Source organism: Bacteroides fluxus YIT 12057, assembly GCF_000195635.1.
Lineage (GTDB): Bacteria > Bacteroidota > Bacteroidia > Bacteroidales > Bacteroidaceae > Bacteroides > Bacteroides fluxus.
In genome coordinates, this window is record NZ_GL882605.1 from 1 (window position 1) to 57,671 (window position 57,671).

44 protein-coding genes (1 of these 44 running past the window's edge) are annotated in these 57,671 nt (G+C 47.3%); 32 read left to right on the plus strand and 12 right to left on the minus strand.

Translation table 11 applies throughout. From position 1 onward, the window contains the following. Positions 1 to 50 precede the first annotated feature (50 nt). The 9 genes from HMPREF9446_RS00420 to HMPREF9446_RS00460 all read left to right on the plus strand — a co-directional run bounded on the left by HMPREF9446_RS00420 (position 51) and on the right by HMPREF9446_RS00460 (position 9,640). Complete coding sequence (locus HMPREF9446_RS00420; RefSeq protein WP_009123456.1) at positions 51 to 329, plus strand: hypothetical protein; 279 nt, start codon at positions 51 to 53, stop codon at positions 327 to 329. A 369-nt stretch (positions 330 to 698) separates the two neighbouring features. After that, complete coding sequence (locus HMPREF9446_RS00425; RefSeq protein ID WP_009123457.1) at positions 699 to 2,195, plus strand: 2-isopropylmalate synthase; 1,497 nt, start codon at positions 699 to 701, stop codon at positions 2,193 to 2,195. 81 nt (positions 2,196 to 2,276) lie between these two features. Next, complete coding sequence (gene leuC / locus HMPREF9446_RS00430) at positions 2,277 to 3,671, plus strand: 3-isopropylmalate dehydratase large subunit (RefSeq protein ID WP_039968160.1); 1,395 nt, start codon at positions 2,277 to 2,279, stop codon at positions 3,669 to 3,671. 341 nt (positions 3,672 to 4,012) lie between these two features. Continuing rightward, positions 4,013 to 4,612 carry a 3-isopropylmalate dehydratase small subunit gene (gene leuD, locus HMPREF9446_RS00435; RefSeq protein ID WP_009123459.1) on the plus strand — a complete coding sequence of 200 codons (600 nt, stop codon included), beginning with the start codon at positions 4,013 to 4,015 and terminating at the stop codon, positions 4,610 to 4,612. Beyond that, the gene (locus HMPREF9446_RS00440; RefSeq protein WP_009123461.1) at positions 4,602 to 6,152 is read left to right on the plus strand and encodes an alpha-isopropylmalate synthase regulatory domain-containing protein; all 1,551 of its coding nucleotides are present in this window, start codon (positions 4,602 to 4,604) and stop codon (positions 6,150 to 6,152) included. The genes leuD and HMPREF9446_RS00440 overlap by 11 nt, the downstream gene beginning before the upstream one ends. Positions 6,153 to 6,164: 12 nt before the next feature. Further along, positions 6,165 to 6,410 carry a hypothetical protein gene (locus HMPREF9446_RS00445; RefSeq protein ID WP_009123462.1) on the plus strand — a complete coding sequence of 82 codons (246 nt, stop codon included), beginning with the start codon at positions 6,165 to 6,167 and terminating at the stop codon, positions 6,408 to 6,410. A gap of 6 nt (positions 6,411 to 6,416) precedes the next feature. Continuing rightward, the gene (gene leuB, locus HMPREF9446_RS00450; protein ID WP_009123463.1) at positions 6,417 to 7,475 is read left to right on the plus strand and encodes a 3-isopropylmalate dehydrogenase; all 1,059 of its coding nucleotides are present in this window, start codon (positions 6,417 to 6,419) and stop codon (positions 7,473 to 7,475) included. A gap of 347 nt (positions 7,476 to 7,822) precedes the next feature. Continuing rightward, positions 7,823 to 8,773, plus strand: coding sequence for a cysteine synthase A (cysK, locus tag HMPREF9446_RS00455; RefSeq protein WP_009123464.1), 951 nt, complete (start codon positions 7,823 to 7,825; stop codon positions 8,771 to 8,773). Positions 8,774 to 8,788: 15 nt separating this feature from the next. Continuing rightward, on the plus strand, positions 8,789 to 9,640 hold the full coding sequence (locus HMPREF9446_RS00460; protein WP_009123465.1) for a tetratricopeptide repeat protein: 852 nt from the start codon (positions 8,789 to 8,791) through the stop codon (positions 9,638 to 9,640). Positions 9,641 to 9,643: 3 nt separating this feature from the next. On the opposite strand, the gene recQ is transcribed toward HMPREF9446_RS00460, so the two are convergent. After that, positions 9,644 to 11,455 (minus strand): DNA helicase RecQ, encoded by a 1,812-nt coding sequence (recQ, locus tag HMPREF9446_RS00465; protein WP_009123466.1) that lies wholly within the window; start codon positions 11,453 to 11,455, stop codon positions 9,644 to 9,646. 280 nt (positions 11,456 to 11,735) lie between these two features. Between recQ and HMPREF9446_RS00470 the strand changes: the two genes are divergently transcribed. The 16 genes from HMPREF9446_RS00470 (at position 11,736) to HMPREF9446_RS00540 (ending at position 27,106) form a co-directional block, all read left to right on the plus strand. Then, positions 11,736 to 12,200 carry a helix-turn-helix domain-containing protein gene (locus tag HMPREF9446_RS00470; protein WP_009123468.1) on the plus strand — a complete coding sequence of 155 codons (465 nt, stop codon included), beginning with the start codon at positions 11,736 to 11,738 and terminating at the stop codon, positions 12,198 to 12,200. Positions 12,201 to 12,303: 103 nt separating this feature from the next. Further along, complete coding sequence (locus HMPREF9446_RS00475; RefSeq protein ID WP_009123469.1) at positions 12,304 to 14,352, plus strand: dipeptidyl-peptidase 3 family protein; 2,049 nt, start codon at positions 12,304 to 12,306, stop codon at positions 14,350 to 14,352. 32 nt (positions 14,353 to 14,384) lie between these two features. Continuing rightward, a complete protein-coding gene (locus HMPREF9446_RS00480) occupies positions 14,385 to 15,044 on the plus strand; it encodes a DNA alkylation repair protein (RefSeq protein ID WP_009123470.1) in 660 nt (219 codons plus the stop codon). An 82-nt stretch (positions 15,045 to 15,126) separates the two neighbouring features. Further along, the gene (locus HMPREF9446_RS00485) at positions 15,127 to 15,615 is read left to right on the plus strand and encodes a Fur family transcriptional regulator (protein WP_009123471.1); all 489 of its coding nucleotides are present in this window, start codon (positions 15,127 to 15,129) and stop codon (positions 15,613 to 15,615) included. Continuing rightward, a complete protein-coding gene (locus HMPREF9446_RS00490) occupies positions 15,612 to 16,883 on the plus strand; it encodes an adenylosuccinate synthase (protein WP_009123472.1) in 1,272 nt (423 codons plus the stop codon). Before HMPREF9446_RS00485 ends, HMPREF9446_RS00490 begins: the two co-directional genes overlap by 4 nt. Positions 16,884 to 16,984: 101 nt before the next feature. Then, positions 16,985 to 18,286, plus strand: a complete 1,302-nt coding sequence (locus tag HMPREF9446_RS00495; RefSeq protein ID WP_039968163.1) for an alpha-L-fucosidase — start codon at positions 16,985 to 16,987, stop codon at positions 18,284 to 18,286. A 170-nt stretch (positions 18,287 to 18,456) separates the two neighbouring features. Beyond that, the gene (locus HMPREF9446_RS00500; protein WP_009123474.1) at positions 18,457 to 19,152 is read left to right on the plus strand and encodes a zinc metallopeptidase; all 696 of its coding nucleotides are present in this window, start codon (positions 18,457 to 18,459) and stop codon (positions 19,150 to 19,152) included. 188 nt (positions 19,153 to 19,340) lie between these two features. Beyond that, complete coding sequence (hisS, locus tag HMPREF9446_RS00505) at positions 19,341 to 20,702, plus strand: histidine--tRNA ligase (RefSeq protein WP_009123475.1); 1,362 nt, start codon at positions 19,341 to 19,343, stop codon at positions 20,700 to 20,702. A gap of 148 nt (positions 20,703 to 20,850) precedes the next feature. Then, the gene (locus tag HMPREF9446_RS18855; RefSeq protein WP_172634234.1) at positions 20,851 to 21,009 is read left to right on the plus strand and encodes a hypothetical protein; all 159 of its coding nucleotides are present in this window, start codon (positions 20,851 to 20,853) and stop codon (positions 21,007 to 21,009) included. Between the two features lie 16 nt (positions 21,010 to 21,025). Further along, on the plus strand, positions 21,026 to 21,766 hold the full coding sequence (locus tag HMPREF9446_RS00510; protein WP_009123477.1) for an EFR1 family ferrodoxin: 741 nt from the start codon (positions 21,026 to 21,028) through the stop codon (positions 21,764 to 21,766). 163 nt (positions 21,767 to 21,929) lie between these two features. After that, the gene (locus HMPREF9446_RS00515) at positions 21,930 to 22,202 is read left to right on the plus strand and encodes a co-chaperone GroES (RefSeq protein WP_009123478.1); all 273 of its coding nucleotides are present in this window, start codon (positions 21,930 to 21,932) and stop codon (positions 22,200 to 22,202) included. Between the two features lie 98 nt (positions 22,203 to 22,300). Then, entirely contained in the window at positions 22,301 to 23,938 is a 1,638-nt protein-coding gene (groL, locus tag HMPREF9446_RS00520) for a chaperonin GroEL (protein WP_009123479.1), read from the plus strand. Positions 23,939 to 24,195: 257 nt separating this feature from the next. Then, positions 24,196 to 24,414, plus strand: a complete 219-nt coding sequence (locus tag HMPREF9446_RS00525) for a winged helix-turn-helix domain-containing protein (protein WP_009123480.1) — start codon at positions 24,196 to 24,198, stop codon at positions 24,412 to 24,414. Between the two features lie 161 nt (positions 24,415 to 24,575). Beyond that, complete coding sequence (locus HMPREF9446_RS00530) at positions 24,576 to 25,598, plus strand: threonine aldolase family protein (RefSeq protein ID WP_009123481.1); 1,023 nt, start codon at positions 24,576 to 24,578, stop codon at positions 25,596 to 25,598. A 229-nt stretch (positions 25,599 to 25,827) separates the two neighbouring features. Next, on the plus strand, positions 25,828 to 26,799 hold the full coding sequence (locus HMPREF9446_RS00535; protein ID WP_009123482.1) for a DnaJ C-terminal domain-containing protein: 972 nt from the start codon (positions 25,828 to 25,830) through the stop codon (positions 26,797 to 26,799). A gap of 13 nt (positions 26,800 to 26,812) precedes the next feature. Then, the gene (locus tag HMPREF9446_RS00540) at positions 26,813 to 27,106 is read left to right on the plus strand and encodes a chaperone modulator CbpM (protein WP_009123483.1); all 294 of its coding nucleotides are present in this window, start codon (positions 26,813 to 26,815) and stop codon (positions 27,104 to 27,106) included. An 87-nt stretch (positions 27,107 to 27,193) separates the two neighbouring features. Here the strand turns inward: HMPREF9446_RS00540 and HMPREF9446_RS00545 are convergent, their stop codons facing one another. The 3 genes from HMPREF9446_RS00545 to HMPREF9446_RS00555 form a co-directional block, all read right to left on the minus strand. After that, complete coding sequence (locus HMPREF9446_RS00545; RefSeq protein ID WP_009123484.1) at positions 27,194 to 28,897, minus strand: acyl-CoA dehydrogenase family protein; 1,704 nt, start codon at positions 28,895 to 28,897, stop codon at positions 27,194 to 27,196. 3 nt (positions 28,898 to 28,900) lie between these two features. Further along, positions 28,901 to 29,920 carry an electron transfer flavoprotein subunit alpha/FixB family protein gene (locus HMPREF9446_RS00550; protein WP_009123485.1) on the minus strand — a complete coding sequence of 340 codons (1,020 nt, stop codon included), beginning with the start codon at positions 29,918 to 29,920 and terminating at the stop codon, positions 28,901 to 28,903. Between the two features lie 119 nt (positions 29,921 to 30,039). Continuing rightward, a complete protein-coding gene (locus tag HMPREF9446_RS00555) occupies positions 30,040 to 30,933 on the minus strand; it encodes an electron transfer flavoprotein subunit beta/FixA family protein (protein WP_009123486.1) in 894 nt (297 codons plus the stop codon). A 340-nt stretch (positions 30,934 to 31,273) separates the two neighbouring features. Here HMPREF9446_RS00555 and HMPREF9446_RS00560 point away from each other — a divergent pair, with 340 nt between their 5' ends. After that, positions 31,274 to 33,160, plus strand: a complete 1,887-nt coding sequence (locus HMPREF9446_RS00560; protein WP_009123487.1) for a TonB-dependent receptor — start codon at positions 31,274 to 31,276, stop codon at positions 33,158 to 33,160. Positions 33,161 to 33,279: 119 nt separating this feature from the next. Here the strand turns inward: HMPREF9446_RS00560 and HMPREF9446_RS00565 are convergent, their stop codons facing one another. Further along, on the minus strand, positions 33,280 to 34,482 hold the full coding sequence (locus tag HMPREF9446_RS00565) for a C1 family peptidase (RefSeq protein WP_009123489.1): 1,203 nt from the start codon (positions 34,480 to 34,482) through the stop codon (positions 33,280 to 33,282). A 109-nt stretch (positions 34,483 to 34,591) separates the two neighbouring features. Between HMPREF9446_RS00565 and HMPREF9446_RS00570 the strand changes: the two genes are divergently transcribed. Both HMPREF9446_RS00570 and HMPREF9446_RS00575 read left to right on the plus strand, forming a co-directional pair. Beyond that, positions 34,592 to 35,482: a carbohydrate kinase family protein gene (locus HMPREF9446_RS00570; RefSeq protein WP_009123490.1), complete on the plus strand. Its 891-nt coding sequence runs from the start codon at positions 34,592 to 34,594 to the stop codon at positions 35,480 to 35,482. 313 nt (positions 35,483 to 35,795) lie between these two features. Continuing rightward, positions 35,796 to 37,985: an alpha-galactosidase gene (locus HMPREF9446_RS00575; protein WP_009123491.1), complete on the plus strand. Its 2,190-nt coding sequence runs from the start codon at positions 35,796 to 35,798 to the stop codon at positions 37,983 to 37,985. Positions 37,986 to 38,152: 167 nt separating this feature from the next. On the opposite strand, the gene HMPREF9446_RS00580 is transcribed toward HMPREF9446_RS00575, so the two are convergent. The 3 genes from HMPREF9446_RS00580 to HMPREF9446_RS00590 form a co-directional block, all read right to left on the minus strand. Next, positions 38,153 to 38,341, minus strand: coding sequence for a hypothetical protein (locus tag HMPREF9446_RS00580; RefSeq protein ID WP_009123492.1), 189 nt, complete (start codon positions 38,339 to 38,341; stop codon positions 38,153 to 38,155). A 90-nt stretch (positions 38,342 to 38,431) separates the two neighbouring features. Beyond that, positions 38,432 to 41,989, minus strand: a complete 3,558-nt coding sequence (gene nifJ, locus HMPREF9446_RS00585; RefSeq protein ID WP_009123493.1) for a pyruvate:ferredoxin (flavodoxin) oxidoreductase — start codon at positions 41,987 to 41,989, stop codon at positions 38,432 to 38,434. A gap of 37 nt (positions 41,990 to 42,026) precedes the next feature. Continuing rightward, positions 42,027 to 43,205, minus strand: coding sequence for an ATP-binding protein (locus HMPREF9446_RS00590; RefSeq protein ID WP_009123494.1), 1,179 nt, complete (start codon positions 43,203 to 43,205; stop codon positions 42,027 to 42,029). Between the two features lie 128 nt (positions 43,206 to 43,333). On the opposite strand from HMPREF9446_RS00590, the gene HMPREF9446_RS00595 reads away from it, so the two are divergent. Then, positions 43,334 to 44,527 (plus strand): hypothetical protein, encoded by a 1,194-nt coding sequence (locus tag HMPREF9446_RS00595; protein ID WP_009123495.1) that lies wholly within the window; start codon positions 43,334 to 43,336, stop codon positions 44,525 to 44,527. Here the strand turns inward: HMPREF9446_RS00595 and HMPREF9446_RS00600 are convergent. After that, on the minus strand, positions 44,524 to 45,978 hold the full coding sequence (locus tag HMPREF9446_RS00600) for a glycoside hydrolase family 10 protein (protein WP_050797271.1): 1,455 nt from the start codon (positions 45,976 to 45,978) through the stop codon (positions 44,524 to 44,526). The two genes, HMPREF9446_RS00595 and HMPREF9446_RS00600, sit on opposite strands and share 4 nt — an antisense overlap. A gap of 119 nt (positions 45,979 to 46,097) precedes the next feature. Between HMPREF9446_RS00600 and HMPREF9446_RS00605 the strand changes: the two genes are divergently transcribed. Genes HMPREF9446_RS00605 through HMPREF9446_RS00615 form a run of 3 tightly spaced genes read left to right on the plus strand, consistent with a single transcriptional unit; the run spans position 46,098 to position 48,252 of the window. Further along, entirely contained in the window at positions 46,098 to 47,525 is a 1,428-nt protein-coding gene (locus HMPREF9446_RS00605) for a carbon starvation CstA family protein (RefSeq protein ID WP_009123498.1), read from the plus strand. Positions 47,526 to 47,527: 2 nt separating this feature from the next. Then, positions 47,528 to 47,749, plus strand: a complete 222-nt coding sequence (locus HMPREF9446_RS00610) for a hypothetical protein (protein ID WP_009123499.1) — start codon at positions 47,528 to 47,530, stop codon at positions 47,747 to 47,749. Positions 47,750 to 47,772: 23 nt separating this feature from the next. Continuing rightward, entirely contained in the window at positions 47,773 to 48,252 is a 480-nt protein-coding gene (locus HMPREF9446_RS00615) for an outer membrane beta-barrel protein (protein ID WP_039968177.1), read from the plus strand. A gap of 188 nt (positions 48,253 to 48,440) precedes the next feature. On the opposite strand, the gene HMPREF9446_RS00620 is transcribed toward HMPREF9446_RS00615, so the two are convergent. From HMPREF9446_RS00620 to HMPREF9446_RS00630, 3 genes are all read right to left on the minus strand, one after another. After that, positions 48,441 to 50,300: a RagB/SusD family nutrient uptake outer membrane protein gene (locus HMPREF9446_RS00620; protein ID WP_009123501.1), complete on the minus strand. Its 1,860-nt coding sequence runs from the start codon at positions 50,298 to 50,300 to the stop codon at positions 48,441 to 48,443. A gap of 16 nt (positions 50,301 to 50,316) precedes the next feature. After that, on the minus strand, positions 50,317 to 53,553 hold the full coding sequence (locus tag HMPREF9446_RS00625; protein WP_009123502.1) for a SusC/RagA family TonB-linked outer membrane protein: 3,237 nt from the start codon (positions 53,551 to 53,553) through the stop codon (positions 50,317 to 50,319). Between the two features lie 186 nt (positions 53,554 to 53,739). Next, a protein-coding gene (locus HMPREF9446_RS00630) for a hybrid sensor histidine kinase/response regulator transcription factor (protein ID WP_009123503.1) crosses the window boundary here: on the minus strand, positions 53,740 to 57,671 show its 3' portion. 328 nt of this gene lie beyond the right edge of the window; 3,932 of the gene's 4,260 nt are visible here — the last part of the coding sequence; its start codon lies off the right edge, out of view; it ends in the stop codon at positions 53,740 to 53,742.

Genomic DNA, 57,671 nt, shown 5'->3' on the forward strand with positions numbered 1-57,671 from the left:
ATATTTGCCGCTGAACTAATTATTATCAATGTTTAAAGCTAATTGAAAGTATGAAAACTAAAGTTTTATTGGCTGCTGTAGCAGTAGCTTTTTCTTTCGCTCTAACTTCTTGTGGTAACAAAAAAGCTGCTGATGCAAATGCGTCTGCCGGTGATTCTTGCTGTGCTGCACAGACAGAACAAGTTTGTGACTCTGCCAAGGCTTGTTGCCAGGCTGACGGATCCGCTGCCTGTGACAGTGCGAAATGTGACAAGGCTTGTGACAAAACTGCTTGTGACAAAACTGCCTGCGACAAGAAGGAGTGCGATAAGGCCTGCGACAAGAAGTAATTCAGGATTCGTATCGGATTGAACTATAGGAAAAAGGCGTACCATGACCGGTATGCCTTTTTTTTGTGATATATTTAAGCGAATGTTGTCAGCTAACTTATAAAATGATATTTATTCTTTGAAAAAAGTAATGAATTTATTTGTACGCTACAAAATAATCTCTACCTTTGCAGCATCAAGATAAAAAAAAGATGATTCAGAACTTTACATATATTCTACTGTGTGGTATTAGTATTCTACTGGCAAGGTTTAGTGGAAGTGAGTGCTGTGCGTAAATATATGTAGGACGAAACGATATATAGAAGCCTTTCTCACTTCCCCGGTGCGAAAGGCTTTTTTTATGGAATATAATTATAAATACAATAAACAATGAGTGACAAGTTATTTATTTTCGACACAACGCTCCGTGACGGTGAGCAGGTTCCGGGATGCCAGTTGAATACGGTAGAGAAAATTCAGGTAGCCAGGCAGCTGGAAGCTTTGGGCGTGGATGTGATTGAAGCCGGATTCCCGATTTCAAGTCCGGGGGACTTTAATTCCGTGATTGAGATTTCCAAAGCTGTGACATGGCCCACTATCTGTGCCTTGACACGTGCTGTCCAAAAAGATATCGACGTTGCGGCAGAGGCTTTGCAGTTTGCCAAACATAAGCGTATTCATACAGGCATCGGCACTTCCGATTCTCATATCAAGTATAAATTCAATTCCAACCGCGAGGAGATTATCGAACGTGCGGTAGCCGCCGTAAAGTATGCCCGCAGGTTTGTGGATGACGTGGAATTCTACGCTGAAGATGCCGGACGTACGGACAATGAGTATCTGGCCCGTGTGGTGGAAGCTGTGATCAAGGCGGGAGCTACGGTGGTGAACATTCCCGATACTACGGGATACTGCCTGCCGGACGAGTACGGTGCCAAGATTAGATATCTGATGGAAAACGTGGATGGTATTCACAATGCCATTCTCTCCACGCATTGTCATAATGACTTGGGGATGGCTACCGCAAACACGATGGCGGGAGTGCTGAATGGTGCGCGTCAGGTGGAGGTGACCATTAACGGTATAGGCGAGCGTGCCGGAAATACTTCTTTGGAGGAAGTGGCGATGATCATCAAATGTCATAAGGACATTGACATTGAAACCAACATCAATACCCAGAAGATTTATCCTACCAGCCGTATGGTATCCAGTCTGATGAACATGCCGGTGCAGCCCAATAAAGCCATCGTGGGACGCAATGCTTTTGCCCACTCTTCGGGGATTCATCAGGACGGCGTGCTGAAGAATGTGCAGACTTATGAAATTATCGATCCGCATGACGTAGGCATTGACGACAGTTCTATCGTACTGACCGCACGCAGCGGACGTGCAGCCCTGAAGAATCGTCTGCAGGTATTGGGGGTACAGCTGACCCAGGAGAAGCTGGATCATGTCTATGAAGAATTCTTGAAGCTTGCCGACAAGAAAAAAGACATCAATGATGATGATGTCCTGGTATTGGCGGGGGCTGACCGTACCCGGAACCACCGTATCAAACTGGAGTACCTGCAGGTGACCAGTGGAGTGGGAGTCCGTTCCGTAGCCAGTCTGGGGCTGAACATCTCCGGCGAGAAGTTTGAGGCGGCCGCCAGTGGAAACGGCCCGGTGGATGCGGCCATCAAGGCTCTGAAGAAAATCATCGACCGCCACATGACGCTGAAGGAATTTACAATCCAGGCTATCAGCAAGGGGAGTGACGATATGGGTAAGGTGCACATGCAGGTGGAATATGACAACCATGTATATTATGGCTTCGGTGCCAACACGGATATTATTGCCGCTTCGGTGGAAGCTTACATCGACTGTATCAATAAGTTTAAGAAGTAAAATGAATGGTTTGCAAGTTGCGTAGGTAAGATGCCGGGAAGGCTCTTGTTGCCCGTAGCTTGTAACAGACAACTAAAGAATATGAATACATTATTTGATAAAATCTGGGATGCCCACGTGGTGCAAAAAGTGGAGGATGGTCCCACACAGCTTTACATAGACAGGCTTTATTGCCATGAAGTAACCAGTCCGCAGGCTTTCTCCGGGCTGCGTGAACGGGGACTCAAGTGTTTCCGTCCGGAAAAGATTTTCTGTATGCCGGATCACAATACGCCGACGCATGACCAGGACAAGCCTATCGCGGACCCGGTGTCGAAGACCCAGGTGGATACGCTGGCCAGGAATGCGGAAGATTTTGGCTTGGCTCACTTTGGCATGATGGACAAGAAGAACGGTATTATCCATGTGGTAGGCCCCGAACGCGGACTGACTTTGCCGGGGATGACCATCGTGTGCGGTGACTCGCACACTTCTACCCACGGTGCCATGGGAGCGGTTGCTTTCGGCATCGGTACGAGTGAGGTGGAAATGGTGATGGCTTCGCAGTGTATCCTTCAGACCCGTCCCCAAACGATGCGCATCACTGTTGACGGCAAACTTGGCAAAGGGGTGACGGCAAAAGATGTGGCATTGTACATGATGTCGAAGATGACGACCAGCGGTGCCACCGGCTATTTTGTGGAGTATGCGGGCGAAGCGGTGCGCGGCCTGACTATGGAAGGCCGTCTGACCTTGTGCAATCTGAGTATAGAGATGGGAGCGCGCGGCGGTATGGTTGCTCCGGATGAAGTGACTTTCGAGTACATCAAAGGACGCGAATATGCTCCGAAGGGTGAGGCATGGGACAAGGCACTGGCCTATTGGAAAACGTTGAAGAGCGACGATAATGCCGTCTTCGACAAGGAGGTCCGTTTTGATGCGGCGGATATCGAGCCCATGATTACATACGGCACCAATCCCGGCATGGGCATGGGCATTACGCGGAATATTCCCACTACCGAGGGTATGGGCGAGGCTGCACAGGCTTCTTTCAGGAAATCTCTGGATTATATGGGCTTTCAGCCGGGCGAGAAATTGCTGGGCAAGAAGATTGACTACGTATTTCTGGGTGCCTGTACAAACGGGCGTATCGAGGATTTCCGTGCCTTTGCTTCCATTGTGAAGGGGCGTAAGAAGGCGGAGGATGTGGTGGCGTGGCTGGTTCCGGGCTCTTGGATGGTAGATGCGCAGATCCGTGAGGAAGGGATTGACAAGATACTCGAAGAGGCAGGCTTCGCCATTCGCCAGCCGGGATGTTCTGCCTGTCTGGCGATGAACGACGACAAGGTGCCCGCCGGCAAGTATGCCGTATCGACCAGCAACCGTAACTTTGAGGGACGCCAGGGACCGGGGGCGCGCACCTTGCTTGCCAGCCCCTTGGTAGCTGCCGCAGCTGCGGTGACAGGGGTGATTACGGATCCGAGAGAATTTATTTGAATTAGGGTTTACGACAGAGAGGATACAGGAGGCACAGATCTTTTTTTAGACAAAAGAACATAAGGACAAAAGAGCATAAGAGTAAAAGAACAAAAGAGTAAAAGTACAGAAAAGCAAGAGAATAAAAAGCAGAAGAACATAGGAATAAAAGAACTGATTTTGCTGTATTGCATAGTACTTTTCTGCATAGTTTATGTTCTTCTGTCTGAAAAAAAATAGAATCTGTCCGAAAACAATATGATTTGTCTGAAAGAAAACAACGTAATCTATCCGAAAACAATATAAGAGGAGAACCTCTATGTCCTCTACGGTGAACAAAGAACAATCTAATAACAGCAACAATGAAACAGAAATTCAATATCATAACAAGTACTTGTGTGCCCCTTCCGTTGGAGAATGTGGATACGGACCAGATTATTCCTGCACGCTTTCTGAAGGCGACTACCCGTGAAGAAAAATTTTTCGGTGATAATTTGTTCCGTGACTGGCGTTATCATCCGGATGGCTCCCTGAATAAGGACTTTGTGCTGAACAATCCCACTTATGGCGGGCAGATTTTGGTTGCAGGGAAGAATTTCGGTTCGGGCTCAAGCCGTGAGCATGCTGCCTGGGCCATTGCCGGCTATGGTTTCCGTGTAGTTGTATCGAGCTTCTTTGCCGATATCCACAAGAATAACGAGTTGAATAACTTTGTTCTTCCGGTGGTGGTGAGCGAACCGTTCTTGAAAGAACTGTTCGACTCCATCTCTGCCGATCCTAAAATGGAAGTGGAAGTGGACCTGCCCCAACAGACAATCACCAACAAGGCTACGGGCAAAAGCGAGCCTTTTGAAATCAATGCCTATAAGAAACATTGCCTGATGAATGGCCTGGACGACATTGATTTCCTGGTAGAAAACAAAGATAAGATAGAAACCTGGGAAAAGAAAAATGAAGCATAATCATCCGAAGATAGAAATCATGGATACCACGCTCCGCGACGGCGAACAGACCAGCGGAGTGTCCTTTGTACCTCATGAGAAACTGATGATTGCCCGTCTGCTGCTGGAGGAACTGAAAGTGGATAGGGTGGAGGTGGCATCTGCCCGTGTATCGGAAGGGGAGTTTGATGCGGTGAAGATGATTTGTGACTGGGCCGCCCGCCGGAATATGTTGCCGAAGGTGGAAGTGCTCGGTTTTGTGGACGGGCATACTTCGGTCGATTGGATTCACGCTACCGGTTGCCGTGTCATCAATCTGCTGTGCAAGGGCTCGTTGAAGCATTGTGCCTGCCAGCTTCAGAAATCTCCCGAAGAGCATATTGAAGATATCCTGGCAGTGGTGGGTTACGCCAATGAGCAGGATATGGAGGTGAACATCTACCTGGAAGACTGGAGCAACGGCATGAAAGATTCGCCCGAATATGTTTTCCGGTTGATGGATGCGCTGATGCAGACTCATATACAGCGCTATATGCTGCCCGATACATTGGGCATTTTGAATCCCCTGCAGGTCATTGAGTTTATGCGGAAGATGGTGAAACGCTATCCGTCGGCACACTTTGATTTCCATGCCCATAATGATTACGACCTTGCCGTCAGCAATGTGCTGGCAGCCGTACTGAGTGGCTGTAAAGGGTTGCATACCACGATCAACGGGTTGGGTGAGCGTGCCGGAAACGCGCCGCTTGCCAGCGTGCAGGCCATTTTGAAGGATCATTTCAGTGCCGTTACGAACATTGACGAGAGCCGCTTGAACGATGTGAGCCGCGTGGTGGAATCGTATTCGGGCATCGTGATTCCCGCCAACAAGCCGATTGTGGGTGAAAACGTGTTTACACAGGTGGCGGGCGTGCATGCCGACGGTGACAATAAAAGCAACCTCTATTGCAATGACCTCTTGCCCGAACGTTTCGGACGCAAGCGGGAGTATGCTCTGGGCAAGAACAGCGGCAAGGCAAACATACGGAAGAATCTGGAGGATCTGGGCTTGCAGCTGGATGAAGATGCCATGCGCAAGGTTACGGAACGTATAATCGAGCTGGGAGACAAGAAGGAACTGGTGACGCAGGAAGACTTGCCCTACATCGTGTCGGACGTCTTGAAGCATGGAGTGGTGGAAGAGCGTGTCAATCTCAAAAGCTATATCGTGAATCTGGCCTACGGGCTGAAGCCTATGGCTACGCTGAAGATAGAAATCAATGGCAAGGAATATGAAGAAAGTTCCAGTGGAGACGGTCAGTACGATGCTTTTGTACGGGCTTTGCGCAAGATATACAAAATAACGTTGGGACGCAAGTTCCCGATGCTGACGAATTATGCCGTGACCATTCCTCCCGGCGGTCGTACGGATGCTTTTGTGCAGACGGTTATCACCTGGAGCTTTGAAGACAAGGTGTTTCGCACACGCGGATTGGATGCCGACCAGACGGAGGCTGCCATCAAGGCGACTGTGAAAATGCTGAATATCATAGAAGGTGAATATGACAGAGCAACAGACTAATCTTTTGAACCAATGAAGGTGTTTAAGAAAATCTCTCTTTATTTTGAAGAGAACCCCAAGGTAAGTTATATTTGTTTCGCCTGTATGGTGCTGCTTTTCCGTGTACTTATGCGCTGGTGGGGTGGTGAGTTGTCTTTGGAGGGGTATGACCTGCTGGGGACGCTGATGTTGACCGCCGGTTTTGTAATGGGCGATAAGCAACGTCGCAAGAACAAGGCGATGAAAGATAAAATAACGAATGAATTAAAGAAGAAATAAACAATTATGGATTTTAAAATTGCAGTATTGGCCGGTGACGGTATCGGCCCGGAAATTTCCGCCGTAGGCGTGGAGGTAATGACCGCCGTTTGTGAGAAATTCGGACACAAGGTTAGTTATGAATATGCCATTTGCGGGGCAGATGCGATTGACAAAGTGGGTGACCCTTTTCCGGAGGAGACTTACCGGACTTGTAAGAATGCGGACGCCGTACTGTTCTCTGCCGTAGGCGACCCGAAATTCGACAATGACCCTACCGCCAAAGTACGCCCCGAACAAGGCCTGCTGGCTATGCGCAAGAAACTGGGACTGTTTGCCAATATCCGTCCGGTGCAGACTTTCAAATGTCTGCTGCATAAGTCTCCGCTCCGTGCGGAACTGGTAGAGGGTGCGGATTTCATCTGTATCCGTGAACTGACCGGTGGTATGTACTTCGGCGAAAAATACCAGGATAATGACAAGGCATACGACACGAACATGTACACCCGTCCCGAGATAGAACGCATCTTGAAAGTCGGCTTTGAATACGCCATGAAGCGTAACAGGCATCTCACGGTGGTCGATAAGGCGAATGTGCTTGCTTCAAGCCGCCTGTGGCGCCAGATTGCCCAGGAGATGGCGCCTCAATATCCGGAAGTGACTACCGACTACATGTTTGTGGATAATGCCGCCATGAAGATGATCCAGGAACCCAAATTCTTCGATGTGATGGTAACGGAGAACACGTTCGGTGATATCCTTACGGACGAGGGTTCGGTTATCAGCGGCTCTATGGGATTGCTTCCCTCTGCTTCCACGGGTGAAAGCACGCCGGTATTCGAACCGATTCACGGAAGCTGGCCGCAAGCCAAGGGCTTGAACATAGCCAATCCGTTGGCACAGGTTCTTTCCGTAGCCATGCTGTTCGAGTACTTCGACTTGAAAGAGGAAGGTGCGTTGATACGTAAGGTGGTGGATGCTTCGCTGGACGCCCATGTGCGTACACCCGAAATCCAGGTGGAAGGCGGTGCCAAGTATGGAACGAGAGAGGTGGGCGCCTGGATTGTGGAAGCCATCAAGCGCTAATCTTTATTAATGGAAGAAAGGAACAACAGGATTTTTCCTAACTTTGTAGGGCTGTACCGGGAATAACTTGGTACGGCCCTTTTTTATGGACGGTTCGCTTGTTCTCCGTGCCAAGGTGAGGTCGGAAAGTTAACGGGAAAATGGTACGGTATTACTATAAAAAGTTTGCGGTACAAGGAGAAAAGTTCCTTGTTGTATAAAGAGAACTCTGTTCACAGTGCGCGAACGGATATTCACAGTGCTTGAATATGTATTCGCACGGTGCGGACGGATATCCGCAGAGCTTGAACGGAGATTGTGATGAATCATGTTTGTTACTTGTGTCAGGTTGAAATAATCTATCTGTTATGGCAAAGATTGCAAAGAAATTGACGGAACTCATCGGTCATACGCCGTTGATGGAACTGGCCGGATATGGCCGTAAGTATGGGATGCGGAGGAATATAGTGGCTAAACTGGAAGCCTTTAATCCGGCGGGAAGCGTAAAGGATCGTGTGGCGCTTGCCATGATTGAAGATGCCGAAGCACGCGGGGCCTTGAGTCCCGGTGCCACCATCATAGAGCCTACCAGCGGGAATACAGGGGTGGGGCTGGCGATGGTGGCTACCATCAAAGGGTATCATCTGATACTGACCATGCCCGAGACGATGAGCGTTGAACGACGGAATCTGCTGAAAGCGCTGGGTGCCGAGATCGTGTTGACTGACGGATTGGCAGGCATGGCGGGCTCTATTGCCAAGGCTGAAGAACTGCGTGAAACGATCCCCGGCTCCGTTATTTTGCAGCAGTTTGAAAACCCTGCCAATGCAAAGGCTCATGAACTGGCCACCGGTGAGGAAATCTGGACAGATACGGAGGGTAAAGTGGAGGTTTTTGTTGCAGGTGTGGGTACAGGAGGTACGGTGTGCGGAGTGGCGCGTGCTTTGAAAAAACATAACCCCGGTATCTATATTGTTGCCGTGGAACCTGCATCTTCTCCTGTATTGGAGGGTGGAGAAGCAGGGCCGCACCGCATACAGGGTATCGGAGCCAATTTCATCCCTTCCATTTATGACGCCTCTGTGGTGGATGAGGTGATTCCGGTTCCCGATGATGAAGCCATCCGTGCCGGCCGCGAGCTCTCTTCTACAGAAGGGCTGCTGGCGGGGATATCCTCCGGTGCGGCTGTCTATGCGGCCCGTTTGTTGGCAGAGCGCCCGCAGATGGCGGACAAGATGATTGTGGCTTTGCTGCCCGATACGGGTGAGAGATATTTGTCAACAGAGTTGTTCGCTTTTGATACCTATCCTTTGGATTGATAATAAAACCGTAATATGAAGAAATTGATTCTTTCTTGCCTTCTGTGGGGCGCAGCAGCGGTCCCGGCATTTGCCCAGACTTATGAGGAACTTAGTGAGCGTGCCGTTGCCGCTACGGAACAAGACAGCTTGGCACAGGCCGAGGAGTATATCCGGAAGGCGCTGAAACTGGAACCTGCCAATCCGCATAATGCCCTGTTGTTTTCCAATCTGGGCACGATACAACGCCGTCAGCGCGACTATGAAAAGGCGCTTGAATCTTATACGTTCGCACTGAACATCGCGCCGCGCACGGTACCTATCCTGCTGAACCGTGCCGCCTTGTATCTTGAACTGGGTAAGGATGAACTGGCAAGGGTAGATTATTCGCTTGTCTTGGACATGGAAACCGGCAATCAGGAGGCCTTGCTGATGCGTGCCTATATCTACAGGCAGAAACGGGACTATAAAGCTGCAAGGTCTGATTATGAACGGCTTCTGAAACTTAATCCGCTGAGTTATAACGGACGTTTGGGGCTTGCCACGTTGGAGCAGAAAGAGGGCAACTATGAGGAGGCGCTTTCTTTGTTAAACAGAATGATAGCGGATAAGACGGATGGAACGGCACAAATCAGTACTCCGCTTTATGCTTTGCTTTATGTGGCACGTGCCGGAGTGGAACAGGATATGAAGCATACTGATCTGGCTTTGATAGATTTGGAGGAAGCCGTCAGCCTGGATGCCTCGCAGCCGGAAACCTATCTGACGCGGGGGCAAATTTATCTTTCCCAGAAGAAAAAGGACTTGGCGAAACGTGATTTCGAGAAGGCTGTATCTTTGGGGATCCCCCAGTCAGAGGTGCGTGAGTTGTTGCAAAGATGTAAATAATAGTTAATGATATTTCTTTATCAGTTCAACGAAATCTTTTCCATATTTTTTCTTTTTATATTCACCTATGCCACTGATATTCCCGAATGCTTCTATGGTAGTGGGGCGGGAGGTGCTGAGCAGGTGGAGCACCTTGTCCGAAAGCACTATATAGGCGGGGAGCGCTTCTTGGTCGGCAAGGCGTTTCCGGAGTTGGCGCAGGGCTTCAAACAACTCTCCGTTTTCTGTGTTGGGCAGTCCCAATGGCAGTTCCGGAGCAGGAGCCGTGGACTTGCGCTTGCGTCCGCGTTTGCTGTCTGCCGCTTCTTCACGCCGGATCACCACTAATTGTGCATTGGCTCTTCCAAACAGGACATCGCTTCCGCTTGCAGTGATTTTCAAGTGGTTGTTCTCATTATAGGCAATTTCGAAGTAACCTAACTGGAGCATCTGCAGCAGGTAATCCTGCCAGTCGCGGGCGGGTACTTCACGTCCGGCACCGAAGGTTTTCAGATGGTGGTAGCCCCGTTCCGCTATTTCGGGACTCAAGGTGCCCCGTAATATATCCACCAGGATGCCCGTTCCTATTTGCTGGTCGGTACGTACAATGGCGCTCAACGCTTTTTGTACGATTATTGTACCGTCAAAACGTTCCGGAGGATTTTTGCATACGTCGCAGTTTCCGCAGTCGTGAGTAGTGTTTTCCCCGAAATAACTGAGCAGGATACGGCGGCGGCAGATGTCGGCTTCAGCATATTGCTGCATGCGTTGCAGCTTCTCTATATTGATGCTTTGCTGTCCGCTTTCCGTAGCAAATTTAGTAAGCAGGATGAGGTCCGCGAGGGAATAGAAGAGCAGAGTGTCGCTGGGCAGTCCGTCCCGTCCGGCACGGCCTATTTCCTGATAGAAACTCTCGATGCTTTTGGGCAGATTGTAGTGAATGACCCATCGTACATTACTCTTGTCGATGCCCATGCCGAAAGCGATTGTGGCGCATACTACTTGTACACGGTCATTGATGAAATCATCTTGTGCCCTGTCCCTTTTGTCGGCAGATAGCCCGGCGTGGTAAACGGCTGCCTTGATGCCCTGCTTCTGCAACATTTGGGCTACAGACTCCGTCTTGCTCCGGCTCATGCAATAGATGACGCCGCTCTCTCCCGGATGCCTGCCGATGAAGTCAAGGATGGCTTTGCTTTTCTCCTTCTGCTGATAGCCCCGCTTTACGGCAAGGCTGAGGTTGGGACGGTCAAAAGAAGAAATGAAAATCTTCGGTTGCTCAAGATGAAGTTGTTTAATAATATCTTCGCGGGTAATTTTGTCGGCCGTAGCGGTCAGCGCAATGATGGGGACGTGCGGGAACTGTTGGTGTAGGATGCCCATTTGGGTGTATTCCGGACGGAAGTCATGTCCCCATTGTGAGATGCAATGGGCTTCATCGATGGCGAACAATGAAATGTGCATGTCCCGTAGCAGGTAATTGGCTTCGGCCAACAGTTTTTCGGGTGAGATATAGAGCAGTTTCAGCTTGCCTTCCGTGCAGGCACGGCGTAGGGCGGCGTTTGCCGTCTCGTCATTGTTGCTGTTCAGCGCACCGGCGGCTATGCCGTTGGCAACCAAGGATTCAACCTGGTCTTTCATCAAGGAAATCAGGGGAGAAACCACCACGGCAGTGCCTTCGCAGAGCAAGGCGGGAAGCTGGTAGCAAATGGATTTTCCGCCCCCTGTGGGCATCAGTACCAGTGCGTCCTTGCGGGCCAGCAGATGACGGATGATTTCTTCTTGCAAAGGACGGAAACTGTCGTAACCGAAGTATGTTTTCAGTGTTTGTAGCATAAAGTTCGGGGCATATATTCTGAGGTGCAAAGGTACATTAATTATTGTATAAACTACAAACAGAAATGCAAGTGTGTTTTTATATCATAATCTTTTAATAAAAAGTTAAAGTTTCTTATTAATTAGTTCAGAAGCCTTCTTTTCAACCTTTTTCGTTGTTTATCTATCAAAAATATGTACTTGAAAAGTTGCGTATTAAAAAAAAATGTCAGACTTTTGTAAAGTCTAAGGGAAAATCCTTTGGATTTCCATTTTTAAACAACCCTAACCAGTTAATTCAATGAGTGATTTAGAAAACAAGGCGCAGGAAAAGGAACCGAAGAAACGTCCTTACAACCTGCGTGAGAAGAAAGAAAAGGACGCTGCATACCGTTCGCTGATACGTCCGGAGTTGGCAGACGAGTTGTATGACAAGATTATGAATATCGTTGTCGTTGGCAAGAAGTATAGGGATCAGGATTATTCTGCCAAGGATTTGGCTAAAGAGTTGCAGACCAATACCCGCTACTTGTCTGCAGTCGTGAATTCGCGTTTCGGCATGAATTATTCTTGCTTACTGAATGAATATAGAGTAAAAGAAGCTATGCATCTGTTGACAGATAAAAGATATGCCGACAAAAATGTGGAAGAGATCAGTACGATGGTTGGTTTTGCTAACCGTCAGTCATTCTACGCTGCCTTTTACAAAAATGTAGGTGAGACACCTAACGGTTATCGTAAAAGACACGCGGAAAAAAAGAAATAACCCTGCATGGTTGAATGAATAGAAAGGAAATATTCCGGAACGGTTGTTTCGGGATACTTCCTTTTCGTCTTTTTTAAACCAACACTCTATATACTCCCGACACATGAAGAAACAACTAATTTCTATGGTAGCCGCCCTCTCGTTATTGACAGCTTGTGGCGGAACCCGAAAAACAACTGCCGAGGCAGAAAAATTTGATTACACAGTGGAACAATTTGCAGATTTACAGATTTTACGCTATCGCGTACCCGGTTTTGAGGATTTATCGCTCAAACAAAAAGAGTTGGTTTATTACCTGACGGAGGCTGCTTTGCAGGGAAGAGATGTTCTGTTTGACCAGAATGGTAAATACAATCTGACCATCCGCCGGATGCTGGAGGCGGTTTATACCGGCTATAAAGGAGATAGGAGCACTCCCGACTTCAAGGCTATGGAGGTTTATCTGAAGCGGGTATGGTTTTCCAACGGTATCCATCACCATTATGGCTGTGAGAAGTTTACGCCGGGATTTACGCCGGATTTCTTCAGAAAGGCAGTGCAGAGTGTGGACGCTTCTGCCTTGCCGCTTGCCGGAGGGCAGACCGTGGAACAGTTGTGCGAGGAGGTTTTCCCCGTCATGTTCGATCCCGGGGTAATGCCGAAGCGGGTGAACCAGGCTGCCGGTGAGGACTTGGTGTTGACTTCCGCCTGCAACTACTACGAAGGCGTGACGCAGAAGGAGGCTGAGGACTTTTATAATGCCCTCAAGGATCCGAAAGATGAAACACCCGTTTCATACGGACTGAACAGCCGTCTGGTAAAAGTGGACGGCAAGGTCCGGGAGAAAGTATGGAAAGCGGGCGGTCTTTACGGGCCTGCCATTGAGAAGATTGTCTATTGGCTGAAGAAGGCGGAAGGCGTTGCAGAGACACCCGGGCAGAAAGCGGTGATTGCCAAACTGGTGGAATTCTACGAGACCGGTGATTTGAAGGCCTTTGATGAATATGCCATTCTTTGGGTGAAGGATTTGGATTCACGCGTTGACTTTGTGAACGGATTTACCGAAAGCTACGGAGATCCTCTTGGCATGAAGGCCAGTTGGGAGTCTTTGGTGAATTTCAAGGATTTGGAGGCTACCCGTCGCACGGAATTGATCAGTGGCAATGCACAGTGGTTTGAAGACCGTTCTCCGGTAGAGAAGCAATTCAAGAAGGAGGAAGTGAAGGGGGTATCGGCCAAGGTCATTACTGCCGCCATCTTGGCAGGCGATTTATATCCTGCTACCGCCATCGGCATTAACTTGCCCAATGCGAACTGGATCCGCAGTCAGCACGGTTCCAAGTCTGTGACGATTGGCAACATCACCGATGCTTACAACAAGGCTGCGCACGGCAACGGTTTCAACGAAGAGTTTGTATATAGCGACACCGAACTTCAGCTGATAGACAAGTATGCCGACCTGACCGGTGACCTGCATACCGACTTGCATGAATGTCTGGGACATGGTTCGGGAAAGCTTCTGCCGGGTGTTGATCCGGATGCGTTGAAAGCATACGGCTCTACCATCGAGGAAGCCCGTGCCGATTTGTTCGGACTCTATTATGTGGCAGATCCGAAACTGGTGGAATTGGGACTGACTCCGGACGCTGATGCTTTTAAAGCCGAATACTATACTTATCTGATGAACGGGCTGATGACGCAACTGGTCCGCATCGAACCGGGCAATCATGTGGAGGAAGCACACATGCGCAACCGTCAGCTCATTGCCCGTTGGGTGTTTGAGAAGGGAGCCGCCGACAAAGTGGTGGAAATGGTGAAGAAAGACGGCAAGACTTACGTGGTGGTGAACGACTACGGAAAACTCCGTCAGCTGTTTGGCGAATTGCTTGCCGAGATACAGCGGATCAAGTCCACCGGAGATTTTGAGGCTGCCCGTGATTTGGTGGAAACGTATGCGGTGAAAGTCGATCCGGTTTTGCATGCCGAAGTGCTGGAGCGTTACAAGAAACTCAATCTGGCGCCTTATAAAGGCTTTGTCAATCCCAAGTATGAAGCCGTGACGGATGCCGACGGTAAGATTACCGATGTGAAAGTGACTTATGACGAAGGCTATGCCGAACAGATGTTGCGTTATAGCAAGGACTATTCCAATCTGCCTTCGATGAATAATTAAAAGACAACTTCGCGCCCTGCGCGACTCTAATAATGGAATTACAAGAACAACTGAAAGAAATAAAGACACAGCTCCGTCTCTCCATGAACGGGGCTGTGTCCCAAAGTATGCGTGAGAAAGGTTTGGCATACAAGCTGAACTTTGGTGTGGAACTGCCCCGTATCAAAAGTATAGCCGAAGGATATCCGAAAGACCATGCGCTGGCACAGGCCCTCTGGAAAGAAGAGATCCGCGAGTGCAAGATATTGGCGGGACTTTTGCAGCCGGCAGATAGTTTCCTTCCTGAAATAGCGGATATCTGGGTGGAAGATATCCGTAACATCGAGATAGCCGAACTTACCTGTATGAACCTGTTCCAGTATCTGCCTTATGCTCCGGCAAAGTCTTTCCACTGGATTGCAGATGAAAGGGAATATGTCCAAGTCTGCGGTTTCCTCACCATTGCCCGCTTGCTGATGAAGAAGGGAGATATGAATGAACGGGTGGAGAACGAATTCCTGGACCAGGCGGTCTGTGCTTTCCTTTCGGGCACCTACCATGTGCGTAATGCGGCCATGACGGCCATACGGCGTTTCATGCAGCACAAGGAAGAGAATGCTTTTCAAGTGTGCCGCCGTGTGGAAGGCATGAAGGACTCTGTTTCCGAGGCCGAACAATTGTTATATAATCTTGTGAGGGAGGAAATTGCTTAGAATCGTGCATTTTTTGTTCTATTCTGGTTTGCTTTCCACAAAAAAGGATTAACTTTGTTGGCCGTAAAAGCTGCGCCGTCAAATGGAAAGTCAGAATGTGAAAGATACAGTAAGGCAGATATTCACCGAATATCTGAATGCGAACGGGCATCGCAAGACTCCCGAACGTTATGCCATACTTGACACCATTTACTCTATAGAAGGACATTTCGACATTGACACGCTCTACTCACTGATGGCCGACCAGGAAAACTTCCGCGTCAGCCGTGCTACACTTTACAACACTATAATTTTGCTTATCAATGCCCGTTTGGTTATCAAGCACCAGTTCGGCAACTCTTCACAATACGAAAAATGCTATAATCGCGACACACACCACCATCAAATCTGCACGCAGTGCGGAAAGGTGACGGAGTTTCAGAATGAAGAGTTGCAGCATGCTATCGAGAATACCAAGTTGAGCCGCTTCAACCTGACGCATTACTCCTTATATCTGTATGGACTTTGCAGCAAGTGCGACCGGGCGAACAAACGGAAAAAGAAGAATAATAACCATAAGAAAGAAAAATGAAAGTAGATGTTCTATTAGGATTACAATGGGGCGACGAAGGCAAAGGCAAAGTCGTTGACGTATTAACTCCGAGATATGACGTGGTGGCACGTTTCCAAGGTGGACCGAATGCCGGACATACATTGGAATTCGAGGGTCAGAAGTACGTGCTCCGTTCCATTCCTTCGGGAATTTTCCAGGGTGACAAGGTAAATATCATCGGTAACGGTGTTGTGCTTGATCCGGCTCTTTTCAAGGCGGAAGCAGAAGCATTGGAGGCTTCCGGCCATAATTTGAAGGAACGCCTGCACATCTCCAAGAAGGCGCACCTCATCCTGCCTACCCACCGTATATTGGATGCCGCCTACGAAGCAGCCAAGGGTGATGCGAAAGTGGGGACAACCGGCAAGGGCATCGGCCCTACCTATACAGACAAAATAAGCCGTAACGGTGTGCGTGTAGGAGATATCCTGTCCGATTTTGAAAAGAAATATGCCGCTGCCAAGGCCCGTCACGAACAGATATTGAAAGAGATGAATTACGACTATGACCTCAGCGAACTGGAGGAAGCATGGTTTGAAGGCATCGAATATCTGAAACAGTTCCAGCTGGTGGACAGCGAGCATGAAATCAACCGCTTGCTGGATGCAGGCAAGTCCGTGTTGTGTGAAGGTGCACAAGGTACGATGCTTGACATCGATTTCGGCTCTTATCCCTTCGTGACTTCTTCCAATACGATTTGTGCGGGTGCATGTACCGGTCTGGGTGTGGCTCCCAATAAGATAGGTGAAGTATATGGTATCTTCAAGGCCTATTGTACCCGCGTGGGTGCAGGCCCGTTCCCCACGGAACTGTTCGACAAGACCGGTGACCAGATTTGTACGCTGGGACATGAGTTCGGTTCGGTGACAGGACGCAAGCGCCGTTGCGGCTGGATTGACCTGGTTGCCTTGAAATATGCCATCATGGTGGACGGCGTCACCAAGCTGATCATGATGAAGAGTGACGTGCTCGATTCTTTTGAAACCATCAAGGCTTGCGTAGCCTATAAGGTGAATGGTGAAGAAATCGATTATTTCCCGTATGATATTGAAGGCGACATCGAACCGGTTTATGTGGAGTTGCCGGGTTGGCAGACGGATATGACCAAGATGCAGAGCGAGGATGAGTTCCCCGAAGAATTCAACGCTTATCTGTCATTCCTGGAAGAACAGTTGGGTGTGCCCATCAAGATTGTGTCATTAGGTCCTGACCGTGAGCAGACCATCGAACGCTATACCGGAGAATAATATAAACTGATAACCCCGGGCACGGATTGTATGGATTTCTCGGTCTTGTATGAAGAACCGCAGGTGTCTGTACAATCCGTGCCTTTTTTTATTTTGTTGTTATGAAAACACGGATTGTCTTATTTTTGCTTTTATGTTGTCTTCTTCCGTCTGTGAAGGCTCAACCCTATCAGCCTGCCGAAGAGAATCTGAAGTCCCGTCAGGAATTCCGGAACAGTCGTTTTGGTATCTTCCTGCACTGGGGAGTATATAGCATGCTTGCCACCGGCGAGTGGACCATGACCAACAATAATCTGAATTATAAAGAATATGCCAAGTTGGCGGGAGGTTTCTATCCCGCTAAGTTCGACGCGGCCCGGTGGGTATCTGCCATCAAGGCTTCCGGTGCGAAATACATCTGTTTCACCACACGCCACCATGACGGATTCTCCATGTTCCATACAAAATATTCAGACTACAACATTGTAGATGCCACCCCTTTCAAAAGAGATGTTCTGAAAGAACTGGCAGATGAGTGCCACAAGCAGGGCATCCGCCTGCACCTTTACTATTCGCACATCGACTGGTATCGTGAAGATGCCCCGTGGGGACGTACCGGACGCGGGACAGGACGGCCGAATCCGAAGGGCGACTGGAACAGCTACTATCAGTTCATGAACAACCAGCTGACCGAATTGCTTACCAATTATGGAGAGATAGGAGCCATCTGGTTTGACGGCTGGTGGGACCAGGATCAGAATCCGGATTTTGACTGGCAATTGCCCGGACAATATGCCATGATACACCGTCTGCAACCTGCCTGTCTGGTTGGCAACAATCATCATCAAGTACCTTTTGAGGGTGAGGATATCCAGATCTTTGAGCGTGACCTGCCGGGCGAGAACCGTGCCGGACTTTCCGGCCAGGACGTCAGCTCTCTGCCTTTGGAGACTTGCGAGACGATGAATGGCATGTGGGGGTATAAAATCACCGACCAGAACTATAAGTCTGCCAAGACATTGATTCACTACTTGGTGAAAGCTGCCGGAAAGGATGCCAATCTGCTGATGAATATAGGCCCTCAGCCGGACGGCGAACTGCCAGCCGTGGCTTTGGAGCGTCTGGCAGAAGTGGGAGAGTGGATGAAAGTGTATGGTGAGACCATCTACGGCACCCGTGGCGGCTGTGTGGCCCCGCATCCTTGGGGCGTGACCACGCAGAAAGGAAACAAATTATACGTGCATATCCTCGAATTGCAAGATAAAGCCCTTTTCCTGCCATTGGAAGGCAAGAAGGTGAAGAAAGCGGTAGGCTACGCCGACCGTCTTCCGGTGAAGTTCCGTAAGTGTGAGGGTGGGGTGATGCTCTATCTGCCGGAAGTTCCGACGGATATTGATAAAGTGATAGAACTGGATGTTGAATGATTCACAAATCATGATTCATAACTCATAATTCACAATTCAAAATTATTTAATTCTTCCTAAAAGATAAGGGAAACTGCGGCAATGTTCCGGGTTTCCCTTTATTTTTGGCAAACAATTTGTTATACAATTGAGAGACGACAGATTTATTCACAAATTAAAGAAAGAAAATTATGGGAACAGGAATGATAGGAATACAATGGATTCTTTTTATTGGTATCGCCGTGGTGAGTTGGCTGGTACAGATGAACCTGCAGAACAAGTTCAAGAAGTACTCTAAAATCCCTACCGGAAACGGAATGACCGGAGCCGACGTGGCTTTGAAGATGTTGCACGACAATGGGATCTATGATGTCACCGTAACACATACTCCCGGACATCTGACGGACCATTATAATCCTACCGACAAGACGGTGAATCTGAGTGAAAGTGTTTATAACAGCAACAGCATCATGGCTGCCGCCGTAGCTGCCCACGAGTGCGGCCATGCCGTGCAGCATGCACGTGCATACGCTCCGCTGACAATGCGCAGCAAGCTGGTGCCGGTAGTGTCTTTTGCTTCACAGTGGATGACGTGGGTGTTGCTGGCAGGTATTCTGATGCTGAACTCTTTTCCGCAGTTGCTGTTGGCGGGCATCATCCTGTTTGCGATGACTACGCTGTTCAGCTTCATCACTTTGCCGGTGGAGATCAATGCAAGCAAGCGGGCGTTGGTATGGCTCAGCGGTTCCGGCATTACCAACTCTTATAATCATGCGCAGGCGGAAGATGCGCTCCGTTCGGCTGCTTATACGTATGTGGTGGCTGCGCTCGGTTCGTTGGCAACGCTGATTTATTATATCACGATCTTCTTGGGACGCAGAGAGTAAACGCATGATGCAAATATACCAGACAGACCATCTGTTCACCCGGAACAGATGGTCTGTCTGCGTTAAATGGATGATGCGTTTTTGTTGCTTTTATGTAGCGGTAATAGCATAAAGGTAAGTATTCTCTTTTCTTAATCAATAAAATGCTGTAACTTTGTCGTCCGATTTTTAAAGTAATTGAAACGATTATGGCAGCTAAACCCAGTATTCCGAAGGGAACCCGTGACTTCTCGCCTGTAGAAATGGCGAAGCGTAACTATATATTTAATACCATTCGTGATGTATATCATCTTTACGGTTTCCAGCAGATAGAAACGCCTTCCATGGAAATGCTTTCTACCTTGATGGGAAAATACGGTGAAGAAGGCGACAAACTCTTGTTCAAGATACAGAACTCCGGTGATTACTTTTCCGGTCTGACGGACGAGGAATTGCTGAGCCGTAATGCTGCCAAACTTGCCAGCAAATTCTGCGAGAAAGGCTTGCGTTATGACCTCACCGTACCTTTTGCCCGTTATGTGGTGATGCACCGGGATGAAATCACCTTCCCTTTCAAGCGTTACCAGATACAGCCTGTCTGGCGTGCCGACCGTCCGCAGAAGGGACGTTACCGTGAATTTTATCAGTGTGATGCCGACGTAGTAGGTAGTGACTCTCTTTTGAATGAAGTGGAATTGATGCAGATAGTCGATACGGTGTTTACACACTTCGGCATTCGTGTTTGCATCAAGATCAATAACCGCAAGATTCTGAGTGGTATCGCCGAAATCATTGGAGAATCGGACAAGATTGTCGATATCACTGTCGCAATAGACAAACTGGACAAGATAGGTCTGGACAATGTCAATGCCGAGCTGAAAGAAAAAAATATCAGTGATGAGGCCATTGCCAAACTGCAACCCATCATCTTGTTGAGTGGAACCAATGAAGAGAAACTGCTTACCTTGAAAGAGGTGCTTGCCGCCAGCGAAACCGGCCTGAAGGGTGTGGAGGAAAGTGAGTTCATATTGAAGACGCTTTCGGTGCTCGGCTTGAACAATGAGATAGAACTTGACTTGACTCTGGCCCGTGGCTTGAACTACTACACCGGTGCCATCTTTGAGGTAAAGGCGCTGGATGTACAGATAGGCAGTATTACCGGTGGCGGACGTTACGACAACTTGACGGGCGTGTTCGGCATGTCCGGTGTCAGTGGTGTAGGTATCTCGTTCGGTGCGGACCGCATCTTTGATGTGCTGAACCAGCTTGACCTCTACCCGAAGGAAGCAGTCAACGGTACACAATTGCTGTTCATCAACTTTGGTGAGAAAGAAGCCGCTTTCTCTCTGGACGTGCTTGCCAAGGTGCGCGCGGCAGGTATCCGTGCCGAGATATTCCCCGATGCGAGCAAGATGAAGAAACAGATGGGATACGCCAATTCCAAAGGCATACCATTTGTGGCTTTAGTGGGCGAGAATGAGATGAATGAAGGTAAGGTCACTTTGAAGAATATGGAGACCGGCGAACAGAAACTCGTCTCTCCTCAGGAGCTGATTAGCGAACTGAATTAATAAAAACTGAAATACTTTTAAAAAGGAGCGGCTTTGTGCTCCTTTTTTTGTATATTTAGGGCACGAATGTAGAGTTTGTAATAGGGGTGTAGGATGAATGTAACACTCCGCTTCTATTTTTGCAGTGACAATAAAAAAGGAGGTTCGTATGGTTTCCGTGGAATTTAAACAAGAAAAGCACAATGCCCTCGTCAGTTTTTTGATGATTGTCATAGCGGTGTTGTTTCTACTTTATATGGGCAGTTCGCTGGTGCATTCCACCAAGGCGTTTTGGGAGAGCTATTCCCTTGAGGAATTGTTGGATTAGAAAAGGGGCAAGATAGATGATATTGTATTTTACCGGAACCGGAAATTCCCGTTGGGTTGCCGAACGGCTTGCTGAAGCTACACATGACACGATTCTCAGTATTGCAGACTGTTTGAAACAGAAGGTGATGCCCGAAGAATTGGCCGGTACCGAGAAGATAGGCCTTGTCTTTCCGGTGCATTCCTGGTATGCGCCGCGTGTAGTGGTCGATTTCCTGTCCCGGCTCCAGTTGCCCCGTTGCCGGTATCGTTACGCTGTATGTACCTGTGGTGACGATGTGGGGAAAGGCATGAGTCGTCTGGCGAAACATTTTCCTGTGGATGCAGCCTGGTCCGTTGCCATGCCCAATACGTATGTTCCCATGTTCAACCTGGATAGCGAAACGCTTTGCCGGAAGAAAATAGAGGAAGCGCGCCGGCAGGTGGCCTCCATTGCAGAAGAAGTGCTTCAACAGAAAAAAGTATGGAAAGTGCATGAAGGCGGAGCCGCCTGGCTGAAAACCTATGCCGTAAATCCTTTATTTGTTCGTTTTACAATCAGTTCCAAGGGGTTCCATGTAGATGAAGGCTGTATCTCTTGCGGGATATGCGCCAAATCATGCCCGGTAGGAAATATCAGTATGACAGACGGCCGTCCGGTCTGGAGAAAGCAGTGCATCCATTGTATGGCTTGTGTGCATGCTTGTCCCCGGGAAGTGATACAGTACGGGAAAACGACCCGGAATAAGGGCCGCTATCGGTTGGCGGACTATCTGTAATTGTTTTCTTGCCATAATAAACCATCTCCTTGCCATTTTGTCAGTCTTCTCCTGCCAAACAAACACTTTCATGCTTTGGCACACTTTTCGTAATTCTTTCGGTGCTTGCATAAAGCAAACCTATTAATATAATAATGTATAACATATAAAAAACAAAAGAACTATGAACATTAAACCATTGGCAGACAGAGTGCTGATACTCCCTGCTCCTGCAGAAGAAAAGACAATTGGCGGTATCATTATTCCTGATACAGCGAAAGAAAAACCTTTGAAGGGTGAAGTGATTGCAGTAGGCAACGGAACAAAAGACGAAGAGATGGTGTTGAAGGTTGGCGATACAGTGTTGTATGGCAAGTATGCCGGTACTGAGCTGGAAGTTGAAGGAGCCAAATACCTCATCATGCGTCAAAGCGATGTGCTCGCTGTTTTGGGATAAAATAATTATGAATTTTGAATGATGAATTATTTCGTAACGGAATGATTGTAATTCAGAGTTCTACATTCAAAAACTTATAAATCAAAATTACTAAAGTTATGGCAAAAGAAATATTATTCAATATCGATGCCCGCGACCAATTGAAAAAAGGTATCGATACACTGGCAAATGCAGTAAAAGTAACTCTCGGTCCTAAAGGCCGTAACGTCATCATCGAAAAGAAATTCGGTGCTCCCCACATCACTAAAGACGGTGTAACGGTTGCAAAAGAAGTGGAACTGGCTGATGCTTACCAGAATACGGGTGCACAGTTGGTGAAGGAAGTTGCTTCCAAGACCGGTGACGATGCTGGTGACGGTACAACGACTGCTACCGTTCTGGCACAGGCTATCGTAGCCGAAGGCTTGAAGAACGTGACTGCCGGCGCAAGCCCCATGGACATCAAACGCGGTATCGACAAGGCTGTTGCCAAGGTGGTGGAATCCATTAAGGGCCAGGCCGAAATGGTAGGTGACAACTACGACAAGATTGAACAGGTAGGTACGGTATCTGCCAACAACGATCCGGTTATCGGTAAATTGATTGCTGACGCTATGCGCAAGGTTTCTAAGGATGGTGTTATCACTATTGAAGAAGCCAAGGGTACCGATACTACCATCGGTGTGGTAGAAGGCATGCAGTTCGATCGTGGTTATCTTTCCGCCTACTTCGTTACCAATACGGAGAAGATGGAGTGCGAGATGGAGAAACCGTATATCTTGATTTATGACAAGAAGATTTCCAACCTGAAAGATTTCTTGCCTATCCTCGAACCGGCTGTACAGACCGGCCGTCCTCTGTTGGTCATTGCAGAAGATGTGGATAGCGAGGCTTTGACTACGCTGGTTGTAAACCGTCTGCGTTCTCAGTTGAAGATTTGTGCCGTGAAGGCTCCGGGCTTCGGTGACCGCCGTAAGGAAATGCTGGAAGATATCGCCGTATTGACCGGTGGTGTGGTCATCAGCGAGGAAAAAGGCTTGAAACTGGAACAGGCTACTATCGAAATGTTGGGTACTGCTGACAAGGTGACTGTTTCCAAAGACAACACGACTATCGTAAACGGTGCCGGTGCTAAAGAAAACATCAAGGAACGTTGCGAGCAAATCAAGGCGCAGATTGCTGCTACCAAGTCTGACTATGACAAGGAAAAACTGCAGGAACGTCTGGCCAAGTTGTCCGGTGGTGTAGCTGTTCTTTATGTAGGCGCTGCTTCCGAAGTGGAAATGAAGGAAAAGAAAGACCGTGTTGACGATGCGCTCCGTGCTACCCGTGCGGCTATCGAAGAAGGTATCGTTGCAGGTGGTGGTGTAGCTTACATCCGTGCCCTCGATGCGCTGGAAGGCCTTAAGGGTGACAATGTAGATGAGACTACCGGTATCGACATCATCAAGCGTGCCATCGAAGAACCTTTGCGCCAGATTGTTGCCAACGCAGGCAAGGAAGGTGCGGTGGTTGTACAGAAAGTACGTGAAGGCAAGGCTGACTTCGGTTACAATGCCCGTACTGATGTTTACGAAAACTTGCATGCTGCCGGTGTGGTAGATCCTGCCAAGGTAACCCGTGTAGCTCTTGAGAACGCTGCTTCCATTGCAGGTATGTTCCTGACTACCGAATGTGTTATCGTGGAGAAGAAAGAAGATAAGCCCGAAATGCCGATGGGCGCTCCCGGAATGGGAGGTATGGGCGGAATGATGTAATATCGCCTTCCCCTGATCTCTTGATCACATAATAGCAGCCGTGGTATCCGTCCCGATGGATACCACGGCTTTTTTGTACTTCCTTCCTTGCACTTGTCAATTAGGAACGTGTAAAATTACAAAACTGTTACAAAAGTGATTAATTTTAATATCTTTTGTTCGCTATTGTTGTTTATATGATAAAAAATGATATCTTTATGCCTTATAAGGAGAACCTGGTCAACAAGAACTATTAATCTTTTTAATTTTAAGAGAATATGAACAAAAGCGAAATTGGACTGAATGCAGGCAAGGTCTGGCAGTTGCTCAGCGATTATGCCAAATGGAGTTACGGAGCTTTGAAGAAAAAGTCCGGGCTGGAAGACAAAGAACTGGGAGCCGCATTAGGTTGGCTTGCCCGTGAAGACAAGATTGAAATGTACGAGGATAATGGCGAGCTTTACGTATCGTTGGGCGTGAATGTTTATATCGGATGATACGGACGGATCGATTGGAGTCGAATTTCTGGAGAGGGGGACATTGATTGGTAACAGGGAAGGATTTCCGGCAAGTTACAAATCAGTGTCCCTTTCCTTTTTTATGTTATAGAATATTCTTTCCTTTGCACATCTTTTCAATCTGTATAATTAAAACGACTATGAGAAGTTTTGCATCTGACAATAATTCCGGTGTGCATCCTTTGGTTATGGAAGCACTGAACCGGGCCAATCAAGACCATGCCGTAGGTTACGGTGATGATCCCTGGACAGAGGAAGCAGTCCGTAAAATCAGGGAGGCCTTTGCCCCCGACTGCGAACCTTTGTTTGTATTCAATGGTACAGGCAGCAATGCGGTGGCCCTGCAGCTTTGCACGCGCCCTTATCATTCTATTATCTGTGCGGAAACGGCACATATTTATGTGGACGAATGCGGGGCTCCTGCTCGTATGACAGGTTGTCAGATTCGTCCCGTCGGGACTCCTGACGGCAAGTTGACGCCCGGTTTGGTCCGTCCTTATCTTTGCCACTTCGGCGAGCAGCACCATTCGCAGCCCGGTGCCATTTATATTTCCCAGTGTACGGAATTGGGCACGGTGTATAGCCCCGATGAAATCCGTGCCCTCACGAAACTGGCTCATCAGCATGGCATGTATGTCCACATGGACGGAGCACGTCTGGCAAATGCCTGTGCCGCCTTGGGGCTCGGCTTCAAGGAGCTGACAGTAGATTGCGGCATTGATGTCCTTAGTTTCGGTGGGACGAAGAATGGGCTGATGCTGGGGGAGAGTGTGATTGTTTTCAATCCGGCATTGAAGAAAGAGGCGTACTTTGTGCGTAAGCAGTCGGCGCAGCTTGCCTCCAAACTGCGTTATCTGTCTTGCCAGTTTACTGCCTATCTGACGGATGACCTTTGGCTGAAAAATGCAAGGCATGCCAATGAGATGGCCCGGAAGTTATACGAGGGGCTGAAGACTCTGCCCGACGTACACTTCACCCAGAAGGTGGAAAGTAACCAGCTTTTCCTGACGATGCCCCGTCCGGTCATTGACGAACTTCTGAAAAACTACTTCTTCTACTTTTGGAATGAGGCGATTGATGAGGTACGTTTTGTTACATCTTTTGATACGACTGAGAAGGATATCGAAGAATTGCTCCAAGCTTTGCACAGAGCCTTTAAATAACCCCTTCCGGAGATTTACTGACTTCTCTCCGGCATTTATGGGTAACACTCTGACGGTCTGGTTTAGTGTAAATATTTAGATATGACGAAAAGCTCCTTGCCTTCGCAGGCCGGGAGCTTTTGCTTGAATACCTGTCGTTTTTAATTTTCGTTTACGTATTTTAGTGTTCTGAAAACCAAAATGGCTTGTTGTTTGTTTTTTGGATAATAGAAAACAAAACCTATAAACTATGGCTTATATTGATTATTATCAAGTCCTTGGAGTGGACAAAACGGCATCTCAGGATGACATTAAGAAGGCGTTCCGCAAATTGGCGCGTAAGCATCATCCTGACTTGAATCCGAATGACCCTACGGCTAAGGATAAGTTTCAGGCTATCAATGAGGCGAATGAGGTGCTGAGTGATCCTGAAAAACGGAAGAAATATGATGAATATGGCGAGCACTGGAAACATGCTGATGAATTTGAAGCGCAAAAGCGGGCACGGCAACAGTCGGGTGCGGGAGGCTATGGAGGATTCGGCGGAGCCGGGTTTGGCAGTTCCGGTGCCGGATTCGGCGCGGACGGAGGCACTTACTGGTATTCGTCCGACGGGCAGGAGTTTTCGGGCAGCAATGCCGGAGGCTTCTCGGACTTCTTTGAGCAGATGTTCGGTCACCGTACACGTGGTGGAGGCGGTGCCAATGCCGGTTTCCGCGGACAGGATTACCATGCGGACTTGAATTTGTCGCTTCGGGATGCTTCGCGGACCCATAAGCAGATATTGACGGTGAATGGCAAGCAAGTGCGTATCACTATTCCTGCCGGGGTAGCAAACGGGCAGGTCATCAAACTGAAAGGTTACGGTGGCGAGGGCATCAACGGAGGTCCTGCGGGTGACTTGTACATCACGTTTGTCATTCCGGACGATCCTGTGTTCAAGCGTCTGGGAGATGATTTGTATGTAGATGTCACTATCGGCCTCTATACCGCTTTGCTGGGTGGCGAGCAGTTGGTGGATACTTTGGACGGTAAGGTAAAACTGAAGGTCAAGCCGGAAACCCAGAGTGGGACGAAGGTACGTCTGAAGGGTAAAGGGTTCCCGGTTTACAAGAAGGAAGGGCAGTTTGGTGACTTGATTGTGACCTATTCCGTGAAGTTGCCTACAAACCTGACGGAGGAGCAGAAAGAGATGTTCCGCAAAATTCAAAGTATGAACTAAAAATATCAGCGCTATGCAGAACGAATTAATCATAGTAAGTGAATACTGCAACAAATGTCATATCGAACCTACATTCATAGATAGGTTGCAGGAAGGTGGTCTGATAGATATTCAGACGGAGAACGGGGAACGTTTCCTGTTGTTCTCCCAGTTGCCGGATGTAGAGCGTTACAGTCGCATGTATTACGACTTGTCTATCAATATGGAAGGTATCGATGCCATTCACCACTTGCTGGAGCGGATGGAGGAGATGCAGAAAGAGATACACTCTTTGCGCAGCAGATTGAAGGTTTTCGGAGATTTTTGAGGCCTGTAACTGAAAAATCAAGCCCTTGCTTTTGTCTTTTCCAAGAGGATATTCAGATAAAGCAAGGGCTTGTTTTATGAGGTGTGGTTAGCGGTAGCTTTCCAGTTCTTCTGCTTTGAATTTACGGATGAAGTTAAAGTGTTTTTCCACTTCAGCCTCCGCATAGTTCACATATACAAGGGCAGACTTGGCAAACAACTCTGGCGCCCTTGTAGCGTCTTGGATAATCAGATGCGACATGATGCACACGGCTGCCATTTCGTAAAGACGGCGGGAAAGGAAGTCCAGCAGTTCCTGGTTCTGTGCCTCTTTCACGGCATTGGTGCAGGCATCGAGCTTGTTGGCCATTTCTTTCACACGCTCCATCAGCGGCTGCATTTCTGCGCTGCAGGGAATCATCTCGTAATCGCGCAGGGTAGCCACATAAGAACCGTTGGTTACATAGCGGATAGCGGCTACGGTCTGCAACTGGGTGGTACCTTCATAGATGCTCGTGATACGTGCGTCGCGGTAGATGCGCTGGCAGGCATATTCCAGCATGAAGCCCGAACCGCCGTGGATCTGGATGCTGTCGTAGGCGTTCTGGTTGGCATATTCGGAGTTCATGCCCTTTGCCAGCGGAGTGAAGGCGTCAGCCAGTTTGGAATACTTCTTCTGTTCCTGGCGTTCCTCCGGGGTGAGCTTGCGCTCACGGGAGATATCGTCCAATGCCTTGTAGATATCCACATAGCGGGAAGTCTGGTACAGCAAAGAACGTCCGGCATCCAATTTAGCTTTCATGATGGCCAGCATGTCATATACAGCCGGGAATTCAATGATGGCCTTGCCAAACTGCTTACGGTCTTTGGCGTATGCCAGACCTTCGTTGTAGGCAGCCTGTGAGAGACCTACTGACTGGGCGGCAATACCCAGGCGGGCACCGTTCATCAAAGCCATTACGTATTTTATCAGACCCAGCTTGCGGTCACCGCAGAGCTCGGCTTTGGCATTCTTGTAAACCAGTTCGCAAGTCGGAGAACCGTGGATACCCAGCTTGTTCTCGATACGGCGTACATCTACACCGCCCTCGTTCTTGTCATAAATGAACATGGACAGGCCGCGTCCGTCCTTGGTCCCTTCTTCGCTGCGTGCCAATACCAGATGGAGATTGGCGTCACCGTTGGTGATGAAGCGCTTCACGCCGTTCAGACGCCAGCAGTTGTTGGCTTCGTCAAAGGTGGCTTTCAGCATGACACTTTGCAGGTCAGAGCCGGCGTCCGGCTCCGTCAGGTCCATAGACATGGTTTCACCTTGGCAGATGCGGGGAATGAAACGGCTGTGCTGGTCTTCGTTGCCGAATTCATACAGAGTTTCGATACAGTCTTGCAGCGACCAGATATTGCCGAAACCTGCATCGGCAGCGGCAACTATTTCGGCGCACATGGTGTACGGGGTAATCGGGAAGTTCAAACCACCGAAACGGCGGGGCATGGTCATACCGTTCAAACCGGCTTTTACCATGGCGTCCAGATTTTGTTTGGTACCGCTGGCGTACTCTACACGGCCGTTGGCACAATGGGGACCTTCCTCATCCACGCCTTCTGCATTGGGAGCGATAATCTCTCCGGTAATCTCACCGGTGATTTCAAGCACCTTGTCAAAAGAGTCCATAGCATCCGCATAGTCCTGCGGGGCATAGTCATACTTGTCTTTGTCTTGATATCCGCGTTCCTTCAGTTCGCAGATACGTTCCATCATCGGGTTGTTCAGATGGTATTTCAGTTCGGGAATTTCTGTATAAAAGTTGGCCATAGTTTACTTACTGTTCTGTTTGTAATACTTAATCATTTTCGGGATTACCTCTTCTACCGAACCGTTGATGACGTAGTCGGCAATCGTATTGATAGGAGCGTTCTCGTCGTTGTTGACAGAGATGATAATACCACTTTCCTGCATGCCGGCAATGTGCTGGATTTGTCCGCTGATGCCGCAAGCGATATACAGTTTGGGACGAACCGTAACGCCCGTCTGGCCAATCTGGCGATCATGGTCGGCGTAACCGGCATCGACGGCGGCACGGCTGGCGCCTACCTCTGCATGGAGTTCCTTGGCAAGTTCAAACAGCATGTCGAAGTTTTCCCTGCTGCCCATGCCATAGCCGCCGGCAATCACGATGGGAGCGCCCTTCAGGTTGTGTTTTGCCTTTTCTACGTGGCGGTCGATCACCTTTACCACATAGTCTGTTTCGGGAACATATTTGGCTACATCGTGGCGGATGACTTCACCTTTATAGTTGGCATCCAGAATTTCCTTCTTCATTACGCCCTCACGAACGGTTGCCATCTGCGGACGGTGTTCGGGATTCACAATCGTGGCAACGATGTTGCCGCCGAATGCGGGACGGATTTGATACAGCAGGTTTTCATATACCTTGCCCTCTTTCTTGTCTTCATGGTCGCCGATTTCAAGAGAAGTACAGTCGGCGGTCAGACCGCTGGTCAGTGCGGAAGATACGCGGGGACCGAGGTCACGGCCGATTACCGTAGCGCCCATCAGGCAGATTTGCGGCTTTTCTTCCTTGAAGAGGTTGATGAGGACGGAAGAGTGGGGGAGAGAAGTATAGGGGAACAGTCCCGGAGCGTCAAAAACATGGAGTTTGTCAACGCCGTAGGGTAATACTTGCTTTTCAATACCTGCCAGATTGTGTCCGGCAGCAACAGCTTCCAGCTGGCAGCCCAACTGATTGGCTAATTTACGACCTTTGGTCAAGAGTTCGAGACTGACGTCGGCAACCGTAGTGCCTTCTATCTCTAAATATACAAATACATTATTCATATTATATACTTTTAGTAGTTAGTAGTTGGTAGTTAGTAGTCAGTAAGAGATGCATTCGAGTTATCTTTTCCTGTTCAGCGGCAAGTCGATTTTACTTGCCACTTACTACTTGCTACTTACTACCCAATCGTGTGATTGGCAAGCAGTTCAACAATCAAATCTTCCACATCCTGGTCGCTTCCTGTCAGCGTCTTGCTTTCTTTGGCCTGGAATGAAATGTTCTGGATGGTTTTCACCTTTGTCGGTGAGCCGCTCAGACCGCATTGCGGAAGGTCACCGTTCACGTCGGCTACACTCCATTCGGTGATGTTCAGATAGGGATATTTCTCATAAAGTTCGGCATAGGCCAACTCTGCGCCTTCTTTGGTGATGGCTGCCTTTTCCTGTGCGCCGAGGGCACGCTTGTACTTCTGCACCAGTTTGGCATTGCGCGGACGGCAGGGAGCCGCACTCCCGTTTACGGTAATAACGATGGGCAGAGGAGCTTCTACAGTTTCCACACCACCGTCTATATGACGTTTTACAGTGATTCTCCGGGCCTCCTGGTTCACATTGAGAATTTCTTCTGCATACGTAACCTGTGTCAGTCCCAGCTTTTCTGCAACCTGCGGGCCTACCTGGGCGGTATCACCGTCGATGGCTTGGCGCCCGCCGATGATTATGTCGTAATCGCCGATCTTTTTGATGGCAGTGGCAAGGGCATACGAGGTAGCCAGAGTATCTGCACCGGCAAAAGCACGGTCGGTCAAGAGATAGCCATTGTCGGCACCACGGTAAAGTCCTTCACGAATAATTTCGGCTGCACGTCCCGGTCCCATAGTCAGGATGGTTACGGTGGAGCCCGGATGTTCATCTTTCAGCCGAAGCGCTTGCTCGAGGGCATTCAGGTCTTCGGGGTTGAAGATGGCAGGGAGTGCCGCACGGTTAATGGTTCCGTCGGCTTTCATGGCATCTTTCCCGACATTGCGAGTGTCGGGAACTTGTTTTGCCAATACAACAATTTTCAAACTCATGCTATTAATTATTAGTATTAGTATTTCTCAAGTGTCAGTACCGGGAATAGGAGTAGTAGAATCCTGCTACTGAAATTGTCCGGTTAACTCATTATCAGCGTGCAAATTTACGCAAAGAGTTGGGTTTGACAAGAAAAAGGGATGAAAAATGCACATTACGGATGTTTTTGAGCAAAAAATGAAGAGTGGCTTGCAGAGAGAGGGCAACCGGAAAATTCTGTAATACGGGTATAAATTACAGGATTTCATCTACTGCTGCCAACCGAAAGTTTCCGTATTTTTGCAGGCAAGAAATACGTGTTATCTGGCAAGGCCAAGTACGATCATAAAACGAACTTATATGAAAGAAAACAGACATTACCTGCAACGACTGATTCAAGGTGCAATTTTGTGCACTGCTTCCTTTGCCGCTGTCCACACCTCTGCGCAAACGGTGGTGGATACTACCCGTACCTACCGTATAGGCGAGGTGGTGGTGACCGGCAGCAACAATGCCACCGGAAGGAACTTGCTTCCTTATACCGTCTCTACGGTCGGCAGCCCGCAATTGGAGGCGACAGGCAACACCCAGTTGCTTTCTGCCATTTCCGGACGTGTGCCGAGCCTCTTTGTGTCCGAACGCAACATTTTCGGCTTCGGAGTAAGCAATGGGGGGTCGGGAGGAATCAAGATACGTGGCGTCGGAGGTTCTCCGACCAATGCCGTACTGATGATGGTGGACGGACAGCCACAGTTTGCCGGTATCTATTCCCATCATGTGGCGGACTTTTATGAAACGGAATACGTGGATCGCGTAGAAGTGCTTCGCGGGCCGGGTTCGGTGCTTTACGGTTCCAATGCCATGGGCGGCGTCATCAATGTCATTACCAAGAATGCGGAGAAGGATGGAGTACATACTACGCTTACCTCGCAATATGGGTCGTACAATACCTGGCGTTCTTCGATTACCAATACGGTCCGTTCGGGAAAATTCTCTTCCCTTGTATCGCTCGGTTATGACCGTACGGACGGGTTGGAGGAGAATTTCGACTTTAAGCAGGCTAATGTATATGCCAAACTGGGGTACGACTTCAGTGATGCATGGAAACTCCGGGCGGACTATTCGTTGATGAACTTCATCGGGAATGATCCCGTTTATCCGAAATTGAGCGATCCTGAATCCACGGATATTTATCATCAGAATATCACCCGTGGTGAAGCGTCCTTATCGCTCAATAATTATTATGGCAATACCAACGGTAATGTGCGGGTATATTACAGTTACGGCAATCATTACATTGACGATCCCCGCCATTTCCACAGCTTGGATGACCGTTTCGGTATTCTTGCCTATCAGAATATCCGTCCCTGGAAGGATGCGGCCGCTACTGTGGGATTCGATTTCAACACCTACACCGGTAAAATTCCAATGTCGGGAGGCAATGCCCATACCGAAGGATCCATGACAACCATCAGCCGTAAAAGTATTACGGAATATTCTCCTTATATCACTCTTTCGCAGGACTTGTTTGGAGGTGTGCTGATCTTGAATGCCGGACTCCGTATGGCAAACAGTGACCGCTTTGATACGCAATGGATTCCGCAGGGAGGTTTTGTGATCCATCCTGCCGAAGGATGGATGGTGAAAGCATCTGTGGCAAAAGGTTACCGTAATCCGTCTTTCCGTGAGATGTATCTTTACCGTCCTGCCAATCCGGACCTTGAGCCGGAAGATATGATGAATTATGAAATAACGGTGGGCAAGACTTTTTCCCGCTACTTCGGCATGGATGTGACCGGCTATTATAGTAAGGGCAGTAACCTGATTCAGACAGTGGACATGAAGAATGTAAATACGGGCAGTTTCATCAATAAAGGTATAGAAGTGACCGCCAACAGCCGTCCACTCGACAACCTAAGTGTCCGGGCTACTTACAGCTACCTCTATACTTCGTTGGATAATCTGACGGGGGCGCCGAAGAACCAGTATTTTCTGGGGATAGGCTGGCAGGCATTGCCCAAGTTTCATGTGGATGCGGAGCTGAGGGGGATAGGCGGACTGTATGTTTCCGGTGATGTGGAGCATCAGGATTATGTATTGCTCAATATGAAGCTGACTTATAAAGTAGTCCGTGCCTTGGAACTCTTTGCTGTGCTGGATAATATCACAAATACCGGTTATGTCATCAACCGCGGGTACGAGATGCCCGGGTTTACCGCCATGGGAGGTTTTAAGTTGCATTTCTGACAATCTTTCACCCTTTAATGTAAATGGATATGAAAGATGAAGAATAAAAAAACAGGGATAAAAGGTTGGCGGTAAGCCCTGATCCTTTATCCCTGTCTTTTTTTTAATCCTTCACTTTATTATTTTACTCCCAACTTTTTGGCGATATCCTTAGGCAGCGCATCCTTGTGTACAATGATGTTCATTGTTTTGTAGCGCACGAAAGCCTTGGATGCATACCATAAGCCCTTGTACTTACCGGCTTCACCCCAAGAGTTCTTTACCATGTAATATTCGTTGCCTTCCTGGTCTTTGGCTATACCATAAATCAGCATACCGTGGTCATCGGTTGTTTCCCAGTTGTCATATGCTTCCTGGCGCTCTTCCTGGGTACACCATTTTTGCGGTTGCGGTTTGCTGTTCAGCTTCTTTTCTTCGGGTTTCATTTTCAGCCAGTGTGCCATGTCCGAACCACTCAGTTCCTGCACCTTCTCGGCGTCTGGCATTACGGCTATACCGTCACGCGTGAAACCTTGTTCGCTTACGTCACTGCCCCAAGCAATGGTGTAACCTTTGTTGATGGCATTGTCAAACACCTGCATCAGTTCATCGATGGGCAGGTTGTAGGAAGAAGCCCAACGCCAGTTGTCTTGGATTTCCAGGATAAACGGCTGGTAGAACGGATGGTGTGTGTAGGAAGTCAGTGAAATGTAATCGTCGGCGTTCAGTCCGGTAGATTCATAGAAAGACTGCGGAGTATATTCCTTGCCTTTGTAGGTGAATTTCTCGGGACGTTCGCCTAAATAAATGTCATGGATGGAAGTGATGGCTTTCTTCCAAAGAGGATTCTTGTCCTTGTCGGTCTGCAGGCTGCGGTGATGTCCTTTGGCGATGGCTGCCACTACGGCGTTGGACACGGCAGTCAGTTCGTTGTGGTTGCTCAGCGTGTCGCCGTACATCATTCCCGGACGCATTTCCTCTTCGGGCACCAGGCCGAAGTTTTTCATACCGTATATCACGTCATAGAATGAACCGCCCTGGGAGAAAGAAATGTCACCATGTGTACGTACAGCCTTGTCGGCACGGTCCAGATAAGTATTATGTACAATGAACATCTCGGACAGGTCGTATTCTCCCTTGCCCATGCGGAGCAATTCAGATTCAATGAACGCCAGGCCGGAGTAGCACCAGCAGGTACCGGCACGGCTTTGGTTCTTGACGGAGGTAATGGGGTTTTCTTTGACAGTCGTGAAGATAAAACCCTCTTCTTTCGGGGCGTCTTGTGCCATTGTGTTCAGGCTCAATAATCCCAATGTAGCAATCAGTATTGACTTTCTCATCATGATTAAAATGTTATAGATTTATAGTTGCAACCGCAAATATAAGTAGAATATCGTAAACAAAAGCTATCTTTGGGGCGTTAATTCTGGCACTTATGAAGAAAAAATTACTATGAATAAAATGATCGTAGGTATGGGGGAGGCTTTATGGGATTGCCTTCCCGAAGGAAAGAAGATAGGCGGTGCTCCGGCAAACTTTGCTTACCATGCATCGCAGTTTGGTTTCGACAGCCGTGTGGTGAGTGCCGTAGGCGCCGATGCGGATGGTGATGAGATTCTGGACGTATTTGCCCAAAAAGGTCTGCGCGCCGAGATAGAGCGGGTGCCCTATCCGACAGGAACCGTACAGGTGACACTTGATGCCATGGGAGTACCCTGCTATGAGATAAAAGAAGGTGTTGCTTGGGACAATATCCCCTTTACCGATGAATTGAAGCGCCTGGCTCTGAACACGCGCGCCGTATGTTTCGGCTCTTTGGCGCAACGCAGCGAGGTAAGCCGCACTACCATCAACCGTTTTCTCGATACCATGCCCGATGTGGAGGGACAACTGAAGATTTTCGACATCAACCTTCGGCAGGGATTCTATACCAAGGAGATACTTTGTGAATCTATGCGTCGTTGCAATATTCTGAAAATTAACGATGAAGAGTTGGTGACCATCAGCCGCATCTTCGGTTATCCGGGCATCGACCTGCAAGACAAATGCTGGATTCTGCTCGCCAAGTACAATCTGAAAATGCTTATCTTGACTTGTGGAACGAACGGCAGTTATGTATTTACTCCGGGTGTCGTCTCCTATCAGGAAACTCCGAAAGTGCCGGTGGCCGATACTGTTGGAGCGGGCGATTCGTTTACGGCAACCTTCACCGCCGCTATTCTTAGCGGAAAGCCGGTGCCTGAAGCGCATAGACTGGCAGTGGAAGTTTCTGCTTACGTTTGCACGCAAAGCGGTGCCATGCCGGAGTTGCCGGAGGCTTTGAAAGAAGGACTGGGGAGATAAAGGTGTGTGAGTGAAAGAACTTTATTCAAAGCCTTTGAATATCCGTTCGCAGGCTTTGAATATATGTTCGCAGGCTTTGAATATCCGTTCGCGCACTGCGAACAGAGTTTTCACTTAACTCTGTCAACTTTTAGACCTAACTTCGGAAGCTTTTTCTTTAGCTTTCCTGCAAGTTCTCAAGAGGAACTTGTCCGTAGGGGAATATCGCATCTTTTGAACGGCAATTCCGTCGGCAGGTAGAGGATATTAGTGGAAGTCTTTCGCGCTAATCACCAAAGTTCTGTATATTTGTATCCAAATATAATTATACACCATGAAAAAGCTACTTGCAACTATCTTGGCATGTGTTATACTGTCGTATGCCGATGCCGCTGAAAAGAAAATTATTCGTATTGCCACGGACAACACAGACCTGGTACTCCAGGTAGGCGAGAATGGCCGTTTGTATCAGACTTATTTGGGAGAAAAACTGCTGCATGAGCAAGATGTGGAAAATCTTGCCAGGAATCTCCATGCCGGTTCCGGTGGCAGCGCCAGTGCACGCGGTTGGGAAGTGTATAGCGGTTCGGGAAACGAGGATTATTTCGAGCCTGCCATTGGCATTACCCACAGTGATGGCAATCCTTCCACCTATCTTTATTATGTGTCTTCCTCCTCCAATGCCGTAGAAGGGGGGATGGAAACCGTTGTCTGCCTGCGCGATGACAAATACCCGGTGGACGTGACCCTGCATTACGTTGCTTATCCCAAGGAGAACGTCATCAAAACCTGGAGCGAGATAAAGCACCAGGAGAAGAAGCCGGTGTCGCTTTCCACTTATGCTTCCACTATGCTCTATTTCAGCAAGTCTGCCTATTACCTCACGGAGTTCAGCGGCGACTGGGCCAAGGAAGCCCAGATGAGCAGCCAACAGTTGCAGTTCGGCAAAAAAGTGATAGATACCAAACTGGGCAGCCGTGCCGCCATGCATACGCCTCCCTTCTTTGAAGTAGGATTGGAACAGCCGGTGAACGAACATCAAGGCGAGGTACTGATGGGTACCCTGGGCTGGACCGGGAACTTCCGTTTCACGTTCGAGGTGGACAATGTGGGCAATCTGCGTGTCATCCCTGCCATCAACCCGTATGCTTCTATCTATGAACTGAAGCCCGGCGAACTGTTCACCACTCCGGAATTTATTTTCACCTTGAGCTACAACGGTACCGGACAAGGCAGCCGCAACCTGCACGAGTGGGCTCGCAACTATAGCTTGAAAGATGGTAAAGGCAGTCGTCTTACCTTGCTGAATAATTGGGAAAATACCGGTTTCAACTTCAATCAGGAGATATTGGCTGACTTGATGAAAGAAGCCAAGAAGCTGGGTGTGGATATGTTCCTGTTGGATGATGGTTGGTTTGCCAACAAATATCCCCGCAAGAATGACCAGGCGGGTCTGGGTGACTGGGAAGTGACCCGTGATAAATTGCCCGGTGGTATTCCCGCTCTGGTGAAGGCTGCCAAGGATGCAGATGTGAAGTTCGGTATCTGGATTGAGCCCGAAATGGTGAACCCCAAGAGCGAATTGTTTGAAAAACATCCGGACTGGGCAATTATGTTGCCCAACCGCGAAACATACTATTACCGCCACCAATTGGTATTAGACCTCAGCAATCCGAAAGTGCAGGACTACGTGTATGGTGTAGTGGAGGGCATTATGAAGGAGAATCCCGAAGTAGCTTTTTTCAAATGGGACTGCAACAGCCCTATCACCAATATCTATTCGCACTATTTGAAAGAAAAACAAGGCAGACTGTACATCGACCACGTGCGCGGTGTATATAACGTGATGAAGCGTGTGAAAGAGAATTATCCCGATGTGCCGATGATGCTCTGCTCCGGCGGCGGTGCCCGCTGTGACTACGAGGCGTTGAAGTACTTCACGGAATTCTGGTGCAGTGACAATACAGATCCGGTGGAACGTATCTTCATTCAGTGGGGATTCGCGCAGTTCTTCCCGGCGAAGGCAATGGATGCGCACGTGACAAGCTGGAACAGGTCGGCTTCCCTAAAATTCCGTACGGACGTTGCCTCCATGTGCAAACTTGGTTTCGATATGGGTCTGAAAGGCCTGAGCTCTGACGAACTGGCCTATTGCCAGACAGCTGTAGCCAACTGGAAACGTCTTCAGACTGCCATTATGGAGGGTGATCAGTATCGCCTGGTTTCTCCCTACGAGGGTAATCACATGGCGCTGAACTACGTCAGCAAGGATGCACGTAAAGCTGTTTTGTTTGCCTACGATGTTTATCCCCGCTTCCAAGAGAAGTTGTTGCCTGTGAAAGTGCAGGGACTGGATCCGAATAAGATGTATAAGGTAGAGGAAATCAATCTGATGCCTTCCGCGACTTCCCGGTTGGCTGCCAATGGAAAGGTCCTTTCGGGAGACTACTTGATGAAGGTGGGGTTGTCCGTATTCGGCCTTTCAAAGTTGCAAAGCCATGTGATTGAGTTGACGGCGCAATAACGGAGGTCGTTGGAATGTTTGGGGAGAGTCCTACCGAGTTCCCCAAAAGAAGAGAATGTCAAAACAGATGAAAGAAACGCGAATTACTGGTGTTCTAAGTCTCTATTTTGACATTCTTTCTTGTTCTTGATACACGTTTGTTTACTGCTGCTTGATGATACCGGAACTTATTTCAGTATCTGAGGCAGGTTTTCTCTTCCCCAGAAGTAATAGACGCAGATTCCGACCCAACTGGTAAGCAGGATGATAATCGCGACTAATAGTTTCTTCACGCCGTCTACCGGCCACTTCATGATTTCCAGTACGGCTTTGACACACAGAACCACACCGATAACCCAAATGATAAATCCAATCATAACCTGTGATATTTAATATTGTTGATTAAAAGCAAATAGAGGCTACGCCTTATTCAGGAGCAGCCTCTATTTTCTATTTAGTAATTGAAATTACTCTGTAACTTCAGCTCCCCAGTTTTCTCTGGACAGACGCTTGTAGCTGTTGTAACGCCATTTAGCGTTTTCTTCAGCAGCCTTGAACAGTTCTTCGGCTTCCTGCGGATATTGTTTCATTACGGATGCGTAACGAACTTCGCCCTTCAAGAAGTCTTGGAATCCGCTCCAATCCGGTTCCTTGCTATCCAGCGTGAACGGATTCTTGCCTTCAGCTTCCAAAGCCGGGTTGTAACGCCACAAGTGCCAGTAACCGCACTTGACAGCTTTTTCTTCTTCAGCCTGGCTCTTGCCCATACCGGCCTTCAGACCGTGGTTGATACACGGAGCGTAAGCGATGATGAGTGACGGGCCGGGATATGCTTCTGCTTCGCGGATGGCTTTCAAGGTCTGAGCCTGGTCAGCACCCATGGCGATTTGAGCAACATATACATAACCGTAAGTAGTAGCCATCAGACCAAGGTCTTTCTTGCGTACGCGCTTGCCGGCAGCAGCAAACTTGGCGATAGCGCCTACCGGAGTAGCTTTGGAAGACTGACCGCCGGTGTTGGAGTAAACCTCTGTATCCAGAACCAGGATGTTAACGTCTTTACCGGAAGCGATTACATGGTCAAGGCCACCGTAACCGATATCGTAAGAAGCACCGTCGCCACCGATGATCCACTGGCTACGTTTAACCAGGTACTGAGACAGACTGGAAATTTGTTTGCAGTGGTTGCATTTGTCTTTGCCGGCTTCAACCAAAGGAATGATCTTTTCAGCCAATTCTTTGGTCTTGTCTGCATCGTACATGTTTTCCATCCACTCGCTGAACAAAGTTTTGGCCTCTGCCGGAGTGCAGTCTGCCGCGATGGCTTCTTGCATAACTTTCACGATACGTGCACGCATCTTTTCGTTGGCAAGTTCCATACCCAAACCGAATTCGCAGAAGTCTTCGAACAATGAGTTAGCCCAAGCAGGACCGTGACCCTTTTCGTTCTTGGTATAAGGAGTGGAAGGTACTGAACCAGAGTAGATGGAAGAACATCCTGTTGCATTGGCTACCATTTCGCGGTCACCGAACAATTGGGTAATCAGCTTCACATACGGAGTTTCACCACAACCGGAGCAAGCACCTGAGAATTCGAACAACGGAGTAGCGAACTGAGAGTTCTTCACGTTGGCCTTGATGTCAATCAAGTGTTGTTTGCTCTTCACGTTTTCTACGCAGTAAGTCCAGTTGGCAGCTTCCGGCAATTGGCCTTCAAGATGTTTCATAGTCAGAGCCTTGCCGCCCTTCTTCGGGTTACCCGGACAGATGTCGGCACAGTTGCCGCAACCCAGACAGTCGAGTACATTCACCTGCATACGGAATGTCATGCCGTCGAATGCTTTACCTACGGCCTTGAGCTGAGTGAAGCCAGCACCCTTCTGCTCTTCAGCGTCGAGTACGAACGGACGGATAGAAGCGTGAGGACAAACGTAAGCACACTTGTTACACTGGATACAGTTTTCAGCGTTCCATTCGGGAACGAAGGCAGCTACACCGCGTTTTTCGTATTTGGCAGTACCTTGTTCCCAAGTACCGTCTTCAATACCCTTGAATGCAGATACCGGCAACAGGTCACCGTCTTGTGCGTTGATAGGACGAACTACTTCATTGATGAATGCAGGATCGTTGTTTTCAGCTTTGGCGTCGTCTGCCAAGTTGGCCCAAGCCGGGTCAACGGCCAGTTGCTTGTATTCACCGCCACGGTCAACGGCTGCATAGTTCTTGTTGACAACATCTTCACCCTTCTTGCCGTAAGACTTGACGATGAATTTCTTCATCTGTTCTACAGCCAGGTCAACCGGAATAACGCCGGTGATACGGAAGAATGCAGATTGCAGGATGGTGTTGGTACGGTTGCCCAAACCGATTTCTTGTGCAATCTGGGTTGCATTGATATAGTAAACGGTAATATTGTTCTGTGCAAAGTACTTCTTGACCCTGTTAGGCAGGTTCTTTGCCAGTTCTTCGCCTTCCCAGATGGTGTTCAGCAAGAAAGAACCATTCTTGCGCAAACCACGGGTTACGTCATACATGTGCAGGTAAGCCTGAACGTGGCAAGCCACGAAGTTAGGTGTATTTACCAAATATGTAGAGCGGATAGGAGTGTCACCGAAACGCAAGTGCGAGCAAGTGAAACCACCTGATTTCTTGGAGTCGTAAGAGAAGTAAGCCTGACAGTGCTTGTCGGTGTTGTCACCGATAATCTTCACGGAGTTCTTGTTGGCACCTACTGTACCGTCGGCACCCAGACCGAAGAATTTAGCCTCGAACATGCCTTCGCCGCCCAATGCGATTTCTTCTTCCTGAGGAAGAGAGGTGAAGGTAACGTCGTCCACGATACCGATAGTGAAGTGGTTCTTCGGCATCGGCATGGCCAGGTTCTTGTAAACGGCAAGGATTTGTGCGGGAGTAGTGTCCTTTGAACCCAAACCGTAACGGCCGCCTACAATCACCGGAGCATTCTCTGCACCGTAGAAGCAGTCTTTTACGTCGAGGTACAACGGTTCGCCGTTGGCACCCGGTTCTTTCGTACGGTCCAGTACGGCAATCTTCTTGGCAGTCTTAGGAACGGCAGCCAGGAAGTGCTTGGCAGAGAACGGACGATAGAGGTGAACAGCAACCAAACCAACCTTTTCGCCATTGGCAACGAGGTGGTCGATGGCTTCGCGGGCAGCCTCGGTTACAGAACCCATAGCGATGATAACGCGTTCTGCATCTTCTGCACCATAATAATCGAACAAACCGTACTTGCGGCCTGTGATTTTGGAAATTTCGTTCATGTATTCTTCCACGATAGCCGGAACTGCTTCATAATAGTTGTTGCAGGATTCACGGTGTTGGAAGAAGTGGTCGGGGTTTTCGGCCATACCACGGGCAACCGGATTCATCGGATTCAATGCACGGGCACGGAATTCGGCTAAAGCTTCCTGGTCAATCAGCGGAGCGAGGTCTTCGTTCTCCAGCATTTCAATCTTTTGGATTTCATGAGAAGTACGGAAACCGTCGAAGAAGTTCATGAATGGAACGCGGGACTTAATGGTGGCCAAGTGAGCAACACCTGCCAGGTCCATAACTTCTTGTACAGAACCTTCGGCCAACATGGCGAAACCTGTCTGGCGTGCAGACATAACGTCCTGGTGGTCACCGAAGATACATAATGCATGACTTGCCAAAGTACGGGCTGATACATGGAATACGCAAGGCAGGAATTCACCGGCAATCTTGTACATGTTCGGGATCATCAGCAACAGACCTTGTGAAGCTGTGTAAGTAGTAGTCAGCGCACCGGCCTGCAAAGAACCGTGGACGGCACCTGCAGCACCGCCTTCTGACTGCATTTCTTGTACCAATACTGTTTCGCCGAAGATGTTTTTGCGACCTGCGGCAGCCCATTCATCTACGTACTCAGCCATCGTAGAAGAGGGGGTGATGGGGTAGATGGCAGCTACTTCCGAGAACATATACGAGATATGTGCAGCAGCCTGGTTACCATCACAAGTAATGAATTTCTTCTGTTTAGTCATAACTAAATTGAATTTATTAAGTAAAAAAATCTCTCAATCAATACAGGAACCCGAACAACCAGAGAGGAATTTGGTTGCCCCGGCCTATTTCTGCCTTATGCAGTGCATAAGTCACGCCCGGATTATTCTTTATCTTCACGCCTTCCGGACAGATTTTGAACGGCATCACTTCGTCCACCATGAACGAGACGTTTTTATCGCCTTTGTTTATTTTGTGGTCTTTCCATAAGGTATTCGCAAAGAATGTGTCGAGCACATCCTGCTCTTCCACTTTCACAGGGTAAATGGAATACATCAGATTGGAGTTATGCATCATTATCTTCGATGGCTTCTTGGGGAATTCTTCCCCTTTCGGATATACCATATTGATAAGGCGGGCATCTGCCAGATACTTGATGTAGTTCATTACCGTGGCGCGTGATGTTTGTATGTCATTTGCCAGTTGGCTGACGTTAGGCGCTTTCGAACCGTCCACAGCCAACAAATATAGCAATTTCTTTATCTTTGAAAGGTATTTCAGCTCGATTTGTTTAATAAGAAGGATATCTACTTCCACCATCATGTTCATGGTCTTGAGCAGATTCTCTGAAAAGTTACGCTTCTCGAGGAAGAAAGGGTAAAAGCCATGATGCAGATAATCCTGGAAATAGTCTAAAGGGCGGACTTTGGAGAGTATGCCTTTGGCAATCTGTTCGTGGTTGCTCAGGATTTCTTCCAATGAATAGGAGTGGAACTTCATGTCCGTCTGCAGATTCAGGTATTCGCGGAAAGAGAAGCCGCGGAGGTTATAGCTTTTGACTATGTCGCGCAATTCCAGATTTTCTTCTTTCAGACGCATTACGGAAGAGCCGGTAAATACAATCTTCAAGTTTGGGAAGCGGTCGTAACACATGCGCAACTCTCTGCTCCAGTCGGGATATTTGAATACTTGGTCTATCAATAATACTTTTCCGCCACGGCGTTGGAACTCGGTAGCGAATTCTACGATGCCATGTCCGGCAAAGTAGAAATTGTTCATGTTGATGAAAAGACAGGAACGGTCGGTGCCGAATTTTTCTTTGGCATATTGCAGCAGGAAAGTTGTCTTGCCCACTCCACGGGTACCCTTGATACCGATAAGGCGATCGTTCCAGTTAATCTCATCCATGAGATCTCGGCGAACGGGGGCATTCGTGTGCTCAACGAGATAGGCGTGTGTACGGTAGAATGATTCCATGCTTTAAATTCGGTTTATCGGGCGACAAATATACATCTTTTTTATAGAATTGCAAAGTAGAGATGGCAAAATATTGTGTAACTTTGCACTCTCTTGCAAAAAGTGAGTAATAAATTGAAAGCTGAAAGATGAAACTTTATGTATTCAATCCCGATGCGGATATGGCCCTGGGAAATAACGAAGAAAACTATATGGCACCTGCTTCTATCCGTCGTATGGCCGAAGACTTGGCTTTGTTGCCGGTCTGGTATGCGCAACCTGGCAGTGGAGTATTGGCGCCTTCCGCCTATAATGCGGATTATCTGAAACGGATGCAACAGCTGCTCCCGCTGCCTGTGCAGCTGGTTACAGAACCGGAACTGCCTGATTATGCTGAAGCACAGGTAATGCCTTGGGGATGGAATCCGGCTATCCGTAAGCGTATGCTGAAAGGAGGGATTGCAGCATATAAATTACCGACTCTGGAAAATCTGCAGGAGTATCGCGGTCTTGCTTCCCGTATCCATACTTTGGCTTTATTTATGCTTTTCAATTATGACAAGTTGGATTTTGTTTGCGGCTATTGCCGTCTGATTGAAGGAGACGGCAAAGTCTTTCCTGCGGGAGCTGTAGATGATCTTAGGGATGGGTACTTGTTCAAGGCGCTATGGTCGGGCAGTGGAAAAGGTTTATGCTGGTGTCGGGGCAAACTGTCCAAATCCGTTTCTGACTGGTGTTGTCATACAATGAAAGAATATGGAGCCGTTATGGTAGAGCCTATATATAATAAGGTGGAAGATTTTGCCATGGAGTTCTACTCTGACGGTCGGGGGAAAGTCCTTTTTGTAGGCTATTCACGTTTCACTACCAATGAGCATGGTGCATATTGTGGCAATATCTTGACCTCGGACGAGAAAGTGGAAGAATGGATTCAGCAATATGTTCCTTTGGAATCATTCATACGTATCCGGGAGCGGTTGCTGAACGGACTGGAAAAAATTTATGGCAATTCATATACGGGCTATTTAGGAGTGGATATGATGGTTTGCCGGCAAGAAAGCGGATATCCATATGCCATTCATCCTCATGTTGAAGTTAACTTGCGGATGAATATGGGAGTGGTGGCTCATCGGATTTCCAATGATTATCTTTCTGCCGGTTGCAGCGGCTATTTTTCCATTGACTCTTATCCTTCTAATGAAGCATTGCAGGCACAGCACGCACAAGATGTCCATGATTATCCTCTGGTGGTGCAAGACGGTAAAGTGAAGTCCGGTTATCTGCCCTTGGTACCGGTTACTTCCAAAAGCCGTTATCGGGCCTATATCAAGGTTTCGGACTAAAGCTGGCAGGCTTGGCTTTCGTTTCCGCAACGGTCTGTGGCTGTTACTGCAAAATATTTCCTTGCAGCCCACGGCCGTATCGGTGCGTAGATATATTCCGTTCCTTGTACCCGTTGAGCCAGGATATTCTCCGGGTTGGAAGTGTCTACCGGATAGGTATCCGAGCCGTAAACAACATAAGTAGGTGCATTCCGCCTGTCATTGTCTGTGGACGGTTGCCAGCGAAGCAGGGTATAACCTTCGGCTTGCTGTTCTGTGCTGAGATTAGAGGGGGCCGTCGGGGGCACATTGTCAATCCACGGCATGGCCGGTTGCAGGGCCGGAGCCGTGTAGTAGCTTTCTTCCAGAATATCGTAAAGCTCTTGTGTATTGTCCATCAGATACTTGACGCGGTAATGTGCCTCCCCGGCCAGTCCTTGTGCGCGTATAAAGTTGATTTGGCGTTCTATCTCATCGACTGTCCAATTCCCTTCATCCGGGTGAAGGAAATAAATCCCGAGGCCGGGAATGATTTGGCGTCCGTTGCTCTGTTCTTTCCAGTCCAGTGCAAAGGGATAGAATCCATTTTCACGGAAGTACATCATGGGATATACCTGGTCTTGGATGCCTTCCCCCAGCCAGCCTTCTACATCCTGGTTGACGGTATGGAAAGCGTTCCAGCCGCGGGAGGAGTAGCGGGAAGTGTCGCGGTATTTCCCTACAGGGCAGGTGCTTACCTTCACCCAAGGCTTCAAGGCTTTTACACCTTTATATATATGACGGACAATTTCTGTGATGTTGTCCCGTCTCCATTGGGCAAGGCTGCGTCCGTTGCTGTATTTCTTATAATCGTAGCTGTCCGGAAAGCGTGGGGCATTCTCGGGATAGCGCAGATAATCAAAATGCACTCCGTCAACGTCATAGCGTTCCACTACCTCGCGGACAAGGCTCATCAGGTATTCTTTGGTTTGCGGATGGCCGGGATTGAGAAAATATTCCCGCTTGTAGGGTACGCAGATTGCCGGCTTTCTTTTAGTAACCGATTCCTTTCCCAAAGCGGCGACATGCCTGCGGTTGCCCAGAGGGATAGTTACCATCCAGGCATGGCATTCCATGCCTCGTTTATGACATTCCTGAATTGCGAAGGCAAGCGGGTCATAGCCGGGGTTGCCGCCTGCTTTGCCTGTCAGTATGGAATTATAAGGTTCGATGGAAGAACTGTAAAGTACATCCCCCCGGGTACGGGTCTGGAACAGCACTGTGTTGAAGTTGGCAGCTTTCAGCTTATCCAGAATTTCGATGAGTTCGGCTTGCTGTTTGCGTATGCCTGCGGGGGAAGTGGCACGTGTGCGGGGCCAGTCCAAACCATAAACGGCAGTAATCCATGCGGCGCGTACTTCATGTTTGGGCGGTTGTGCGGCAAGCGGCAACAGGAGGATGCTATATAATAAGGTGAGGAATATTGGTTTCATTCTTATATTCTTCTTTTTTTCTGTTATATTTTGCGGCGAAGATAAGCAAAACACTTGATTAATTAGCGGAGTTTACTTGGAAACTATTACATTTGCATACATAAAAACATTGACACGTCATGATTACATTTACGCTCTGCCTGTTGGCATTGATAGCAGGCTATTTTATTTACGGACGCTTTATAGAACGCGTATTCGGGCCGGATGGCCGTAAGACCCCTGCCTTGACTAAAGCTGACGGGGTTGATTATATTCCTTTGCCCACTTGGAAGATATTCATGATTCAGTTTCTCAATATCGCTGGTTTGGGACCTATCTTTGGAGCTATTATGGGAGCTAAATTCGGTACGGCTTCTTACTTGTGGATTGTGTTGGGCAGCATCTTTGCCGGAGCAGTGCACGATTATCTTGCGGGAATGCTGTCTCTGCGTAACGGGGGAGAGAGCCTTCCGGAAATCATAGGAAGTTATTTGGGGTTGACTACCAAACAGGTGATGCGTGGCTTTACCGTTGTTTTGATGGTATTGGTAGGTGCTGTTTTTGTGGCAGGCCCGGCAGGATTGCTGGCTAAGCTGACACCGGATAATCTGGACGCTACCTTCTGGATTGTGGTTGTTTTCGCCTATTATATATTGGCTACCTTGCTTCCGGTTGATAAGATTATAGGCAAGATATATCCTTTGTTTGCGGTAGCCTTGCTGTTTATGGCAGTGGGTATTCTGGTAATGCTTTATGTGAACCATCCTGCCTTGCCGGAGGTCTGGGACGGCCTGCAGAATACACATCCTAATGCCGCTGCGCTGCCGATTTTCCCAATTATGTTTGTCAGCATTGCCTGTGGAGCCATCAGCGGCTTTCATGCTACGCAAAGCCCGTTGATGGCACGTTGCATGACCAGCGAGCGTCATGGGCGTCCCGTCTTTTACGGAGCGATGATTACTGAAGGCATTGTCGCTTTGATATGGGCCGCTGCCGCTACTTGTTTTTTCCATGAGAATGGAATGGAAGAAACGAATGCTTCCGTGATTGTAGATGCCATCACAAAAGATTGGTTGGGTGCCATAGGTGGTGTGCTGGCTATTTTAGGTGTGATTGCGGCTCCTATTACCAGCGGCGATACGGCTTTCCGTTCGGCGCGCCTTATTGTGGCTGATTTTCTCGGAATGGAACAAAAGTCCATTCGTCACCGTTTATATATATGTATCCCCATGTTCCTGGCAGCTATCGGGCTATTGTTGTACAGCCTGCGTGATAAAGACGGCTTTGATATGATATGGCGCTATTTTGCCTGGGCCAACCAGACGTTGTCGGTATTCACATTGTGGGCAATTACGGTTTATCTGGTGCGTGAGAAGAAAAAGCGTTGTTATTACGTCACTTATTTTCCGGCATTGTTCATGACATCCGTATGTATCACTTATATTTGCATCGCTCCCGAAGGATTGGGGCTGAGTCCGGATTATGCGTTGGGAATAGCCTTGCTGTCTGCTGTGCTGGCAGCTTGCTGGTTTTATATTTGGTATTTTAAGGCGACTAAAAAACTTTAGTAATGAAGAAGATAAAAAAATCTACCGGGCTGACTTTGGCCTTGCTTGTTTATGTTTCTGCAACCGCTGCCTATTTTTTGCCGCGTAATACAGAAATAAGTGATACGGAAAAGTATGTCACCGTGGCCGTTTCATACGTTATAGTATTTGTATTGTGGCTGGTACTTCGTAAAAAGGAGGAGTTGCAGCGTAAGCGGCGTGAAGAAGATAATAAACTACATTGATATTCATTCAAAAACAAAACAAGATGAAAAAACTTGCGTTATTCGTTTGCTTGCTTGTTGTCACAGTGGCAGCTCAGGCACAGTTTGAAAAAGGGAAATGGATTATAAACCCATCTGTTACAGGGCTTAATCTTTCATACAATACCGAGTCTGAGAAAGCCAGTTTCGGTTTGCAAGCCAAGGGAGGTGCCTTTCTGGTGGATAATGTCGCCCTGTTGGTCAGTGCCGGAGCCCAATGGAAAGGTGGAGGTACGGATACTTATATGCTTGGTGTGGGCGGACGTTACTATATCAATAAAGTAGGTGTTTATTTAGGAGCGGATTTCAATTTGCAACGTGAAGATTGGGACGGCGGTGACAAAACTCGTTTCGGTTTTGGATTAGAGGCCGGTTATGCTTTTTTCTTGTCACGTACGGTAACGATTGAACCGGCTGCTTATTGGAATATTAATAAGGACCGCTCCGAATTCGGGCTGAAAGTGGGATTTGGCTTTTATTTTTAAATAGGGCGATCCAATCTTTGAATGTTGAAGTAATCCTGAAAGTTAAACGACAAACTTTCAGGATTACTTCATTTTGAGATGTTTTCAAATTTTTATCTAACCTTTTGAGAGTGCCGGCAGCTTTCCGGCTTCAGACATGGATTTTCCTACCCGTTCCATGAAATAGGGGGTACGTAATGCATATCTTCTTATGGTTCTTCTTCCCATCCTGGATTTTGTACCAGATTCTCATTCAATATCAATTCATTGGTCGGAAGCGGTTGCAGATAATAATAGTCAGGAAACCCCGGAGGTGTACCGTCTAAAGCAATGTAACCTTCACTTGCTCCGTTTTGTATTGGCATTTTAGGATAATCGGATTTCTTGATCCACATTCCTAATTTTTGTTCTTTTAAATAGTCACCACATTTTTTCCAACGCCTCAAGTCATCAAACCGGAAGCCTTCGGCCATCAGTTCAATAGCTCTCTCGCGGCGGATTTCCCAAAGAGTTGCGGGAATTTCTGGATCACGGGTCGGATCTTCGGGCTCGTTGCCGATTATGAGGGCGGGGATGCCGCCACGTTCACGTAACTTATTGATTGTATTGTCACAGACGGTCTGATTGAATCGACCTAGTTCGTACGTCGCTTCCGCATAATTTAACATGATTTCTCCGATACGGAAGATGGGAGCATCGCTGATGTCACGGTTATTTTTGCCTACAACGAGACGGTTATAGAATTTCCAGCAACGATAACCGGTTCCGCTATGATTCCAGTTTTGTGTCTTGTTTAGGAATAGGTTGGGTTGTTTGATGGTTTTAGTTCCTGTCCATTGGTCGGATGGAAGTGTCTTGTGAGTATCATCAGATAACGTTTGCATCAATGTGATGTACTCTTCATCAGCAGGGTTTCCTGTCGGTAGATATCCATTGGGATTATTGGGGTCTTTTTTAACCTGATAAGGAGGGGTAACTGTGTAATAGAATCGTTTGTCCCGGTTTCTGAATTCTGTATAGATATTATGGTCACCTTCAAACAAAGGACTGGTCCACCGGGTTTTCCCGTCAGTCATCAGATACATATCCACGGCTTTTTTGGTCAAGTCTTCACCCGCATTGTCATTACGGGTCTCTTGTGTCATTCGGTGCATAAAGATGTCCTCTACATATTTTTTATAAAGAATAATCCCGTCGATACCGCTTAAAGACTCGCTGTTGAAAACTTCATCGTAGTTGGGGTGTAACTTATATTTGGGCAATAGTTCTTCCGAAGCTGTAACGGAGACCTCCAAATATTTTTCGGCGTCACTTAGACCATGATATTTGCGCCAAGTACCCTCCATTAATCCGAAACGGGATATGAAAGCATTGACAGCATCCTTGGTAAGAGTGCATTCGCCGTCGTTGTAGTTGCCGATATTGTCGCGCGCATACAAAAGCTCTTCCAATATGTTTTTGGCAACTTGATCTCTGGGCATACGTTCGTTATATAGTTCGGGACTATTGTCGGTAAGTAGTGTATTTACGTAAATGATATCACCATACCGATTCAGTAGAGAAGCATGATTATAGGCTCTGAAAAAATATCCTACACTTTTCCAATGCTTTTTTTCCTGTTCACTGATTGATGAGGCATCAATTCCGGCCAACATGGAGTTAATGGAACGTATATTCTTATAAGGAGCACTGTAGTCGTATGAACTGGTTGGTATATCATAGCGTTGCCATATCCAGTTGGATTCTCCATTTTCGCTCCCTTGGTCCATCAAGTCACTTTCAAAGTCAGCCCACATAATCATATCTCGCATTCCTCTCCTGAGTTGTACGGTGGTTCTGGTTGCGTCCAATTTGTCATGATTGCTGTTTCCGCTTCCTGAATTTATTTGGTCATAGGCCGGAAATGCATCATACAATTGCCAAGCATAAGTTTTTAAACTTTCGTAACTGTTATATACTACGTTTTCTGTCAACTTGTCTTTAGGATTGCGATCCAGTAGATCATCGCATCCTTGCAGAGACAGCAAAGCGGCTGCTCCAATACATAGATTTAAATATTTTGATTTCATGTCTTCTGTTTTTACGTTAAAAAGTTACATCAAGTCCAAAGCTGAATTTTCTCAAAGCAGGATAACCGGCACCGGAACTCTCATCGTGTAAGTCGGATTGGATGCCCTTTGGCAAATGGTCAAATATATATAAATTCTCGCCTGATACATAAAATCTCATTTTAGAGATTCCCCATTTCTTGATGATTGAAGATGGCAGGTTGTATCCTAACGTGATATTTTTGATATTGAGGTAGGCGCCATTATACATGTTACGTGTATTGTTTTCACTGAACAGACCGTAGTTACGGCTCATTACACGGGGGTAATAGGCATTGGGGTTGTTTTCAGCCCACACATCGGTCTGGTCTTCGAAAATGCCGTATGTGAATGAAGAATAATAGGGACGGCTTAGATAACTGTTGATTATCCGGTCTTTTTTACCTACTCCTTGCAAGAAGAAAGAAAGGTCAAATCCCTCATAGGCTACCGAACCGTTGACACCATATTGGAAGCGGGCGCGGCTGTTGCCAATACGTACCTTGTCACCGTGGTCGTCAAGTGTATTGTTGCCCCAGTTTACTTCACCACTGTTGTCTAAGTCCGCAAAGCGGATGTCACCGGGTATATGACTTTTATTTTTGTAAGGAGCTATCCCCTCTTTTAAAGTAAAGGTATCGTTATAATTGCCGGCTACTCCCTCTTCAAAGTCGTCTATATCATAGAATCCTATGACTTTGTAACCCCAGATTTCACCCAATTCTTTTCCTTTGTAGAGGCTGCCGATATTTCCGGATTCTATTTTGACATCCGTGATATGGGCACGGCTGTCAAATAAGTTACCTCCAATGGAGTATTTCACTTTACCTATTTGATCTTTCCAATTCAAATTGATTTCCCAACCTTTGGTTTCCAAATCTGTAACGTTTTGCTTGGGTGCTTTGGTACCCAGTACAGTCGGTAACTCAAGGGCTGCATCCAGCATTCCTAATGTCTGTCTTCTATACCATTCGAATGTACCGGTCAGTCGGTTGTTAAACAATCCAAAGTCTATACCTAAATTGAGAGTTCTCACTTTTTCCCATGTAAAACCACTGCTGATAATGTTTGGGGTACCTATAGTCAGGTAGGGAAGGTTGGTTTCAGGATTAATCCATTCTGCATTATAGGTATTCATTACAGATAGGTAAGGATAATAATCAGAGCCGGTATTTTGGTTGCCGATCTCTCCGTACGATGCAAATAGTTTTAAACTGTTGAGTGTAGGTGCCAGGCTTTCCATGAATTTTTCCCTACTTACATGCCAGCCTACAGAACCGGAAGGTACAAAAATAAAGCGATCTCCGGGGGCGAAGCGGGAAGAACCGTCATAACGAGCCGAAAATTCTAATAAATATTTTTCCTGGAAATTATAGTTCAAACGACCGAACATGCCTGCAACCGCCCATTCATAATAATTATCATCCACAGTCATGTCGCCAGTTGCCGTGCCAAAAGAAGGAGTCTCCCCGCTTATCAAATCCTGTCTTTTTCCCATGAAGTATGTATAGTCGGCATCTTCATAGTTAACGCCTGCCAAGGCACTTAAATTGTGTCCTTTTATGCTGTAATCATATCTGGCCGTGGCACTGAAAGACTGATACATTCTGTTTGTATTTGCTCTGCTGTAGCTGGATACCGTATTGAATTCTTCAATTTGTCCATTACTTCCATCCATGTAACGATTTATGATGGCAGTGTTATTGGTATATTTGTTGGACTTATTGAAGGTATACTCTGCGTTGATTGCTAATCCTTTGATTGGCTTCCATTCCAGTCTTCCAAAGATACGTAAATCATCTCCGTTATTCCTGTTGGGTTCTTCGGCTTTAAGAATGTGTTCCGGAGTCCAATAGGGAATCAAATCTCCTGTACTGGGGTCTTTGTCGTAACCATCTTGTGCATAAGGTGGATATAATACTCCGTTTGAAAATACTTTCCACATTCCTCCAGGGCTTTTTCGGCTGTCATTTTTATAAAATAAGTTTATACTGGCAGTGAGATTAGAGGTTATATTCATATTCAGATTGGTATTCAGATTGTATCTTTTGTATGAATCTTTATCTGTAATGAGAATGCCGTCCTGGTTGGTATAACCTAATGATACACGGTAGGCAGCCTTTTCAGTACCACCGGAGACAGAGACATTGTGAATTTGTTCAAAACCGTTTTGAAACGCCATATCCCAGTAATCATAGCTGTCCTTTAGCGGATATTTGTTCCCGTTCTCGTCTATATAAATTCCATTTTCAGGAAAGTGGCTTGGATTTTGTTGATATTCTTCCAATAAACTTACCCATTTGTCTATATCAATTATGACCCCGTTGCTTGGCACTTCCCATTTCTGGAAAGTTTTGGCAGTTTCGTATGTATTCAGTTTTTGGGGTAGGTCTGTGGCTTGGGTGAAAGCAAAATTTGCATTGTATGATACCTTTACTTTGTCATTCCTTTTCCCTTGTTTGGTGGTGATAAGAATAACTCCGAAAGCTCCCCTTGCACCATAAATAGCAGATGCTGAAGCGTCTTTTAATACGGAAACACTTTCAATGTCTTTAGGATTGATATCATCAATGGATTCTACTTCTGCATTATCTACAAGTACCAATGGTCCACCGCCATTGATTGACGTATAGCCGCGAATGTTCAAATCGGAGCTTTGTCCGGGGCGTCCTGTATTAGTAATAATCTGTAATCCGGGAGCTGTGCCTTGCAAAGCCTGAGCCGTACTTGCAATGGGGCGATCCCCTAAGGCGTCATCCATCTTTACCGATGCAACAGATCCGGTAAGATTAGCCTTTTTCTGTGTACCGTAACCTACCACCACTACTTCATTCAGCATCTGGGAGTCTTCACTCATCTTGATATTCAGGAGCGCATTTCCCTTTACGGTTATTTCTTTGGGCATATAGCCAATATAAGTAATTAACAGAACATCCCCGTCTTTTGCGTCAATGCTGAATTTTCCGTCAATATCTGTGATTGTGCCGGTCGTTTTTCCTTTTACAATGATATTGGCACCAATGATAGGTTCCCCTGCATTGTCCAATACTTGGCCGGTTATTTTATTTTGTTGGGGATTGGGAACAGCATTCTCAACGGGCGCAATGTGTTTCCTTTCGTTGGCAACTTTAGCTTCGCTTCCGTACATTGTAGTCCCATACGTCAACAAACCGCATAGTAGCAATGTTTTAGGCAACTGATCTCTACTTTTTGATAGTGCTAGATTTAATTTCATACTCTTTAGCTTTAATTAGATTTGCAATTAACAATAAGGAAAGAATCTATGATACAGCATGCTATCTGATTATTCTTCGTTTGCAAATATCAGTTAAAGATTAATAGCCTTCTTTGTTTTGCGTTTCTAATTGTGTTTTTTCCGTGTCGTGAGGACGAAAAGAACAAAAAAAGTAAAAATACAGTGTCAATGCTTTTTTTTGTATTCTGTCGGTGTCATATCAAATTTTAGTTTGAAGATTTTTGTGAAGTGAGAACTGTTGACAAAACCTACTTCATTCATTATCTCTTGTATGTTCATATTGGAATTAACAAGTAGGTGCGCGGCTTTTTCCAAGCGGATGTTACGGACATAATCGGAGAGGCTTTGTCCGTCAATTCCTTTTATATCCCTGTAGAGCTTAGTACGGCTCATTCCTAATGCACTAGCTAACATATCAGGAGAAAGATTAGAATCGTGGATATTTTCGGCTATTACTCTTTTTAGTTTTTCGGTCATTTCTTTTTGTTCTTCAAGGTTCAGCATTGATTTTTGGAGCGCTTTGTCTTGATTCGGGTATTCTTCTTTGGTTTCACTTTCCTCTGTTTTTTCTTCGTCTCCTCTAACTGCTGGAGGGATACTGTTTTTAAACCATTTTTCTCTTTGCGTAAGTAATCTATGAAGATTGACCTCCAACAGTTTCATGGAGAATGGTTTGGGAATATACAAGTCCGCACCGGACTCATAGCCTTCTATTTGATTTTCCACATTCCCCTTGGCTGTCAGCATGACTAAAGGAATATAGGCGACAGAAAGATTGTTTTTGATGCGTTTGCACATTTCTATCCCGTCCATTTCAGGCATCATGACATCGCTGATGATGATGTCCGGAAAGACGGACATGCACAGTTCCAATCCTGTACGTCCGTTGTCGGCTATATGTATATTGTAGGAGGCAGACAAATGTTCTTTCAGTGCTGCCTGCAGTTCTTTGTTGTCTTCCACTATCAGCAGGGTGGGAAGCCCGGGATTCGGGGAAAGACTTTCCTCCGTTTTTTCTGCGGATGTATCCGGTTGGAATTCAATGTATTGTGTTTTGATAAAACTTTCCATATCAAAATCATGGCTATTGTCGGAAGATGGTTCCGGCAAATTGTCATAGATAGGCAATGCTACTATAAATTCACTGCCTGCCATGCGTTCACTGCTGACAATGATCATTCCCTGATGTTGTAGTACGGTACTTTTTACGATGGCAAGCCCTATGCCTGAACCCAGATGTTCCTGTGTTTTTCCCTTTACCTGGAAGAAGCGTTCATAAATCAAGCGGATAGATTCAGAAGAAATGCCAATTCCGGTATCTTTTACCGTCAGAATGCAAAGAGGGGCTTCTGATGAAACTTTTCCTTCCACATGAATGGTGTCATAACAGGGTTTGATATCATTCAAGGTCCCTCTCCTCAGGGAAATGTCAATTTTTCCTCCTTCGTCTGTATATTTGATGGCGTTGGTGAAGAGGTTTACAATCATTTTCCCGATTTTGCTTTTGTCCGCATCCATTTTTATATTGCTGTCGGTTGCGGAATAGGAAATGCTGATGTGCTTGTTTTCTGCCCACAGGCTTGTTTCATTGAATACTTGCCGGGCTATTTGCGAAAAGTCAAGATGTTCAAGGTTCAAGGAGGAGATGCCCAAGTCCTGTTTCCGGATATCCACTAATTCCGTGATGAGTGCCAGCATCTTTCCGGCATTGTACAGAATCGTGTTGTGCTCTTTTTCGGGTTGCGTCTTGTCGGCCAGTTTTTCTGCTGCGAGCAATATCAAGGTCAGAGGAGTCTTTAATTCATGTGAGGCATTCATGAAAAACTGCATTTTGGCTTGATATTTCTCCTCATCTTGTGCGATTAGTATTTTCTGTATCTCATTTTCTTTCTTTAGGTTCTGTTCTTTGGCATACTGTTTGAAAATAGATGCGGCTCCTCCGATTATTACGATAATATAGAGGATTTTTGCCCATCCGGACAGCCACCAGGGCGGTAAAATGTCGATATCCAGTCTTCGGCCGGGTTCGTGCCAGGTATATCCTTTATTTGTAGATAGCTGCACTTCCAATTGGTACGAGCGATAAGGAAGATTTGAGAAATAGATTTCATTATTGGTATAGTGTAAGGTCTGCCAATCTTTCTGGAACCCTTTCAGACGGTAGCGGTACATGATCTGACCGGATAAATCATAGCCTAAGGCTGCAAAAGAAATGGAGAAATTGTTCTGCAGGTGGTTTAATGTCAGTTTGGAGGTGTTGTTGAGAACCTGCTTCAGAACGACAGTTCCGTTGTAGGCATTTTGAGGTACAATAGATTGATTGTTGACTGATAGGTCTGTAAATATCAGTCCGTTGTATTTTGCGTCGGGCGTCAATTCTTTCGGGTTGAAATAACTTAATCCGTATAATCCTCCCATATAGAGCATGCCGTCATTGCCTTTATAGGAAACATTGATTTTGAAAGCATTGTTCTGAAGGCCGTTGGCGAATCCGTATGTGTTGATTTTGTTCTTTTCTGTATCAAGCTTCACTATCCCATTGCCTCCTATCCAAACATTTCCGGAATCATCCATCAGGACGATTTCACAGTCATTGCTTGGAAGGCCATTGGCTGTAGTGTAGCAAGTGGCGGTATAGTCATTTGCACTTGCGGAATGCAGCACGATTTTGTTTAAGCCTCCTCCGATGGTTCCTACCCAGCATACAGAGTCGTTCAGGCAATCGATGCTTGCCAGATAGTCGGAAGACATGGAGGCCGGCAAGGTTTCATCAGTCCGGTAGGAAGACACCGTCTTGACTTTTCCGTCATGGGTTAATTCTATACGGTTTAGTCCATTGGTGGTACATAAAAAAATATATTTCCCTTTTATAAGCAGTTGTGCGATTTTTCTGGAAAGGAGGGCAGGGTCTGTTTGGGTGCCCAGTTCCATTTCTACAAATGGAGCATCCAGCGGGTCTTTGACGCAGAACAATCCGTTGCCCCATGTACAAATCCATAAACGTCCCGATTCGTCTTCTTCCAGGTCGGATATGCTTGTATTTATTTTTTGTGCTTCCCGGCTGTTTTCCGGGGTCAGTTGCGATATTTTTTGTGTCTGTGTATTATAAATCAAGACACTCTGGCTGGTACCTATATACAAGTGCTTCTGGTCCCGGCTCATTTGTACGGTTTGGTAGTAAACGGGACGGTTGCTGCTTTTAGGCAGGGGAATCAGTGAAAATTGTTCCGTTTTGGGGTCATAACTCAGTAAGCTTGCGTATCCCACAATCATCCATAGGGTGCCGTCCTTCTGCCCGGTAACGGATACTATTTCATTTTGAAAGAATCCCATTTCCAGAAAGTCCTGCTTTGAGAAATTCTTAAAGAAGGATTTTGACAAGTTCCGGTAGAAAACTCCCCAGCTGTTGGTTGTCACCCATAAGTTTTCATATTTGTCTATCAGCATGTCTTTGATTTTTATGGTTGAGAGGCTGCTGTTTCTGCTGTTTTTTAGATAGTCATAAATGGCAGGGGATGCTGAAAATGGCTGTTGTACTTCAAAAACTCCTTCGGAATATGCGCACCAGAGCGTTTCTTCGCCGGTGACGATAAATTCTCCTTTGGTGAACGAAGGTATCTTGGCGTTAGCCCGATGAAAGTTTATATGGGCCGTTATTGCAGGGTTCAGTTTGTTGCCGGTGGCGGAAATCCTGTAACATCCCTCGGCTGTACGCACATACAGGCAGTTGTTGGTAAAATAGATGTTTTGTATGGCTTCGTCCGTCTGTAGCAGTTCGCTGGCAAGATAGGTGCTCTGCATGTTGATTTTATCGTTTTGAATGCATAGCTGTATAATGTGTTTGTTATTTGACCCCCAGATGGTTTCACCTTGAAATAGCAGATTGTTGACGCCTTTGCAGAAGATGCGTTCTGCCTCGCTCTCCCAACGTAGTATTTGCAGGCTGTCGTCATTGATTTTCAAGGCAGCCAGTCCTTGGTTTGACTGGATCCATAAATATCTTTCAGATGGGTCGGCAAATACTTTTGTGATGGAAGTGTCGAAGGACATCTTGTTGTAAGTTTCTTCTTTTATGTAGTAAGGTATATAGCGGTGGG

Excerpts from the sequence above, each read along its gene's own strand:
- HMPREF9446_RS00475 (WP_009123469.1), top strand. The coding sequence starts at position 12,304 with ATGAAGAAACAACTAATTTCTATGGTAGCCGCCCTCTCGTTATTGACA.
- recQ (WP_009123466.1), bottom strand. The coding sequence starts at position 11,455 with ATGCTACAAACACTGAAAACATACTTCGGTTACGACAGTTTCCGTCCT.
- HMPREF9446_RS00480 (WP_009123470.1), top strand. The coding sequence starts at position 14,385 with ATGGAATTACAAGAACAACTGAAAGAAATAAAGACACAGCTCCGTCTC.
- HMPREF9446_RS00550 (WP_009123485.1), bottom strand. The coding sequence starts at position 29,920 with ATGAATAATGTATTTGTATATTTAGAGATAGAAGGCACTACGGTTGCC.
- HMPREF9446_RS00625 (WP_009123502.1), bottom strand. The coding sequence starts at position 53,553 with ATGAAATTAAATCTAGCACTATCAAAAAGTAGAGATCAGTTGCCTAAA.
- HMPREF9446_RS00565 (WP_009123489.1), bottom strand. The coding sequence starts at position 34,482 with ATGATGAGAAAGTCAATACTGATTGCTACATTGGGATTATTGAGCCTG.
- HMPREF9446_RS00545 (WP_009123484.1), bottom strand. The coding sequence starts at position 28,897 with ATGGCCAACTTTTATACAGAAATTCCCGAACTGAAATACCATCTGAAC.
- HMPREF9446_RS00540 (WP_009123483.1), top strand. The coding sequence starts at position 26,813 with ATGCAGAACGAATTAATCATAGTAAGTGAATACTGCAACAAATGTCAT.
- HMPREF9446_RS00620 (WP_009123501.1), bottom strand. The coding sequence starts at position 50,300 with ATGAAATCAAAATATTTAAATCTATGTATTGGAGCAGCCGCTTTGCTG.
- HMPREF9446_RS00530 (WP_009123481.1), top strand. The coding sequence starts at position 24,576 with ATGAGAAGTTTTGCATCTGACAATAATTCCGGTGTGCATCCTTTGGTT.
- HMPREF9446_RS00525 (WP_009123480.1), top strand. The coding sequence starts at position 24,196 with ATGAACAAAAGCGAAATTGGACTGAATGCAGGCAAGGTCTGGCAGTTG.
- HMPREF9446_RS00555 (WP_009123486.1), bottom strand. The coding sequence starts at position 30,933 with ATGAGTTTGAAAATTGTTGTATTGGCAAAACAAGTTCCCGACACTCGC.
- HMPREF9446_RS00570 (WP_009123490.1), top strand. The coding sequence starts at position 34,592 with ATGAATAAAATGATCGTAGGTATGGGGGAGGCTTTATGGGATTGCCTT.
- HMPREF9446_RS00440 (WP_009123461.1), top strand. The coding sequence starts at position 4,602 with ATGAAGCATAATCATCCGAAGATAGAAATCATGGATACCACGCTCCGC.
- HMPREF9446_RS00495 (WP_039968163.1), top strand. The coding sequence starts at position 16,985 with ATGAAAACACGGATTGTCTTATTTTTGCTTTTATGTTGTCTTCTTCCG.
- groL (WP_009123479.1), top strand. The coding sequence starts at position 22,301 with ATGGCAAAAGAAATATTATTCAATATCGATGCCCGCGACCAATTGAAA.
- HMPREF9446_RS00420 (WP_009123456.1), top strand. The coding sequence starts at position 51 with ATGAAAACTAAAGTTTTATTGGCTGCTGTAGCAGTAGCTTTTTCTTTC.
- HMPREF9446_RS00490 (WP_009123472.1), top strand. The coding sequence starts at position 15,612 with ATGAAAGTAGATGTTCTATTAGGATTACAATGGGGCGACGAAGGCAAA.
- HMPREF9446_RS00575 (WP_009123491.1), top strand. The coding sequence starts at position 35,796 with ATGAAAAAGCTACTTGCAACTATCTTGGCATGTGTTATACTGTCGTAT.
- hisS (WP_009123475.1), top strand. The coding sequence starts at position 19,341 with ATGGCAGCTAAACCCAGTATTCCGAAGGGAACCCGTGACTTCTCGCCT.
- HMPREF9446_RS00590 (WP_009123494.1), bottom strand. The coding sequence starts at position 43,205 with ATGGAATCATTCTACCGTACACACGCCTATCTCGTTGAGCACACGAAT.
- HMPREF9446_RS00470 (WP_009123468.1), top strand. The coding sequence starts at position 11,736 with ATGAGTGATTTAGAAAACAAGGCGCAGGAAAAGGAACCGAAGAAACGT.
- cysK (WP_009123464.1), top strand. The coding sequence starts at position 7,823 with ATGGCAAAGATTGCAAAGAAATTGACGGAACTCATCGGTCATACGCCG.
- HMPREF9446_RS00535 (WP_009123482.1), top strand. The coding sequence starts at position 25,828 with ATGGCTTATATTGATTATTATCAAGTCCTTGGAGTGGACAAAACGGCA.
- leuD (WP_009123459.1), top strand. The coding sequence starts at position 4,013 with ATGAAACAGAAATTCAATATCATAACAAGTACTTGTGTGCCCCTTCCG.
- HMPREF9446_RS00595 (WP_009123495.1), top strand. The coding sequence starts at position 43,334 with ATGAAACTTTATGTATTCAATCCCGATGCGGATATGGCCCTGGGAAAT.
- HMPREF9446_RS00610 (WP_009123499.1), top strand. The coding sequence starts at position 47,528 with ATGAAGAAGATAAAAAAATCTACCGGGCTGACTTTGGCCTTGCTTGTT.
- HMPREF9446_RS00515 (WP_009123478.1), top strand. The coding sequence starts at position 21,930 with ATGAACATTAAACCATTGGCAGACAGAGTGCTGATACTCCCTGCTCCT.
- HMPREF9446_RS00615 (WP_039968177.1), top strand. The coding sequence starts at position 47,773 with ATGAAAAAACTTGCGTTATTCGTTTGCTTGCTTGTTGTCACAGTGGCA.
- HMPREF9446_RS00605 (WP_009123498.1), top strand. The coding sequence starts at position 46,098 with ATGATTACATTTACGCTCTGCCTGTTGGCATTGATAGCAGGCTATTTT.
- leuC (WP_039968160.1), top strand. The coding sequence starts at position 2,277 with ATGAATACATTATTTGATAAAATCTGGGATGCCCACGTGGTGCAAAAA.
- HMPREF9446_RS00425 (WP_009123457.1), top strand. The coding sequence starts at position 699 with ATGAGTGACAAGTTATTTATTTTCGACACAACGCTCCGTGACGGTGAG.
- HMPREF9446_RS00485 (WP_009123471.1), top strand. The coding sequence starts at position 15,127 with ATGGAAAGTCAGAATGTGAAAGATACAGTAAGGCAGATATTCACCGAA.
- HMPREF9446_RS00600 (WP_050797271.1), bottom strand. The coding sequence starts at position 45,978 with ATGAAACCAATATTCCTCACCTTATTATATAGCATCCTCCTGTTGCCG.
- HMPREF9446_RS00560 (WP_009123487.1), top strand. The coding sequence starts at position 31,274 with ATGAAAGAAAACAGACATTACCTGCAACGACTGATTCAAGGTGCAATT.
- nifJ (WP_009123493.1), bottom strand. The coding sequence starts at position 41,989 with ATGACTAAACAGAAGAAATTCATTACTTGTGATGGTAACCAGGCTGCT.
- leuB (WP_009123463.1), top strand. The coding sequence starts at position 6,417 with ATGGATTTTAAAATTGCAGTATTGGCCGGTGACGGTATCGGCCCGGAA.
- HMPREF9446_RS00580 (WP_009123492.1), bottom strand. The coding sequence starts at position 38,341 with ATGATTGGATTTATCATTTGGGTTATCGGTGTGGTTCTGTGTGTCAAA.
- HMPREF9446_RS00510 (WP_009123477.1), top strand. The coding sequence starts at position 21,026 with ATGATATTGTATTTTACCGGAACCGGAAATTCCCGTTGGGTTGCCGAA.
- HMPREF9446_RS00445 (WP_009123462.1), top strand. The coding sequence starts at position 6,165 with ATGAAGGTGTTTAAGAAAATCTCTCTTTATTTTGAAGAGAACCCCAAG.
- HMPREF9446_RS00460 (WP_009123465.1), top strand. The coding sequence starts at position 8,789 with ATGAAGAAATTGATTCTTTCTTGCCTTCTGTGGGGCGCAGCAGCGGTC.
- HMPREF9446_RS18855 (WP_172634234.1), top strand. The coding sequence starts at position 20,851 with ATGGTTTCCGTGGAATTTAAACAAGAAAAGCACAATGCCCTCGTCAGT.
- HMPREF9446_RS00500 (WP_009123474.1), top strand. The coding sequence starts at position 18,457 with ATGGGAACAGGAATGATAGGAATACAATGGATTCTTTTTATTGGTATC.